We start from the raw sequence: 57,671 nt of genomic DNA, 5'->3' as shown, positions 1-57,671 counted from the left end.
TTCCTTTGGAAGACCGTTGGTGGCGTAGAAGTTCGTAGCACGACGGTTACCGATGGTAATTGTACCTGTTTTATCGAGTAAAAGCACATCTAAGTCACCCGCTGTTTCCACCGCTTTACCAGATTTAGTAATCACGTTCGCTCTTAATGCTCTATCCATACCGGCAATACCAATCGCAGATAATAAGCCACCGATAGTAGTGGGAATTAAGCATACGAATAACGAAATAAAGGCCGCTATAGTAATAGGTGTTTGTGCGTAATCGGCGAAAGGTTTTAAGGTTACACATACAATAATGAACACCAAGGTAAAGCTGGCGAGTAAGATGGTGAGGGCAATCTCGTTCGGTGTTTTCTGCCTAGAAGCACCTTCTACCAACGCGATCATTTTGTCTAAAAACGATTCGCCAGCTTCTGTTGTTACGCGTACCTTGATGCGATCGCTCAATACTTTTGTACCGCCTACTACGCTCGATTTATCGCCACCCGCTTCGCGGATCACTGGGGCCGATTCACCTGTAATAGCCGACTCGTCGATACTGGCTAAGCCTTCAATAATTTCGCCATCGGCAGGCAGTATATCACCCGCTTCGCAAACGAATACGTCGCCTTTGCGGAGTTGAGCGGAAGAGATAACGGTAATTTGTCCTTGCTCGTTGATCTTGCGTGCCGGGGTTTCTTCACGTGTTTTACGTAAGCTTTCGGCCTGTGCTTTACCACGTGCTTCAGCAATCGCTTCTGCGAAATTGGCAAACAACACCGTGAGGAATAATACAACGAACACAACAAGGTTATAAGCCATAGAACCTTGCGTAGTATCGCCAGAGAAAAAGGTGTATAATGTAACGATCAACATCACCAGTGTGCCTACTTCCACGCAGAACATCACGGGGTTTTTGATCATTAGTTTCGGATTCAATTTCACGAAAGACTGTACGAGAGATTCACGCATCAATTCTTTCGGGAATAATTTATTGTCGCTTGATTTCATGATTTGAAAGCGTTAGTACATTGAAAAATATTCTGCAATGGGGCCGAGGGCCAAGGATGGGAAGAAGGATAAGGCGGTAAGGATGGCAATCACAGCGAATGTCATTAAACCAAACGTAACCGTATCGGTGCGTAGCGTACCCGCAGACTCGGGGATATACTTCTTATTCGCTAATAATCCCGCGATGGCAACCGGTCCAATAATAGGCAAGAACCTACCGAGCAGCAACACAAAACCTGTAGATACATTCCAGAAAATATTGTTATCGCCTAAGCCTTCAAAACCACTACCATTGTTAGCCGCAGAAGAAGTGTATTCGTACAACATTTCCGAGAATCCGTGATACCCAGGATTGTTCAACCAGTTACCTGGTTTCACCGCCCAATCGGCACCCAAATTATGCGACAATACATAAGATGAAAGCGCTGTACCCACCAATATCAAGAAGGGATGTAGCAAGGCAATAATCGCCGCTATTTTTACCTCCCGGGCTTCTACCTTGTGCCCCATAAATTCCGGCGTTCTACCCACCATTAAGCCTGAAATAAATACCGCGATAATGATGAAGATGAAATAGTTGAGAATACCTACCCCACAACCACCGTAAAAACAGTTCACCATCATACCCAACAACATCATTAAGCCAGATTGCGGCATCGCACTGTCGTGCATACTGTTAATAGAACCTGTAGAGATAATTGTTGTAACGATATTCCAATACCCTGTAGCAGCAGGCCCGAAGCGAACTTCCTTGCCTTCCATAGCACCCGTTGGTTGTACAACACCCAGCTTCGCAATGGCCGGGCTACCTGCTATTTCGGCTTGCATGGTGGGGATAAGTAGAATTAGCATACCCACCGTCATAACCCCGAAAATGACGTAAGCAAAACGTTTCCTTTGGATAAAGAAACCGAGGGCAAAAATCATCGCGATAGGGATAATTACTTGCGCTACCATTTCTGTTATGTAGGTAACGTAGTTCGGGTTTTCGAGTGGATGGGCCGAGTTTACACCAAACCAACCGCCACCATTTGTACCAATATGTTTAATGGCAATCATACCGGCAGCAGGACCACGGGAAACGCCTACAGAGTCGCCTTGTAGGGTAACAATATTATCTTTAGCTGCATAGCTGGCCGGGGTACCGTTGAAGGCAAGAATGATAGCCATTACGATACACAGCGGCAAGAGTAAGCGCGTATTGGTTTTTGTGAAGATCACCCAGAAGTTACCGAGCTTTGTAGTGGTTTTATCTTTCAAAGCCTTGAACAATACAATCAATGCAGCAATACCCGTGGCAGCGCTAACGAATTGTAAGAAAGTAATAACGAATAACTGGGTGAAATAAGTAGCACCGGTTTCGCCGGAGTAGTGTTGTAAGTTACAGTTCACCAAAAAGCTGATGGCCGTATTGAAAGCTAAGTCGGGCGTTTGTGCAGCATTGCCATCAGGGTTGAGTGGTAACTTATCTTGGAAAAGCAACACGAAGAACGCGTATATTAACCACACAGCATTAATAGTCAATAACGCTTTTAAATGCTGTTTCCAGTTCATTTCTTCGTTCGGGTTGATGCCCGCGATTTTATAGAATAATCGCTCCATGGGCGACATGAAATCGCTCCATGTTTTTTCGCCTTTGAAAACTTTCGCAATGTATTTGCCTAAAGGTATAGCGAGCAAAAGTGTAAGGCCATAGGTGAATACGACACCTGTAATCTCGGTATTCATGCAGTTTTAAATAAATGTTTTTACTAAAATTTCTCCGGTTTCAAGAGTACATATACCATGTACAAAAAGACGAGTACGGAGAGGATAAATAAGAGCGTCATATTGTTTGCGATTTGTGGTTAGATTTTTTCGAAATAATCCACCGACTTAAAAAAGATGTAAAAGCAGGCAGCGAATGCCAGTAATAATAACCCGGTAAGCATAATCTTATAGTTTAGTTTATTGATTCCCATTAACGACAAACCGTGTACACACCGCTCTTAAACTAGCCGGCAGCATAGTATCCAATGGTTGGCCATTTACAGGCGTTAGCATCACCGGTGATAAACCGTATACATACACGCACTCCATTGTACGTTGCATTAAACGGCTGCCGTGTTCGTACAAGAAGTTGGCTACAGCTAAGCACTTAAGCACCTCTTGTATATGCCCTTGTAAAACTTCCTTTTGTGTGTAGCGTGCAAAATCGCGGATGGTTTTACCCAAAGCGCGTTCTTCACTTACTTCAAAACCTGGTAACTGAGTATGAAGCCAGGTGGCTACATTCGGAATTGGTAACATGATGAATGTGGTTTGTTTGGTCTTGTATAAGCGAGGGGAATGCCTAACAGCCAAATAGGAAACACAATTACGTGCAAACACTTACTGGAAGCGGGGAAACATTTTTTTGCCAAGTATTGGCACAGTTCTAAAAAAAGAAAAACCATGCAGAATCTGCATGGTTTCTTTCAAAAATGGTAGGGTAGTCCCCAATATTGTAATGGTATAATATTAAATTCTTCTTTTAACACCTCCCTCAACTCATCAACCGCACAAGATGCCAGCATGACACAAATTCATACCTCCAAAAAGTCATAAAAACCACCCATCAAATTCACATCAACACCCTGCCAATAAAAATCAATTTTAAGCCCATTTATAGCCCTAAATTTAACCACTAAAGCCATTTTGCGATAAGTTATTCCAAACGAAACAAAATCGCCTTAAAACAGCCCATTTCAACCCGTCGCTTCAAACCCTTGCCAGCATTGAAAAAAGTGCCAAAACATCGACGTTTTTGACCTAAAACCAATAGCACAAAGACTTACAGCGGAAAACATCGATAGGAGATCGGTATTTTACTTATTAAACCTCGATAAACACTGGGAAGTTATCGGTGAGGCATCGGTAGGGGATCGGTGAATCATCGGTAAAACCCTTACGCAGCATCGGTGTATGATCGATGGAACATCGGTACGAGAACGGTGGAAGATCGGTGCGAAAACGGCAATTTGTCAGGGTAAAATAATACCACTAAAGGTTGTATTCTTTTAGTTTATTGTAAAGGGTAGTAAGACCAATATCCATCAACTCGGCAGCTTTGGTTTTATTGCCTTTCGTGAAGTGTAATACGCGTACAATGTGTTGCTTTTCAACATCTGCTAGGCGTAAAGAATTTTGCTCGGCTGGTTGATTACTCCATTGAAATTCAATGGGCAACTCCGATATGTCGAGTACCGGGCCGGGGGCCAGTATAACAGCACGCTCAATCACATTCTTAAGTTCGCGGATATTGCCTTTCCAAGTATGTTCTTGCAATGCTTTTTCAAAAGCAGGCGTCATGCCCGTCATTTTCCGGTTCAATTTAGGCGATACTTGTTGTAGGAAGAAGTGAGCGAGCGGCACAATATCTTTTCTTCTTTGATTAAGCGATGGAAGGGGTACAAGGAATGCCGATAAGCGGTAATAAAGATCGGCCCGGAAGTGGCCTTGTTCTATTTCTTTTTCTAACTCGCGGTTGGTGGCCGCTACTACGCGGATGTTTACTTTCGTGGGTTTAGAATCACCTACTTTATAAAACTCCTGCGTTTCCAATACGCGCAACAACTTGGCTTGTAGTTCGATGGGCATTTCACCAATTTCATCGAGGAACAGCGTACCATTATGCGCTTCTTCCATTAAACCTTTCTTCTCCTTTAAAGCGCCTGTAAAAGCTCCTGCACGGTAACCAAAGAGTTCGCTTTCTAACAAATCTTTTCCAAAAGCGCTACAATTTAATGCCACGAAGGCATTATTCTTCCGTTGACTGGCTTGGTGGATCGATTGTGCAAACACTTCTTTCCCGGCACCTGTTTCACCAATTAATAAAACGGTTACATCGGTAGCAGCTACTTTCTCGGCTAAGCTAATTGCAGCTTTAATTTCGGGGGAAGTACCAATAATATTATTGAACCCGTATTTACCACCTATTTTTTGTTCCAAGGCTTTAACACGGTATTGAAGAAGCGATTTATCGAGGGCTTTACTAACGAGTGGAATGATTTTATTGTTATCGTCGCCTTTTGTGATGTAGTCGAATGCCCCGTTTTTCATGGCTTGTACACCATCGGCAATATTGCCATAGGCAGTTAATACTATGATTTCAGTGTCGGGGTATTTGGATTTGAATTCCAAAGAAAGCTCAACACCATTAGCATCCGGCAGTTTTACGTCGGACAGTATAACATGTATATCTTCTTTCTCTAACACCTTCCGCGCAGCGCGGGCATTAGCAGCTTCATGAATTGTATAACCTTCAAGGGAAAGTAGGCGACTTAATAATTTTCGTAATTGTTCTTCGTCGTCTATTATTAACAAATTACCGAGTGACATAAAACAAAGGTAAGCGAAGATTACATTCGCTTACCTTCCTTTACCTGTTTTCTGGTTTCTTTTAACAACTACTGCTGCCAATACGGATGCTAATAACCCCAGGAATATATTCGAGAATACTACATTGGCCCACATGAATATATCGCGGTTACGGGTTTGATCGGCCGTTTCAGGCATCGTATTCCCAATGGTTACGTTTAATATCAACGTAACAATGGCAATTAACACGGTGGATATAATTGCTGTAGCAATCCCAATCGTAAATAAATGCCCTAGTGATAAGCCGCCATATTCCTTCCGATGCACTAAAATAGAAAATAGCACACCCAGGAATACCACCAAGTTGCCTACATACCCGATCCACGGGTTGCCGTATTGGTTCAATAAAATGAATAGTAACATAAACAACAGTGATAAGCCTGTTATAAGTAAAGAGGCAACGATCACCTGTTTTCTGTATGTAGTAAGCACACTGTTTTCCATAACAAAAGATTGTAAGGGTTATAAAATGATAGCTGTTGTTTTGTTAGGAAGACTGTGTATGTATCTTTTACTACACAATCATTTTCTCTACAAAGCGGTTTGCCTTACAGCGCATTTTGCTTTGCAATGCTTTGCCTTTAGGAGAGGTAATAAAATAAGCGGCGGCAGCGCCAAATATAAAACCTTTTACAAATTGTCGTATTAGGTGATCGTCGTGATGCCCTGTGCAGCGGGCATTTCCTTGCAATACATGATTTGCCATAGCTTTAATATTTTTGGGTTAAAATAATTTTTCAAACGGGGGTGTATACATACATTACCAAACATTATTCCATTTGTTCGATACTTTTGATGACTTGTAGTAGGTTGTTCTTCACTTTTAACATTTCTTTCCAAGAATCGCCGCTTTTTGCTATTAATGCCGGCACGTTGTGGATATCATAATCCGTTATGCGCAACTTTTCATTTACATCTTTCCAATCCAATGGCATTGATACGGTAGCCCCGGGTTTGGGCCTTGCACTATAAATGGAGGCCACTGTTTGGCCACGGCTATTTTGTAAGAAATCGATGTATACTTTCTTTGTTCTAGTTGCCACAGACCGGGTAATGCTAGTAGTTTTGGGAAGTTGTTCATTGGCCATTTGTGCTACGTATTTCGCAAATAGGCGCGAGGTATCGTAACTATAAGTATTGCCAATAGGAATGAAAATATGCAATCCCGTGCTGCCGGATGTTTTTACGAAAGCTTTCACCTTTAAACCATCTAATATTTCTTTAATGGCCAAGGCTGTTTCCACCACGGCGGAGAAATTTATTTTACCGGGATCGAGGTCTAGTACACAAAAGTTCGGGTTATCGAGTTTGTTAGCGGAGCTTAACCAAGGGTTCATTTCAATACAACCCAAGTTCGCCATAAACACGAGGGTAGCGGCATTATCACATACGATATAGTCGATGTTCTTTTCGGTGGAAGAAGAATAAATTTCCACGGTTTTCACAAAACTGGGCATTTGTTCTACTTCAACATCTTTTTGGTAAAACCCCGGTTGTGCAATCCCGTTTGGGAATCGATGCAACGATAATGGGCGGCCTTTTAAATGAGGAACAATATAGTCGGCCATTTGGGTGTAATAATCGATTAGCTCACCTTTGGTGATCTTTTCTTTGGGCCAGTATATTTTATCGGTATTGGTAACGGGTACATTTTTGTTACCCACCTTAATAGCGTCTTTGTTTGCTTTTTTCATGTCGACGGTCTTGGGTTTTTCAAGTACAACTTCTTTGGCTTTTTTATCATGGCGCATACCTAGGAAAATGGGTTGCCGCAATATGCCCCCACTGGTTATCTCTGCGAACTTTACTTCGCAAACCAGTTTGGGATCTAACCAAACCGTGGGACCATTCATGGGCACCTTCTCCATAAAAGGTGAAGTATCGCGTTTATACGGCTGCATCAATGTAAACACTTCCTTCAACAGCGATTCATTAAAACCGCCACCGCAATGACCAATAAAGTGTAAATCCTTTCCTTTGAATGTACCCAACAACAATGCCCCGAACTTACTTCGCGAGCCACGTGGAGATGTATAGCCCCCGATGATAGCTTCTTGTTGGTTGTGATGCTTTATTTTCAACCATTGTTGGGAGCGAATGCCTTCGCTGTAATTGCTATCGCTTTTCTTAGCGATGATACCTTCCCATTGTTTACTCACGGCTTTTTTAAAGAGTGTATTACCTTTACCGACTACGTGTTCAGAAAATGTAATAACCGGGTCGTTCATTTTCTGCACTAGATCAAGTAATAACGCTTTCCGGTCGAGCAGGGGCATATGGGTTAACGCGTGGCCATCGAGGTACAATAAATCGAATACAACATATCTGATATTTCCTTTCTGCGTTTTCTTATATTGCTGCAGGGATTGAAAGTCTGTTTTACCATTCTTTCCCATTACCACGATCTCGCCATCCAGCACCACGTTATGCGGAATTTTCTCTACACTATCGGCCACCTTTTGAAAAGCCGGGATAAACGAGATATTATTCCGGGAATATAATTTCACTTTTCCATCCTCCAAGGAAGCAATAGCCCTGTATCCATCCCATTTGCGCTCGAAGATCCATTCGTTATCGTCGAATGCTTGTGCTACTAACGTAGTTAGCATGGGCTTATAATGGGCCTTCATTTTACTTTCTGGGCGCTTGGGGCTGGGCTTTTTTTTTACAGGTTCGGCGGTAGCTTTTGTTGCTGCAGCAGCTTTCTTTGCAGGCGTTTTGGAAGTAGCTGCCTTTTTGGGTGCAGCGGCTTTCTTCACAGCTGCTTTTTTAGGCTTTCGCGCAGAGGAGCCTCGTTCCTTGTCTTTTGCTAATACGGTTTTAGGGGTGAAATCGTCGATATGGTACTCCTTTTCTGTGGCGTACTTGTCTTTATGTTTAATGAGCAGCCAAGCGTTTTTCTCGCCAGTTTTTAAGCGTACAAGGGCAAATTCACCTTTCAGCTTTTTGCCGTGCATAACAATCTTAATAGAGCCGCTTTTCCATTCGTTAATGGGCTTATGGTCTTCGTCGAGCAGTTCATAGGTGCCTTTGTCCCAGAGGTACACGTAACCGGCGCCGTAATTGCCTTCAGGAATTTCCCCTTGGAAGTCTTTATAATCATACGGATGATCTTCTACCTCCATGGCTAGTCTTTTATCGGTTGGATTCAGGGAAGGTCCTTTGGGAACGGCCCAGCTTTTTAGTACCCCGTCCATTTCTAACCGGAAATCGAAGTGGAGATGAGAAGCATCGTGCCTTTGTACAACAAATGCCAGCTTACTATTCGACGATTTGCCGCCTTTGGGTTCGGCTGTAGATTTGAAATTTCGTTTATCGTGGTATTTCTTTAAACTCATGATGCACGTTTTTTACGAGGAGTAGTGGGTTTCTTACCATTACCACCGGCAATACTGGCTTTCAATTGTTCGAACAAGTCGGTACCGGCTGTATGTACCACCCGCATGGGTTTTACACTACGTTTTTTACCGGAGGCTTTTGCCTTAATGGTTTTCATTAGTTCTGCCGTGTATTCATCCTTGTATTTGCTGATGTCGAAGCCCGAGGTATATTGTTTCACCAGTTGTGCGGCCATATCTAGTTCTTGCTTGGTAATTCGCACGCCTGCGGGTACATCTATTTCGCTTGTATTGCGTATTTCTTGGGCAAAGCGCAAGCGTTGGAGTACGAGGTATTTATCGCGGGGCATAATAAGGGCCATGTGTTCCTTGGTTCGGAATACAAAGCGACCTAGCCCGGCCTTCGCTGTTTTTTCCAATGTTTTTTGTAGTAATACGTAAGCCTTATCACCGCCTTTGGCGGGGGCAAGATAGTAGGGCGACTCGAAGTAAATGGTGTCGATATCGGCTATTTCTACGAAATTCTCTATTTGTATAAGCTTGGTTTTTTCCGGGCTGGCAGCTTCGAAGTCTTCATCCTCTAGTACTACATACTCGCCGTTATAATCATAAGCCTTTACAATGTTTTCCCAGGCTACTTCTTTGCCTGTTTTTTCATTCACCCGTTTAAAGCGGATGTGCTCGTGATCTTTGGCGTCTAGCATATCTAGGTCCAGTGAGCTTTCTTCTATGGCACTGTATAATTTCACTGGAATGTTAATAAGGCCGAAGCCGATAGTGCCTGTCCATATAGTTCTCATATGGCAAGATTTTATTGATATAACAATGATAGTTGTAGTAGAGTTGAGAAAAAAATGCCGCCCTAAGACTAGAACGGCGTAGCATTTTCTATCTAATATGCGTAAGCGATTTGGGGAAAAAGAGAAACGGTTGTGTTAACCATGACTCACTCTTTTCCCTTTAATATCGTGAATATCGTGTTCTCTATGTTGAGTCCATCGTTCCACCATTTTAAGGGCGTGTTCGATGGCTTGTGGTTCATTGCCTTCACGTGCTAGGAATTGGTTTGCAATATCGATAGCTTTCTCACGTTGGTCGGGCGTCAAACCGTTCATTTCTTTGGGAAAATTTGTTGCCGTCCATGCCATAACAAATCAATTTTTTGAGGATGAATTATTTACAACACCTTTAACAAGTATCACATATTGTACCATACTTTTTTTGATGTGGGTGGCACGCGATTTGGATTACTTCCATTACATCAAAATTTCAACTGTATGGAAAAGCCTCTTAACCCAGAAAACAGCACACAAGCCATGAATACGTTGTCACAAATCTTAAATAAACTCAGAAGTAAAGGCTATGACAATGAGCTAAAATTTAGCGACCATGGCCGATTACAATCCAGTAATGATAATTCAATTTATGATCCTAGTGATCTAACTATTATTAAAACTTATCGCTTTGAAGGCGACTCTGATCCTTCTGATTCTTCTGTGCTTTACATTATGGAAGATAAAAAAGGGAACAAAGGATACGTTATTGATGCATATGGTGCTTATACATCGCACGATGAAACGGGCTTTGATGAATTCATTCAAAAGATCCCTGTGGAAGACCGCGAAGAGCAGTTTATATTCGGTGGATTGTAATCACCGTTTGCACATCCAATACGTATAAGTTTTATTGGTGAGAACCACTAAAACAGAAACGGCTTCTACTTGTAGAGGCCGTTTTTCATTACAATCGTTGGCACGGCTATTTTTAAGTATAGATCCTATTGTATTACTTTCTTTGCCTAGCCATTCACGATTTCGCCGCCATTTGGGTGGAGAATTTGGCCTGTGAAGTAGGTGGCGTCGTCGCTGGCTAGGAATACGTAGCTGGTGGCTACTTCTGCAGGCTGCCCGGCGCGTTTCAAGGGGACGTCGGAGCCGAAGGTTTCTACTTCTTTGGGGGTGAAGGTAGCGGGTATTAGTGGGGTCCAGATGGGGCCCGGAGCTACAGCGTTTACTCGGATACCTTTATCGGCTAGTGCAGATGATAGGCTTCTTGTGAAGGATACGATAGCGCCTTTGGTAGCGGAATAATCGATTAGATGGCCGCTGCCGCGGTAGGCGGTTACAGAGGTAGTATTAATGATGGAGGCGCCTTTTTTAAGGTGAGGAATAGCAGCTTTGCAGAGATAGAATTGGGCGAAGATATTGGTGGAGAAGGTTTTTATGAGTTGATCCGTACTGATATCTTCTAGGTTTTTTTGCGGGTATTGTACCGCTGCATTGTTTACCAGGATATCCAAGCGGCCGAATTGTTGAATAGTTTTGTCGATGATCTTTTTGCAATGGGTTTCTTTGGTAATATCTCCAGCTATTAGTAGGCAAGTACCACCCAAAGCTTCAATCAGCTCCTTCGTGTGCTCGGCGTCTTCTTTTTCATTGAGATATGCGATGGTTACTTTAGCACCTTCTGCTGTAAATGCTAAGGCCACCGCCTTACCAATTCCGCTATCACCGCCAGTGATAATAGCTACCCGATCTTGCAGTTTACCCGATCCGTTTGCAATGGGATCGGATAGGGGTTGTGGTTTCATCGGGGCTTCTAAACCAGGCTGTTGCAGTTGTTTTTGTTTGGGGCGAATGGCTTTCTTGGGTTGACTTTTTTGCATGGCAAAGAATTTTAATTGTTTGATATAACAATAAAGTCTTTCTAACGCATAGAAAGACTTTATTGCTTCATCACTCGATGTTAAATGGATATGTATGCTATTCGGATACGGCTTCTTCGTTGACAGTTGTTACTGCTAAATTAGTAAGTAAGCTATCAGTGTCTTTTTCTTCCTGTAACGTACTTTCTAATATATGCGCTATCTCGGAATGGCCCATAATATTGGCTAAGGTTCTTAAACTACCATAGGAAGCGATTTCGTAGTGTTCAACTTTTTGGCATGCTATAATTAAAGCACAGTCGCGCACCATAGAATCGGTTTCGGTATCTTCAATTACCTCGTTGCCTTCAGCAATCAATCCTTCCATTGCTTCACATTTTTTAGCAACGGCTTTTCTATCGAGCATTTGAAATATTTGTTCCAGCCGGTTTACGTGCTCTCTTGTTTGATCAAGGTGATCATTAATAGCAAATTTCAATTGATCCGACGTAGCGGCCTTCATAAGTTTTGGTAATGCTTTTGTTAAAGCTTTCTCTGCCCAATAAATATCTTTCAGTTCTTCCACGAACAACGCATGGAACTTAGAATTAGGCATGTCTTCTTTTGCTTTAGACGTTTTTGCTGTTCTAGCATTGCTTCTCGCGGTTGCTTTAGTTGCCATGATTGAAAATATTTTAATATTTTAATTGTTAATGTTGCTTATTGGGGAAAGGAAATCGATCGCGCTGATCTACTACACTAGGCTCATTATCATATAAAACCCGGTCGTCGGTCTGTTTAGGATCGAAAGCTTTTTCTTCCACATCGGTGTTTTCTTCGTTGTCGGCATCATTTTGGTGGCTCTGATTCGGCGACGAATTAGGTTCCGCTTGTGGACTAGCAGGTTCGCGAGGGGTTTCCCTTGTTGGAACCTCCTGTGGGTTTGGGTTTTGCGGGTTATTTGTACCCGGAGTTGTGCCTGGCGCTTGGTGTGGCGGCGGAGTTGGCTGTGTCGGCGGTGCCGTAGCCGGTTGTTCCTTTCCAGGTTGTTGCTGGTTTTGCTGGATATAGTGATTCATAATGATGAAGTTTTTTGCTTATTAGAAATTGTTCACTACAAAAGCGCCGGTAAGTTTGATAAAAAGTGAATAGTCCGTTCAGAAGATGAAAGAAAGTTACCGGCGCGGGTATTACTACCAATTTTTGCAAGTAATTATTTGAATTGTGTAAAACAAACGTTGTTCCAACCACGTGAAGCAACGTTACCCAAGTAGCCCAAAACCACGTACCATGCAACATTTCTATCATTCATGTATAAAATTTTAACCATGATCAGTAACCAAAAAAACTATGATTTTCTTGTAGCATTAAACAACCACTGTGTAGAATTAATTACCCGCCAATACTAACTATTTGTAGCATGCATATTTCAGTACATCGAAAAATACGTATCGGCTTTTTTGTTGCATTCACAATATTGGTTGCAGCTACGATTTGTTCTTATCTCATAGAGCAGAACCTCGTAGCCAATGCTTTGCATTTGAATCACACCATTCAAGTATCCCGCAAGCTAGAGGTTATTACCAAACAGTTAAAGGATGCAGAAGCTGCTATCCGGGGGTTCGATCTCACGAAAGACAGCACCTTCTTACAACCTTCGATGGACGAGCGTATCAAGAAAATCAATAACGAATACAAACAACTACGCACCATTACCCGCGATAACCCCTCGCAACAGAAAAACCTCGATACCCTTAAAGTATTACTCGATATTAAATACCGCCAATTCAAAGCCGATCATCTGAAAGCACCCGGACAAAGTGCGAAAATATCCGTGAACGCCGGGGAAACATACATGACGCTTATCGACCGCAAAGTGAATGACATGGTACATATCGAGGAAAAGATAACAGCTGAGAAATCGCGGCTTTTTCATTTTTTCAGTTCGCTGTGGGTACCGTTTATTTTTATTGTTTCCATTCTCGCCATCTTCATAGGCGTATACTCTTATATTGTACTCACCAAAGAGTTCCGACTGCAACTTTATATCGAAGCACGTATGCGGAATTACCAACGAGAGTTGCAAGAAAACATCAACCTGCTACATAAATACAACCAGGATTTAGAACAATTCGCCTACGTGGCATCACACGATTTGCAAGAACCTTTACGTAAAATCTCCACCTTCAGCGATCGATTAATCATGAAGTATGGCGATAACCTACCTGAGGATGCCCAGCAACTCGTTAACCGTATGGTAGCAGCCGTGGCCCGTATGCGCATTTTAATCCAGGATTTGCTCGTATTTTCCCGTTCTGGCCGTATGACGCCCGATAGCATGGAACAAGTCGATTTAGGGGCCTTATTACAAGAAGTATTGTCAGATTTTGAAGTATCGGTAGAAGAGAAGGGGATTGACATTACATACACCGAGATGCCCACAATCGAGGGGAGTAAATCGGCATTACAGCAGCTTTTCCAGAACTTGATATCGAATGCCATCAAATTTGCCGATCCCAATAGGCCCTTACAGGTAAGAATTTCGGCAGAAACACTAACGGGTCAGCAAACTGGGATTGTAAAAGAAGAATTGAAGGATGAACTGTTTTGCCGTATTACTGTAGAAGATAATGGCATTGGGTTCGAACAAGCATACGCTGAACGCATTTTCCTTATTTTCCAGCGCTTGCATGGCGTAAGCGAGTACCAAGGTACAGGCATTGGCCTCGCCATTTGTAAGAAAATTATATCCGCGCACCATGGCTATATTTCAGCATACGGTTACCAAGGCAAGGGAGCCGTTTTTGTGGTGATGTTACCGTTCAAACAAACAAAAGATGAATAAGCAACTAACAGACGAAAAGCGATATATTTTAGTAGCTGATGATGATGCAGATGACCGTGACATGCTACTAGCAGCCTTCACCGAAAGCAACCTTCCACAACAGCTAATATTCGTCGAAAACGGCGAAGAGCTAATGCTATACTTACGGCGAAAGGGGAAATACCGCGACGAAATAGCCTTTCCACACCCCAAGTTGATTCTATTGGATCTTAACATGCCAAAGAAAGATGGAAGAGAAGCGTTGGAAGAAATTAGGGCCGATAAGCACCTGAAAGGATTGCCGATTATTGTGGTTACCACATCAAAAGAAGAACGTGATGTAGAACGCTGCTATGAAATTGGCGCCAACAGTTTCATCATTAAACCCGTTACTTTTTCAGCTTTGCTCGAATTTTGTAGTATCATTTCCCAATATTGGTTTAACCTGGTAGAAATGCCGCCTTTAAATGACTAGCATGAAGAAACAAGTTAAGATCTTGATGATTGATGATGATGAGGATGATTATTTCTTAGTACAAACGCTGTTGCAAGATCTCCGCGGGCAAGAATACATAGTTGACTGGGCGCCCACGTATAACAAAGCCTTAGCAATTATTGCACAAAAAGAACATGAACTGTACCTCGTCGACTATCGACTAGGCGCACATACAGGTATAGATGTATTGGAATACTTCAAAAGCATTGATTACCGGGCACCGGTGATTATGCTAACCGGCAAAGGCGATTACCTTATCGACCAAGCCGCGGCCAGCGCAGGTGCAGCCGATTACTTGGTAAAGGGCGAATTTACTGGGCTTACGTTGGAACGTGCTATTCGCTATGCAATTAATGAGTGGCACCATTTGCAGAAGATCGAGGAAAGCCAAAGGAAGTATTTCGGCATATTTGAACGCTCGCACGATATTATCATATTAGCGGATTGTGATTATCGAATAATTGATGTGAACCCCAGTGCGCTGAAACGTTTACAATACACGAAAGAGGAATTACTCGAGATGGATTTACCCCAATTATTCTATTTACCTAATGAGGGGCAATTGTTCGTGGAACATATGTGCGAAGGAGATAACAACCTAAACCAAAAAGCGTACAGTTTCACCACTTCCCACCAGCAAAAACTAGATGTGTTATTGAATGCGTCGTTATTGGATGAAAAGAACCACGTGTATTTATTAGTAGCAGAAGATGTAACCGATAAAAACCGTAAAGACCAAGAACGTCGCCAGCAGGATAAGTTTGCTGTAACTGGGCGCATAGCCCGCATTATTGCTCACGAGGTGCGCAACCCGTTAACAAATATACTGTTAGCTGTGAGCCAATTCCGCCAAGATCCGCCACCTGATGAAGATGAAGCAGATGCATACCTAGGTATCGTGGAACGGAACTGTGAACGAATAAACCAATTGATAACCGAGTTATTGCAAACAACCCGTTTACCGGAGTTAGATATGCAGGCCCATCCGATCAATAACCTATTACAAAATGCACTTGAACAAGCTGCCGACCGTTTACAATTGGCCGGTATTAAAGTAGAAACAAGTTTTTTACCACATAACGCCGTTGTTGAAGCTGATAAAGACAAGATCTTAATTGCATTTCTTAATCTTATTATCAACGCTATTGAGGCAATGGAAGGGCAAAATGGCTTGCTACGTATAGAAATGGATGAAACGAGTAAATACATCAACATTCATATCATCGATAATGGCTGTGGCATATCCGAAGAAGGCCGGGCACGCCTATTTGACCCCTTCTTTACGTCGAAGAAAAAAGGAAATGGGCTTGGTTTAACCTCTACACAAACGATTATTTTAAGCCACAAGGGCAATATATTCGTGGAAAGCGAAGTTGGAACAGGTAGTACCTTCACCATCATTTTACCGAAGCTCTATTAGTCCCAGAATTCGTCGGGATCGATAGGATACATTCTTGGGGGCAGTTCTGCCCCTTTTTCGTCGTAGTACTTCATGACTTTACGTGCCCAATGGCCGTTTTCATCCCATCTTTCAAAAATAAAAGTGACTTGTCGTTCTTGCTCATCCAGCAGGAAACGTTGCCGGCTGGTAAGTTTCGTAGGGGTACCCGCAGGATTACAAAGCCAAGATTCCTCGTATACGAGGTTCCCTTTAAGGGTATAGTACTGGTCGCGTAACTGTAGTTTTTGCACATGTTTCTTGTCCATCTTGAATGTTTGCACGCGGATGGGCAGTAATTGTCGTGATAATGTTTTAACGACTAATTCGTGTGCTTCTGTATTAATAAGCGAGTCGATCCGGAAGGAGTGGAGTAGTTGGGACTGTTCCAACTGGCAATTAAAAGCCGCGGCTCGAATGAGGTATACTTTGTGTTTCAGCGAGCGGATATAGCTTTTTGACACCACGGTATCGCCTTCAAAACTGGTGGCGTATTGAGCTTGTGTTGACAAAGAACACAATATGATGAATAGAACGAATAGGGAGCGCATAGGATTAATTTGCATCTAGCTTACACATGCAATCATTTATAATATGAAGATAGTAAAAACTATTTGAAAATAGCAGCGATGAATGAATAGGGGGATTTGTTGGTGGAGAAGAAGGCTTTTTTGTAGTTGATCTTTAACTTATCGAGTACACGTAATTGATTGAATCCTGTAGCGTAGAAATATTTAGCGCTCCTTTGGGTTTTAAAAAGCCAAGGTTCTTTGTGGAAGTCGAAGTTTTTATAATCGTTGTAGTGATGGAAAAGTGTATCCACTTGTGCCAACTGATCGGCAGCGGGTTGCTGTGCATAGCTGTTTAATACAGCAAACTCCATATAGCGGGCACTTCCTTCTACCTTCTCGAAATAATCTTCATACATAGCAATATCGTATTCGTAGGTGCGTTGGAATTCCTCCCTTCGTTGTTCACGTGTAATCCTAAATGCCAGGAGGCATTTCTCTACCGAGTCGCGCGTGGAAACTTGTAAGGCTTTTAGTAGAAGTGCGTTTTCTTTATCAATGCTTTGTTTAAACCAATCTACATCTGTATAAAAGGCATGAATACTGTCGGCCGTCATAGTATTAGCCATCTCTTCTCGTACGAAATCGCGGATGTTTTTATGTTGGAATTGGAAGCCGTGGAAATATTCGTGGGCTACCATAGCGGCCCAGTCTTCGGTACTTTTAGTAGTGGGTATAAAATGTTGTGTAACTTCCACACTACTGCAATACATAACAGGCGTTAGGTAATTTAACGCGCAAGAATCGAGAAAATCTATCCCCATTTCCATGTGGAATTCGTGGGCGAAATGTGGAGCAGGGAAGGCATATAGTGATAGATGTTCACAAGCTACGCGTTTGGCATTTACTTTCTTCACGAGTGAATCGGGTGCGTACGCGAGATACGCGATGGAATCTTCTATGTAAACGAGCGGAACTTTAGGCGCTTGGGCGAGTTCTGGCCAATGCTGGGTGGCTACTTGTTGGTAAATGCTTTCAACAAGGTGGATGCGTTCGCACGGAAGGTGTTGCTGCGGTGGGGTTTTACACGCATACAGCATCATAATAAAACAAAGAAACGTCAACAACTTTTGCATCAGTGGAATAAATAGGGATTAAAGATAAACATCTTTTTCCACGAAATACTGTACACTTATCAAACAAAAACGCTTTTTACCTAGTGATTATGATGTTATTAGAACATCTTTAAACAACCTAGTAAAAAGCGTTATTATGATCGAAATGTATCGCGCTACACGGTTCTACCGCCACTACGAATTACATTTAATAAGATGGCTATTAGGGCAATTACTAACAATGCATGGATTAATGCACCTGCAGAATATACAAAAAACCCTAAGGCCCATCCAATAATCAAGATCACTGCTAGAATATAAAGTAAGCTACTCATAAAATATGGTTTTTGTTACAAATAGTAATGTCAATATCATGCCAATTTTTATTTGATATAACAATTATTACTGTAGAATTTTTGCTACTAAAAGCAACAGTTCATTCTCACCTCATTCATTTACAAATGCTTACCCATAGCAAGTTAGGCGTCAATGGCAAAGTTTTTGGCTAATAGTTTATATTCATTCATCAAAAAATAAAAACCATGGAAAATCATTCAAAAACCGTTTCAATTATTGAAGATTTAGTGAAGATTAATAATGATAGAATTGAAGGGTATAAAAAAGCAATGGCATTGAATAACGAAACCGATTTAGCGGCATTGTTTCAGCAATTGGTTGAAGAAAGCAAGATGTTTAATGTTGAGTTGAATAAAGAACTCCGCGAATTAGGAGAACCTAGAGAACGCGATACAACTTTCGCTGGAAAAATATACCGTACTTGGATGGATGTGAAAAATACCCTCTTCGCAAATGCAAGTCGCAAAAGTATTTTAAAAGATTGCGAATACGGTGAAGATGCTGCTAAGAAAGCATATATAAGCGCGCTAGAACATGCCGAAGAATTACCTGGCAATGTAGTGAATCTTATCACGCAACAACAGCAAAAACAATTAGCTTCTCATGATCAAGTTCGTCATCTACGTGATCTTGAAATTGTGAATAAATAATCATACTTGCTCTTTCTCTTATTAAAAAAGTCTCTACAATTATGTAGAGACTTTTTTAGTGATGGGGTATGTTCATGCAAAATAAGGGTGAGAAAAAAGCTGTCTCTACAATGTAGAGACAGCTCGCTCGGCAAGCATTTAGGTCTTATTTATGTTTTTCTATTTATGCTTATACTGATATTTTATTATCAACATAACACGCATTATACTCTGCACAAAAAAACCTAAACTTCGCCAATTAACTAAAACAACAGCTATGATAAAAAGTATATACTTAATTAATTAACCAAGGTCTTGAATGATTTTTTCTACCTCTTCTTTTGTTTTACCTAGTTTCTGTTGTAAACGACCATACAATTCATCCTCTTTGCCTTCTGCGTACAATAGATCGTTATCGGTTAGATCAGCATATTTCTGTTTCAACTTACCGCTGATTTCATTCCATTTGCCTTTTAAGAAATCTGTATTCATGATCTGTACTTTTTTGGTTCGAAAAAGGTAGTCCAATTACCGTACCACCGTGCCAAACTCCCTGTTTCTAGGCTTTTGCGCAGAATCATTGTGTAAGAATGTGTAAAAACGCTCCGCAGAATGTGTATGTTATTCCACAAAAAAGCCGTTTGAAATTGTGAAAAGCCCCTAAAATGAAATAGGCAAGTAAATTGATATATTTAGGATATACACATCCACCTATGTGAGAAGGAAATTAATTTAGAAAATGCCCTTAGGGTTATTACGCAATTAACCGACTGAGTGATGGGAACATTTATATTAATAATAGATGACGAACCGGATATTTGCAAACTATTACAGCTTAGTTTAGCAAAACAGGGATACCAAGTAAAGTATGTCCACGGTTTAAAAGAAGGCCTGAAATGCCTAGAAGCAAGGCCGCCGGATATTTTATTTTTGGATATTCATTTGCCCGATGGTTCGGGGCTAGAAGCGCTACCGCGAATACGCAAGCAACATGATTCGCTGGTAATTATTACGATCAGCGCCTATGATAGTGGACACGAAAAGCAAGAGGCATTAAGTAATGGCGCCAGCTATTTCTTGCCAAAGCCATTCAATGTGAATAAGTTACGCGATCTTTTACAGGGCTTGCACAGCTAAGCAGGAAATTTTTTGTAAATTGAGTAACCAGCGTAAACATATAACAGTGCGAGTAGTCCGCATTTACCCTAGCCTAGCAATGATATTCTAATTAAGAGAAAATTTGTTTTTTTTATATTGATGCGTTACCCACTAAACTAACACCATATTTATTTTATGAAAAGTATTTTGATCGTTGATGATGAGATTAATATTTGCACGCTACTCTCAAAATTTTTAACCAAAAATGGGTTTAAGGTTGACAGTACGATGCAAGGCAATACGGCGCTCAAGATGTTGGCTGAAAAGCATTACGATCTTGTAATCTGTGACTATCGATTAAAAGACACAGATGGTGCGCAATTATTAACGAGTATTAGGGAAATTCGACCGCAAACAGTGGTAATCATCATAACGGGGTATAGTGATGTTAGAACAGCCGTTGATATGGTGAAAAATGGCGCGTTCGATTATATTTCGAAACCTTTGTATCCCGATGAAATCCTAGCCCTCGTTAATAAAGCGCTTTCTTCGCCAACACCGGTTGTTATGGCAACACAGGAGGCCCATGCAGATACTACGCAAGAAACCCGCGCACATTCGCATAGCAACGAAGTGCATCAACAATACCAAGAAGAAAACGAACATTATGTATTCGGTGAAAGCGAGGCCGCAAAAGAACATTACCGCCAAATTACCCTTGTAGCACCCACGGATTATACCGTGGTAATTTACGGGGAAACAGGTACAGGTAAAGAGTCGGCCGCACATCTTATTCATGCCCATAGTAAACGTAAACATGAACCATTTATCGCGCTGGATTGTGGGTCTTTATCGAAAGAATTGGCAGCCAGCGAGTTGTTCGGGCACGAAAAAGGCGCCTTCACCGGTGCTATCGGTACGAAGATCGGTGCATTTGAACAGGCACATGGCGGCACATTGTTCTTAGATGAGATCGCGAATTTATCGTACGATATACAAGTGGCTTTGCTGCGGGTGATCCAGGAGAAACAAATTCGTCGTGTAGGTAGTATGAAGGAAATAGCTGTTGATGTACGCTTGATTGTGGCCTCGAATGAAAAGCTACAAGAATCTGTGCAGAAAGGGAAGTTTAGAGAAGACTTGTTCCACCGGTTCAACGAATTCACTATTTATATTCCGCCACTCCGCGAACGCACGGAAGATCTACCATTAATGGTAGCCAGCTTTCTCAAACAAACGGCAAAAGAACTCAATAAGCCCATTCCAAAGCTATCATCGCAAGTACTCGATTGTATTTTGCAATATGATTGGCCGGGGAATATCCGTGAATTGAAGAATGTAATTCGCCGGGCATGCTTATTAACGCCAGAAGGGCTTGAAATTGGCATGTCGGTATTACCATTAGAAATGAAAGAAACCCCGTTAGAGAGCTTTGCGGCGCCTAGCCAAACAGCTTTAATGGAAGAGGCTTTGGATATTGATATGCAGCCGAACGATTTAAAAGCGGTGGCATTGAAAGCAGAGTATGTGAAGATAATGAACGTATTGAAAGCGGTGAAGTACAATAAAACCAAAGCCGCACAAATGCTTAATATCGATCGAAAAACCCTCTATAATAAGTTACGTTTATTGAATATCAGTTATTAACTTTTTCGCCTAAAATTTCTTTTTTCCACCGGCCTTTTATTACGAAAGGCCGGGATTTTATTCAATTCATATTACCATGGCAAAAAAGAGAACCCGCTCCAAAACCCGCAAAGCACATTCCTCCTCCTTTTTCGAGCAATTTTCTAGTAAAGTCATTGCTGCTACAGGTAGTTCGTGGGCTTTTATGATTGCACTCGGACTAATTATTATTTGGGGAATATCAGGACCTATATTCGGTTACAGTGATACCTGGCAACTTGTAATTAATACAAGTACCACCATTATTACTTTCCTGATGGTGTTCCTTATTCAAAAAGCTCAGAATAAAGACTCCAAATCCATACAGCTAAAACTAAACGAATTAATCGCAGCTTCACTCGAAGCCAGCAACCGTTTAATCGATGTGGAAGACCTTACAGAAGAAGAACTTGATACTTTACACAAGTATTATAGCAAGTTGGCGGATGAAATCAAGAAAAAGATTGAGATAAAAGAATCCCATTCCATTGATGAAGCAATGGAAAGAGTGCGCAAAAAAATGGAACCTAAGTCTTAATCCAGTTCCGATAATAAGCTTGATAAATCCAAGCGGCGAGTATACATATTCAAACTTCCGTCTTCGTTATGGGGCCATTGCTCTTTCGGGCGATCCCAATACAATTCTACACCGTTTCCATCGGGGTCGTTTAAATACAATGCTTCTGATACACCATGATCGGCAAAGCCAGTGAAAGGATACTTGGCATCGTCTAAACGTTTGAAGATGGTGGCGAGGTCTTTTCGAGTGGGATATAAGATTGCAGTATGGTATAACCCTGGATAATTCTCCGGCGCAGGTGGCTGGCCTTTGCTATGCCAAGTATTTAACCCAATATGATGGTGGTATCCACCAGCAGAAATAAATGCAGCTTGATCACCATACATGGTGGTTACTTCAAATCCCAATAAGCCTACATAAAAGTCGAGCGATTTTTGCAGGTTCGAGACTTTCAAATGCACATGCCCGATGCGCGTTTGTGGAGGTAAGGTATATTCCATACTGCAATATAAAGGATAAATGTTATTTAGATGTTACAACACCAAAAGCGGGGATATGATACCTACCGAGATTCTAAAATCGTTGTGATCCGACTGTTGTAAGGTTGTTTTCGCATAATCGGAATATTTATATGACCTGCCAATGAAGTTGCCAAATACTTTGAGGTTATAGTTTTTGAAAGGGTATACTTCAATGCCTGGGATATAGCCCCATGCTGTACGTAATTTTTCTGGTGCTGTTGGATCCGGATTATCGCGCCAATAAGCATAGTCTACCATGCCAACGAAGAAGAGGTTTACTTTTTTAGTAATAGGCACATCTGCGCGTACCCAATGACTCATATACTTCGTTTTTTGGGCTGCTGCTATGCCTATTTGCTTTGTCCAATCGCTTACCAGCATTTTTCTATCCAATTGTTCCCAACTAAGCTTAAAATCATATTGCAAATTGAATTTCTTCAGACTTACCTGGTTACCGAGCGCTATGTAGTTCATGTATTCGCTATGCGCTTCTTTGAAGATACTGTAGCTCCAGATGGTGGTGATTTTACCATCTAAGAAATTACCTCTCCAGTTTGCTACAGCAGCATAGGGAAATTTCGCTTCGCGGATACCGGGTACAGCGGCGGAATCGTATAACTCGTTAAAAGTAGCCGTACGACTGTTCAGCAATTGAACTGTAAATTCTTGCTTGCTTTTCGTTACGTACCCTAATCCTACACCGGAAAGAAAGTTATCGGCATATTCAACGATATCCGAATACTCATATATTTCAATTGGGTTTGCATCAAACTCGAAACCGCCCCAATCTGCACACAACTTACCTGCATAGATTTTCCAATGTTCATTGGGGTCGAAGCGCACATAGGCTAAGTCGGTAGAGCGACTGATATTGTCTTGTGATTGCGTAGCTGGATCGCGTGTATAGCGATCGCGGAATCGGAAATAGAGTTTATCAAGAATCTTACCTCGAATTTCGAAACGGAATTGTTCCATTGCGAATCGTGAATGTTCATATTCGCCATCGGGAAATTCGTTTCTAAAGGCGAAACGCATATTCATAATAACGTCTACATTCGAGAGTAATTGTTGTTTTGTAATGGGGATGATGGGCGTTGTGTTTAACGTATCGATTTGACGTTGTGCATACACATTTGTTCCCAAGAACATCACGATAAAGGCGATGAGTAATCTTTTCATAAACAATCGAGGTTGTGGTTGATCTACAAGAAAATCCCGGCCAGCAAAAAGCCCGCTATAACCGACACTGTTACGGCCACTATACCGGGTATCATGAAACTATGATTAATCAAAAACTTACCGATATGCGTACTGCCTGTTCTGTCGAATTGAATAGCCGCTAATAAAGTAGGATAGCCCGGTAAGAAGAAGTCACCATTCACGGATGGGAACATCGCTACGAGGTGCCCAGGTGTAATGCCCAATGCCAAACCTAATGGCATTAAAGCTTTGGTTGTTGCCGCTTGGCTGAAAAGTAATATACTGAGTAAGAACAATGCAATAGCAAACGTCCACGGGGCCGCACTTACCATGTTACCTAAAGCGCCTTGAATGGTATTCAAATTCGCTTGCATAAACGTAGCACTCATCCATACCACACCGAAGATAGAAACGACAGCTTGTGCACCACTTACGAATAAGCTGGCTTTCGCCACGGCTGTAGTGGTAGTTTTACACAAGATGATGATCATCGCAGATGCTGCTAACATCACCAGTTCTATAACAGCCGACATTTTGATATTTCCTTTAGCATCTACCGCCATGTTTTCCATGCCGGTGCCGAAGGAGGGGAGCATATTGGGGAATGCGCCTACTAATACGATGAGCAATACTGCAATACCGAAAATGAGTACGGAGGTTTTTGCGCCTGGTAGCAAGGGTTCCGATTCGTGTTGCATACTTTCTTCGAGGTTGCGAGCAAACTCGGGGTCTTTCATGCGTTCAAGAAATTCGGGGTCTTTATCTAAATCTTTTCCTTTCTTCCAAACTGCCAATACACCAGCTAAAATCCCGATGATGGTGGCAGGTATACACACCATCATAATACCGATGAGTTCTACCTTACCCGATAAGATCGTGAGAATAGCCGCTGTAGCTGCGGAGATTGGACTTGCCGTGATTGCTAAATGGGAGGCTATCACCGATATACTTAATGCCCTTTCTGGGCGAATACGTTTCTTAGTAGACACTTCCGCGATAATGGGTAGTAATGAATACGTGATATGCGCTGTACCGGCAAACAAAGTGAACATGTAAGTAGTAAGTGGTCCTAACAACACAATCATCGAAGGTTTACTACGTAAAATCTTGCCTGCTAAACGTACCATGTATTCCATCCCTCCAGCAGCTTGCATCGTGGCGGCGGTGGTAACCACTGCCAAAATGATGAGCATTACATCAATCGGAGGATCTGCGGGACGTAATCGAAACAAAAATAAATACACGGCTAAACCTACCATGCCCATCACACCTAAACCGATCCCTTTCATTCGTGCACCTACTAAAATAGCAGCCAGTAATACGGCGAACTGAATCCAAATCATCATATAAGCGTGTTTAATAGCGGAAGAACATCTCTTGAATAGCTTGTTGGTTATTCGTTTTTAACAAGGCCAATTGTAAAAGTACCCGTGCTTTTTGCGGGTTAAATTCGTCGGATGCAACAGTACCTAGTCCTTTATCGTCGGTTTCTGCATCGAGTGTTACACGTCCGCTACCCACCCTGGAAGAACGTACAACGGCAATACCTTTTGCAGTAGCAGCCTTAATCGGCGCTTCTAATGCAGGATATAGATTACCATTCCCTACGCCGGCAATTACAATACCTTTGCTACCACTATTAACGAATGCATTGAAGGCTGCAGGATCGAGATTAGAATAACCATACACGATATCTACTTTCGGCAATTCCGTTACATTCGTGATGTCGAATTCCGCATCTAGTGTATGCTTGCGTAAAGGCATGTTATACCAAGCTACCTTTCCATCCAATACAAATCCCACCGGGCCGGCATTCGGCGCTTTAAAGGCATCTACATTGGTTGTATTCATCTTCTCTACATCACGAGCAGAGTACAAGTTATCGTTCATACAAACCACTACACCTTTACCTTTAGAAGTATTGGAAGCAGCTGTTACAATGGCGTCGTATAAATTCTTTGGACCGTCGGCGGAAATAGCGGTAGCAGAACGCATAGCGCCTACTAGTACAACCGGTTTATCGGTTTTTACAGTGAGTTGTAAGAACAAAGCAGTTTCCTCTTGTGTATCGGTACCATGGGTAATAACAAACCCATGCACGTCGGATCTTTTCGCCAATTCATTGATCCGCTTAGCGAGTTTCAACCAAACTGTATCGTTCATCGCCTGGCTACCTACTTGCGCCACTTGTTCACCCGTAATATTGGCTACTTTACTAGCTTCGGGAACGGCCGCTAAAAGGGATTCAATCGGTAATTGTCCAGCTGTATAAGCTGTACCTACAGCCGATTCCCCGGCACCTGCAATGGTACCACCCGTAGCTAAAATAATAACGTTGGGGAGATTGGGGTTGTGTTGACGTTTCACCGTTTGCGGCGTTGGAACATCCTCCACTTTGGTTTTCTTTCTTTTCTGAGCATGTGCAGTATTAGGAGCAAACTGCGATAAGATGGCCACGCTGAATAACACAGGCAGCGCCCATCGAAATAGGAGTGTACGCTTCATAGCAAACAAATTAAAATGACTCTCGAATTGATGGTAATCTCGAACTATTGGTTGTATTAATCTTCTACATCTTATATGGTAGAATAATGGTGAGCTTGCCACTCACCATTATTAGAATACGCTATGGTTACTGAATGAAAGTAGGATGGATCATGTTCTTAAAGGTGAAGATCTCGTCCCATTTCTCTTGTGTAATTAATTTCTTTTCTTTCACTGCTAAGTCATGCACCGACTTGCCGGACTCCAATGCTTCACGGGCAATGGCGGCAGATTGTTCGTAACCGATGATTGGGTTCAATTGTGTTACGATACCAATACTTTGCATCACCATTTGTTTCGTATGTTCTGGATTCGCTGTAATGCCTTCTACGCACTTCGTACGCAACGTATCGCACGCATGTTGGAGGTAAGTAATGGAAGTAAAGATCGCGAAGGAAATTACCGGCTCCATTACGTTTAATTGCAATTGACCAGCTTCTGCAGCCATGGTAACTGTTAAATCAGCTCCAATAACATAGTACGCCGTTTGGTTTACCACTTCCGGGATAACAGGGTTTACTTTGCCCGGCATAATGGAAGATCCCGGCTGCATGGGTGGTAAATTAATTTCGTTCAACCCACAACGTGGACCAGATGATAACAAACGTAAATCGTTACAGATTTTAGAAATCTTCACGGCTGTACGCTTTAATACACCTGATAACTGCACGTATGCACCTGTATCGTAAGTAGCTTCAATTAGGTCACCTGCTAGGCTTAATGGTAAACCGGTTACATCGCAAAGATGTTTGGTTACCAATTCAGCATAACCCTTTGGTGCATTTACACCTGTACCAATAGCAGTAGCACCCATATTGATTTCAGAGATCAATTGCTTACTATCGGCAACACGTGCTAGTTCTTCGCGGATGTTCGTGGCGAATGCTTTGAACTCGTCGCCTAAGCTCATAGGCACAGCGTCTTGTAATTGGGTACGACCCATTTTTAGTACTTCTTTGAACTCGTTTCCTTTCTTTTCGAAAGATTCTGCGAGGTCGCCCAGTACTTTGCTATATTCAATCAGTTTGTTGTAAATGGCTATACGGAATGCCGTAGGGTAGGCATCGTTGGTAGATTGCGAGCAGTTTACGTGGTTATTGGGGTGGCAAAATTGGTAATCACCTTTTGCTTTACCCATCATTTCCAACGCTACGTTTGCAATTACTTCGTTTGCGTTCATGTTCACAGAAGTACCAGCACCACCTTGGATAAGGTCGCTCAAGAATTGGTCATCAAACTCGCCGGCAATTACCCGGTCGGCCGCTTTCACAATATGATCGGCAATGTTCTTATCGAGTACCCCTAACTCGCTATTCGCAATAGCGGCCGCCTTCTTCACGTAGCCCAAAGCTTGCACGAACTTAGGTTCTGTTTTAATGGGGATACCTGTAATGTGAAAGTTTTCTAAGGCGCGTAATGTTTGAATACCGTAGTAAACATCTTGCGGAATCTCGCGTTCCCCAAGGAAATCATGTTCAATTCTCTTAGACATATCGTTTAGTTAATTTTGATTAGAGGCTACTAGTATACGCTATAATTCTTAAACGGACGCTTACTGCATACTTCCAAACACAACAGCCATTTACCGAAAATTGTTCAACGCACACTTTTTAAACGGGAGGTAGGGGCATGAAAAAAGGTTACCACGGGAGGCAACCTGCTTGTAATAATTAAATATTATGGAGATTAGTTTTTACCCATTATAACGCTTACATCAATTATTGACACTACAATTATTCACACCTGTACATTACAGTTCCTCACTCTGGTACTTCGGGTAATCGAAGAACAAAAACTTCTTCTTCGCGAGGTCAAAGTCTTTCCAATGGTCCGTTTCAGCACTTATCGCAAATATCCCCGATGTGGGTACATTATCAATCCTAATCTCTTCTGTTAAGTAATTGGCAAAGTCGGTAATCCCAGGGTTATGCGCAATAATGGCTACGCGTTCAAAATCATCATCAATCTTCGTGATTACTTTTAAAAATGTTGAGGCATAACATAAATACAATTCATCCTCGAGCAAAATAGCTTGGCTCGGGTAGTCCCATTCCTTGGCCATCATTTTAGCCGTACTACGGGCGCGTTTTGCTGGGCTCGAAATAATTAATTCAGGCAATGCTCCCCGCGAGCTTAACCGGGATGCCATGTCCGGAGCATTCATTTTTCCCCGTTTATTTAACGGGCGATCAAAGTCATCCGTCCCAGGGTCGCTCCAACTAGATTTTGCATGCCTTACGAGGTACAATGTTTTCATAAATCAACTGTGGAAAAACAACGGTTCTACTAAAATACGATATATAAACGAAGAACCGCGTTTGCCAAATGCCAGCAAACGCGGTTCTAATATGATTTAAAAATTATTTAACGTTGTATTGATCGGTTAGTAACCTCTCTCGTTTTTGCCTTCCATGAAGTTCATGAATGCTTTATTTACAACGCGGTTACCGCCCGGGGTAGGGTAGTTGCCGGTGAAGTACCAGTCGCCCAAGTTATTCGGACAAGCTTCGTGCAAGCTTTCGATGCTTTGGTAGATGACGTCTACTTTAGCATTGATGCCAGCCGGGGTTATGATTTGCGCAATCTTCGCTGAAATCTCTTCTGTTGTAAATGGTTTATAGATGTTACGCACTACGTTCTGTGCATCCAAAGTATTCGTTCTTTCCAATTCTTTACACAAACCATATGCTTCTTGCAATAAATACTCTTTACCCTGCTCTTTCAACAATGCAATAGCTGCTTGGAAGGCTACGAAATCGCCCATTTTACTCATGTCAATACCATAACAATCCGGGTAACGGATTTGGGGGGCAGAAGACACGACAATGATGCGTTTAGGTCCTAAACGGTCTAACATCTTTATGATGCTTTCCTTCAAGGTTGTGCCACGAACGATCGAGTCATCAATCACCACCAATGTATCTACACCAGGACGAACAGTTCCGTAGGTGATATCGTACACGTGTTGTACCATTTCATTACGGCTTGAATCTTCGGTGATGAACGTACGCATTTTCACGTCTTTAATCGCGATTTTGTGCATACGTACACGGCGGTTGATCATTTCTGATAACTTCTCTTCATCGAAATCCTTACCCCATGCCATGATTCTTTCAATCTTAATGCGGTTTAAGTAGGTTTCTAAACCTTTTAATAAGCCGTAGAAGGCAACTTCCGCAGTATTAGGTATGAAGGAGAAGATGGTGTTACGAAGATCGTTATCGATGGCTTTCAACACGGTTTCAGATAATTGGTTACCGAGTTGTAATCTCTCTTTATAGATTTTTTGATCGTTACCACGGGAGAAGTAGATTCTTTCGAAGCTACAAGCACGGCGTTCTTTCGGCGCCAATATTTGTTCGATAGTGTATTCGCCGTTTTCTTTTACGATTAAAGCGTTACCTGGCATCAATTCTAATACCTCGTTTTCGCCAACGTTGAAAGAAGTACGGATCGCCGCTCTTTCTGAAGCGGCTACAATTACTTCATCGTTAATATAATAATATGAAGGACGGATACCATTCGGATCACGCATCACGAATGAATCGCCGGTACCTAGTAAACCGCCTACGTGGTAACCACCATCGAATTTAGAGAAGGCTTGTTGCAAGATGTTTTTCACATCGAGGCCGCTTTCACGGGTTTCATCTTCCTTCATCATAAAGTGGTGAATCACTTCGAGCATTGCCGCCAAATCGCTGTTTTTATGTGCACCATCGGGGTGAACATCCGCGAAATCAAACAATTCATCCGCATTAACAAGGTTGAAGTTACCTGCTAAAGCTAAGTTGCGAGCTGGAACTGTGTTGTAGCGTACGAAAGGGTGGCAAAGTTCTACGTTGGATTTACCTTGAGTGGCGTAACGTAGGTGACCAAGTAATAATTCGCCTAGGAAGCGAACGTGGCCTTTCATAAGACCTGGGTACTTGGTAATTTCGGGTTGGTACTTTTCTATTTCAGCAATTTCTTCACGAATCTGTCCGAAAACATCACCGATTGCTTGTGGTTTGGCACTCCTAATTCTGTGCATAAAAGGCACGCCTGGCTCGGTGTGCAATTTTACAGTGGCAACGCCCGCACCATCTTGACCGCGGTTGTGTTGCTTTTCCATTAGGAGGTACAATTTGTTCAGGCCGTAGAAAACAGTCCCGTATTTCTGTTGATAATAAGAGAATGGTTTTCTTAACCTTATGAATGCTAAACCGCATTCATGTTTGATCGCGTCACTCATGCCGTAAAATTGAAGATGCAAAGTTACGGCACTTTTTATTCATAAACTAATGCGGCATGCCCGGTGGTGTAGTTTTAACACTTCGGTGAGAAAGGGGCGATTGCGACAAATAAAAAAACGGCCCAGCTTTGTGAGCCGGGCCGTTATATATAAAGAAGGTCTTTATTATTGTTTTGCTGTAGCCGCCATCCAAGCGCTGATTTTACCACAGTTTTTATATTCATCTTCTACGTGAATATAGAAAGTTGGGATTTTGGTCACCAACCATTTCTGCAAGGCATCGTATTGTTTATCCACCAAAGTACGTTGTTGGATACGTGCATAGTCGTCTTGCATGTTTTCGCGGTGCGGTTCCGTTCTTGTTTTTAGGTACACGATACGTAAGCCTTTTCTACCTTGTTCGTCTTCAAAAAGGGAAGGTTTAGAGATGTCGCCCACTTTCATGGTATCGATCATCAATACGATTTCTTTTTCAGAAGGTTGGTCAAGTTGATCGATGGTGATGAGGCTGCTACCGTTCATCGGGTTTTGCAACATACCGCCATCGAATTTCGCCATTTGGGCATCGCTATACTTAGCTACGGCTTCTGCGAAGTTGATTTTTTTATCGATGATGAGCGTTCGAATGGAATCCAATTTCGAGGTGATGCTCGTCATATCGTTTTTAGTAATGTTCGCTTTGAGGAGAATATGTTGTACAACAACGTTATCACCTTGGCGGCGAAGCATTTTGATGAGGTGATAGCCGAATTGGGATTTCACCGGGGAAGAGATTTCACCTTCTTTCAAACGGAACGCGCCGGCAACGAAATCTGGATCGAAGTTAGCTTTCTCGTTACGGTTGATGGTATAGATACCACCATTCTCTTTTACACCTGGATCTTCCGAGTATAAGTTAGCGAGGGTGGTGAAGTCTTTTTCTTTGTTTTCTACGCTCTTTTTAAACTCCGTTAAGCGTTCGATAGCGTAGTTCTCCATTTCTTTACTGGCTTTCGGGAAGATCACAATCTGCCCAATTTCCAATTCAGATTCGTAGAACGGTAAGCTATCTTTAGGAATTGCGTCGTGGTTAGCTCTTACTTCCGTAGGCGTTACCTTAACGGTACCGAAAACTTTATCGCGCATAGATTTCGCCAAGATGGCTTCGCGGATAGGTTCACGGAAACGTTCGCGCATTTGGTAGATAGTATAGCCGGTGATTTCTTCCATTTTCTGGCGATCACCACCATATAAACCCAAAATGTGGCGTACCCTGTTTTCGATCTGGCCATCAACATCGGCCTCACTTACAGGTAAACTATCCCGTTCAGCTTGCAACACCAACACTTTCTGTGCAATCATTTGTTCAATAGATTGACAAAATGCGTCGTGCGGCATTTTACCGTCGGGCATATTACGTTGTAATTCAACCGCTTGTGACTCTACATCTGAGCGGAGAATGATTTTATCGTTTACTTTAGCTACAATTTTATCTGCTACGATGGGATATTGCTGTGCAAATACATTTGTACAAAACAGCCATGCAGCCGCAGATAACATCAAAACTTTCTTCATATTGTTACTGTAAGATTCCAAAATAACCAAGAAAAAACAAGCTACGCAAAGGTTTTGCCTCTTTTAACAAAAGTTTATTTGTAAAAAAGCCGCCTCTACAATGTGGAGGCGGCTTAAACTGAATAATGTTCGTATTAGAGGGTACGTTTTACTTCTACTTCTTCGAAACCTTCGATAATATCGCCTACTAACAAGTTGCTGTAGTTCCTGATACTCAAACCACATTCCATGTTAGAAACCACCTCTTTCACGTCATCTTTATAACGTTTCAATGAGCCGAGTTCTGCGTTTGCGTATACTACGATACCATCTCTTACTACGTTCACGCGTGTATTACGTGTTAACTTACCATCGAGTACGAAGCAACCTGCAACGGTAACTTTATCGAATTTGTAAGTTTCCCGTACTTGTACGTTACATACCACTTTCTTCTCGATCTTAGGCTCAAGCATACCTTCCATGGCGCTCTTAAGCTCGTCGATCGCATCGTAAATGATAGAGTAGGTGCGGATTTCGATATTTTCTTTCTCTGCAATTTTTGATGCTTGCATAGAAGGACGCACTTGGAAACCGATAATCAACGCATCTGAGGCTGTTGCCAACAATACGTCTGATTCGGTAATTTGACCAACTGCTTTGTGTACCACCGATACCACGATTTCTTCTGTAGAAAGTTTTTGCAATGAATCGCTCAATGCTTCTACAGAACCGTCCACGTCACCTTTAATGATCAAGTTCAATTGCTTGAAGTTGCCCAATGCTAAGCGGCGGCCGATTTCGTCGAGGGTAATGTGTTTCTTCGTACGGATACCTTGTTCGCGGATGATTTGCGCTCTTCTGTTCGCAACTTCTTTCGCTTCAGATTCGTCGATGAATACTTTTACTTTCTCACCCGCTTGTGGAGCACCATTCAAACCGAGGATTTGCACCGGCATTGATGGTCCTACTTCATCCAAACGAGTACCACGTTCGTTAAACATAGCTCTTACTTTACCGAAGTGTGCACCGGAAACGATGGCATCACCTTGGCGGAGTGTACCGTTTTGAACGAGGAGAGTTGTAACATAACCACGACCTTTATCGAGGGTTGCCTCGATGATGGTACCGCTAGCTTCGCGGTCTGGGTTTGCTTTCAACTCTAAGATTTCTGCTTCGAGCAAGATTTTTTCGAGCAAGAGGTCGATATTCATACCGCTCTTTGCAGATATTTCTTGGCTTTGGTATTTACCGCCCCAGTCTTCAACTAAGAGGTTCATACCGGCCAATTGTTCTTTAATTTTTTCTGGGTTAGCGCCAGGTTTATCCACCTTGTTGATTGCGAATACCATTGGCAAGCCTGCAGCTTGTGAGTGGGAGATCGCTTCTCTTGTTTGTGGCATGATGGCATCATCCGCAGCGATTACGATAATAGCGATATCTGCTACTTTCGCACCACGGGCACGCATCGCGGTGAACGCTTCGTGACCAGGTGTATCGAGGAAGGTGATTTTCTTACCGCTTTCCGTTGTTACTTGGTAAGCACCGATGTGTTGAGTGATACCACCTGCTTCACCGGCAACTACGTTTGCGTTACGGATATAATCGAGCAATGAAGTTTTACCGTGATCTACGTGACCCATGATTGTAACGATAGGCGCACGTGGTGATAAATCTTCTGGATTATCTACTACTTCTTCTTCATCCATTTCATCGACGTCATCTACACCGATAAATTCAACTTCGTAACCAAACTCTCCGGCAACTAGTTCGATAACTTCCGCATCTAAGCGTTGGTTGATCGACACCATGATACCGAGACCCATACATTTAGAGATTACTTCTGCAAAGCTTACATCCATCAAGGTAGCTAACTCGCTAACAGATACGAACTCGGTAACTTGTAATTTGTTACCGTCTGCACCTTGGTTAGCCAATTTGTCTTCCATTTCTTGGCGTTTTTCTCTACGGTGTTTAGCCTTGGTATTTTTTCTACCGCTATTACCACCGAGTTTCGCCATGGTTTCCTTGATCTTATTTTGGATCTCGTTTTTGTCGATCTCTCTATCTTCAGGGCGTTTGTTATCGTTGTTGTTATTACCGAAACGATTGCCGCCTTGACCTGGACGGTTGTTATTAAAGCGTCCGCCGCCTTGGCCTTGACCGCCACGGTTTTGGTATCCGCCTTGTCCGCCTGGGCCACGGTTTGGACCGCCAGGGCCGCGTTGTCCACCACCTTGACCGCCACCATGTGGACGGTTTTGGCCGTGTTGACCACCTTGACCTTGTTGACCGCCACCTTGGTGACGATTCTGTCCGTATCCGCCGCCTTGACCTTGTTGTCCTTGGTGTTGACCACCTTGACCTTGATGTCCGCGGTTATTTTGATTTTGACGATCGTTCGAAAACTCTTTTGGTTTAATTGGTTCTTGCTTCTTTTCAACCACGATGCGTTTGCGTTTACGCTTTTCATCGTTTTGGTTGTTTTTATTGAAAGAAGGTTTATTGTCTCTGCGTTCGTTATGAACGGGGAGTTCAATTTTACCAATTACTTTCGGGCCGGTTAATTTTGCGGCTTGAATGTTTTCGATTACGGCTGCTCCACTGGCATCTTCATCTTTGGAAGCTGCGGGAGCGATTGCTGGCTCTTCTACCACTTTTGATTCAACAGGTTTTGTACTTTCCTTAGCCGGTGCTTTTGTACCGGGTTCTTCTTTCAACTCTTTTTGTTCTGCTTTAGGTGCAGATGCTTGTTCAGCTGGCTTATTTTGAACAGGAGCAACGGATGTTTCAGCTGGTTTTTTAGGTTCAGCTGGAGGCGTTGCTTTTTGTTCAGGTTGTTCTGCTTTCGCAACGGGCTGCTGTTGAGCGGGTTGAGTAGGAGCAGAAGACTCGGCTGCTTTCGGCGTTTGTGCTGTTGCGATCACTGGCGCTGGTGCTTTTTCAGCAGGAGCGGGAGTAGAAGGCGTTTCAGCTTTCTTTTCGACAGGTTTTTCTTCTGCTTTAGGAGCAGGAGCTTGTTGTTCTGCCGGTTTTTTATTGCGATTAGCGGGGCTAAGCGCATCGAGGTCGATTGTTGCAATAACTTTCGGACCGGTGATTTTAGGTGCGTCTTGTTTTGCTGTTTCGGCAGCCGGTGTTTCTGGAGCTTTAGGAGCTTTTGGCTCTTCTTGCTTAGGCGTTTCGGCTACTGGAGTAGCAACAACAGGTGCTGTTTTTTCAACAGCAGGCTGTGGAGTAGGAGGCGCTTTTTCTTCCTGTTTAGCGGTTGGAACGGGGGCCGGTTCTACTTTTTGTTTAGGCGTTTCAACAGCCGGAGTTGGTGCTACCGGTGTTTCTTTTGCTTCCACAACTGGCGTTGGAGCGGGTTGTGGTTTAGCTGGTTCAGCAATTACTGCTGGCTGTTCGTCTTTAGCGGCCTCTTTCTTTTTCGCTACTTGTTCTGCTTCCTCTTTCTCTTTCTTCTTAGTTGCATCTACGGCAGCCCCTTTCGGAAGGGCGATTTGGTCGCTCTTCTTCTTATTTACTTTATCTTGTTGGAACTCCGTCTGCAATGCACCATACATCTCTGCTGTGAGTCGGGCACTGGGAGACCCGAATCCGCGCGTATCAAAGCCCTTATTGGTAAGGAACTCTGTAAGAGTATCTTTACCAACATTAAATTCTTTGGCAGCAGCCAGCAATCGTGGTGTGTTGTTTGTAGTTTCAGGCATATCGTTACTCGGCCTCCCCCTTCCTCGCCACAGGCGAAGATTTTTTACTTTTAAAAATAGCGCTAAAAATTTCTCTCCACTGCTAATGAAGCCCTCCCCTTGGGAAGGATCGGGACGGACTTTATTCTTTGTCAAACTCTTCCTGTAATATTCTTCTTACTTCGTGAACGGTTTCTTCTTCTAAATCTGAACGGCGAACTAACTCTTCCGGTGTTAAGTCTAACACGCTGCGCGCTGTATCACAACCAATGCGTTTTAATTCGTCTAAGATCCATTCTTCAATCTCGTCTGAGAATTCTACTAAGTCGATATCAAATTCTGTTTGTTCTTGCGGTTCATCGCGGAACACATCAATTTCATAACCCGTTAATTCACAAGCAAGCTTGATATTTACCCCTTTCTTACCAATAGCCAAAGATACTTGATCTGGGTTAAGGTAAACAGAGGCATATTTATTCTCACTATCAATATCCATACGGCTAATACGTGCCGGAGTTAAGGCGCGTTGGATTAACAACTGGATATTTGATGTAAAGTTAATAATATCAATGTTTTCATTTCTTAATTCGCGAACGATACCATGGATACGGCTACCTTTCATACCCACACAAGCGCCTACTGGATCGATACGATCGTCGTAAGATTCAACGGCCACTTTCGCTCTTTCACCTGGTTCACGCACGATTTTTTTGATAACGATTAAGCCATCAGCAATTTCGGGTACTTCGATTTCTAACAATTTATCGAGGAATGAAGGGCTTGTTCTTGATAAGATAATTAGTGGTGAGTTGTTTTTCATTTCCACTTTCCTAACAACCGCTCTCACGTTTTCACCTTTCTTGAAGTAATCTGTCGGGATTTGTTCTTGCTTAGGCAATATTAACTCATTCCCTTCATCATCCAATAACAAAACCTCTTTTTTCCATACTTGGTAAACCTCCCCGGTCACAATTTCGCCAATTTTATCGTCGTATTTCTTCACCAAGATATTTTTCTTTAAATCGCCGATACGAGCAGCTAATGTTTGTTTAGCAGCTAAAATGGCACGGCGACCGAAATCTTGGATCTCTACTTCTTCATATAATTCTTCCCCAACTTGGTAATCGGGTGCAACCTTAATGGCTTCAGTATAAGCAACTTGAGCATTTTCGTCTTCAACTTCTTCATCCTCAACAATCATCCGGCGACGGATAATCTCAAGGTCACCTTTATCTGTATTTACAATCACGTCGAAGTTCTCGTCCGATCCGTATTTCTTACGAAGAAGGGTTTTGAATACATCTTCCAACACCTTCATCAACGTAGGGCGGTCAATATTCTCCGCTTCTTTAAACTCCGTGAATGACTCAATCAGGTTAATGCTAGCCATGTTCTGATATTATATTTTAGAATACGATGCACACTTTCGTATGCTTAATTTCAGTATTGTTAATTTCAATTTGTACTTTCTCTTTTTTCTTACCGATCGTTTGTTCGAGGGTAAGCTTACTGTCATCAACAGCCAAAAGCACGCCTTCTTTTTGCGTGCCATCTAACAAGGTAACTTCTACCTTGCGACCGATATTCTTGACATATTGACGTTGATTCTTCAGGGGCTCATCCAGGCCTGGCGATGAAACTTCGAGCGAGAAATCGTCGGCAGGTACGATGCCTGAGGCTTCAATTAAAGGGTAAAGTGCCCTATTGAAAGCGATCAGTTTGTCGATAGAGGCGCCTTGATCGGCATCTATGAAAACCTTAATGTTATTCGTGGGTTTAATTTTCACCTCCACCAGGAAGTAACCAGGTTCATTGGCCAGCAAGGGTTCTACCAGTTGCGCGATGGCCGTAATCACAGTTTCGTTTGTCATACAAAAAACGCGAAGGGGACAAAATCTCGTCCCCTTCGTTTGAATCTTTTTACCATTGCAAAATTAATCTTTTATTTCAATCCAAAAACAATTTCTTTTCATTTTTGATATTAAATCTCAATTTTTTACGCAGCTACCCAAGGTCTTCGGCGTATTCCGACTGCATTACAAGTTCTTACCTTGCGACAAATATTTTTAATTCTCATTTATTATAGAAATGCAGTAATTTGTTATTCATTATGGCATTCGTTTGGTATATTATCATTGGCGCACTAGCGGGCTACTTAGCCAGTTTATTGGTAAAGGGGGAAGGCTTGGGTTGTTTAGGTAATATTTTGCTAGGTGTTATTGGAGGGGTGATAGGCGGGTGGCTTTTAAGGGAAATGAATTGGGGGCCATGGGGCCACTTTGGTACATCTTTCCTAGGAGCTTGCTTATTATTGCTGGTAGTCAACTTGCTTAACCGCCGTTAAATTCTCATGTATAAGATTATATCACGTATCCAGCCGGAGCTCTGCCTCTGGGTATTTGGCATAGCGGCTTTGGCCATCACCGACCCTTATACTGAGGGTATGAGTTTATGTTTGGCGAAGTTCATAGGTTTGCCTTGGTGCCCAGGATGTGGATTCGGGCACGCGATAGGATTTATTTTCCGGGGCGAAATTGCCTTGTCGATACAAGCGCACCCGCTTGGAATACCATTATTAGCCATCCTTTTATATCGTATCTTTCAATTATCCAACATTCAAATTCAACAATTTTCCGCACCCAAACCTCGAAGACAATGAGAGACAATTATTTTTATATGCTCCCGCACATCGATCACGAAGAGATGATGTGGCTGAATGAGCTAACCAAGAATTTCGACGATGAGAAGCTACGTCGTTTTATGATGCTTTACCAAAATAGCCGGAAAGATCCACAAATGATATTGATCTGTACGCTCATTGGGTTTGTGGCTGTGGCTGGGATCCAACGCTTTGTATTGAACCAAATACTCATGGGATTCTTGTATTTAATTACTGGTGGATTGTGCTTAATTGGCACGATTTACGACATCATTAATTACAAGAAATTAGCGTGGGAATACAATAAAACAGCCGCTATGGAAGCTGCTGCGATGGTAGGTTACAAGTATTAGAACGCATACTGGTGGCTTCTTTAGCTGTTAAAGAAACCTTAAAACCATTGGAAATAAATAAGAAGGTAGCGGAATAACCGCTACCTTTGTTTATTATGTTAAAAACACTTTTTTTAATATTTATTGCCTACTTGTTGTACAAATTCATTTTTGGGTTTGTTATTCCAGTATACAATGGAACGAAGCAAGTGCGTAAGCAAATGAATAATGTACAGGAGCAAATGCGCCGTGCATACCAAGAACAACAACAAGCCGCTCAACAGCAACAACAATATCAAGAACGCCAACAACAATCACATGTGCAAAATCGCCCATCAGAAAAGGGTGATTATATTGATTTTGAGGAGGTTAAATAGATTCCTGTTGTAAAGAAGGGGAGAGAATGTGCGATTTTGTATGTAAAGAATGGCATGGGTTTGCTGTGCCTACACGCGATTAGATCCTTCCTATTTAATTATTTTTCAGACTGTTACCCTTTTACATCCTTGGGACTATATCCTTACTCTACGTATTCCCATATTCAAACTTATCATACTCGGATAACATCTTTGGTTCAAATATCCTCAATGCTAAAAAATGTATGGTAGATATATGGGGAATATTGGGATAACATTGGGATAACATTGAAAGAACATTGGGAGATATTATAAAATATGCTGCGAAAAGGAGCAGAAAACTTCCTTTTAGTCTTTTTCAATACAAATAACACCCGCCAAGGTCTATTTACGACTAATTTTAAGCAATAAAATAAAGGCAAGTTAAAGTCTTTCAAAGGGAAGTCAAAGGGTCGTTGACTACTTTCAAAGGGTGGTCAAAGGCTTTTCAAAGGCTCGTCAAAGGGAAGTTAAAGGGAAGTCAAAGGCTCGTCAAAGGCTCGCTAACTTAAACCACTAGGAACCAAACATTTAAGAAAAACGAGCCTGTTTTACACACCTAATTCATAGTTAGCCAATACATTTTATCCTTTGGGCTTAAAAATATCTACGATCGTGCGTGGTGCTTGCAGGTGAATGGTTTGAATACCTAACTCATTCGCGGTTGCAATATTCGGTAAAGTATCGTCGATGAATAAAGTTTCGGCTGGATTTAGGCCATTTTCTTGCAATACAAACTCATAAATGTCCTTATTCGGCTTCCGCATACCTACTAGGTGGGAATAGTAAGATTTATCGAAAAATACGCCCAAAGAAGGCAAACTACGATCTCTTTCCAGGATTTTATTGAAGGCCGCTAAGTGAATGGCGTTCGTATTACTGAGCAAGAACAAGCGGTAATGATTGCGTAATTGTTGGAGAATTTGCAGGCGTTGCAATGGAAAATCGAGCAGCATGGCGTTCCAAGCTTCCTTCAATTGGCTTTCGGTAATGTTGATAGGCACATATTGTTTTAGTTCCTTGATAAAATCGTCTTCGCCGATTTTACCGGTTTCCAGGTTGTTGAAGAGGTCGTTTGCGTGGAACTGGGAATATAACTCGTTAAAATTGGTGATACCGAGTGATTGGAATGCCTTCTCAGTTAAAGTATAATCGATATTTAGGATCACCCCGCCTAGGTCGAAGATGATATTTTGAATGTTCTGCATAGACAACAAAAATAAAACAGGAGGCGTTTCAATAAAAATTAATTGAAATAAGTTGGTTAGAATAAAAAAAAAATTAATTTTGCCGTCCCTTTAATTAGGGAATTGTCCGAATGGACGAGGTCCTATAGCTCAGTTGGTTAGAGCACCTGACTCATAATCAGGGGGTCCCAGGATCATGCCCTGGTGGGACCACGAAAGAAAAAGCCTTCAGCGTTGCTGAAGGCTTTTTTGGTTATACTAAGATGTATTGGCTATTGTTGAGTATACCTTTGGACTTCATGGATTAACTCATATTTAATCAATTCCCAATGCTTTCCTTTTAAACAGATAGGATCGAAATCCATATCAGCAGATGAGAATTCTATTAAATTCTTTAAAATCAGGCCTTCATCATGATTAAATTCATATCGTAACTTATGAAATGCTATTAGCTGATTTAAAGAATACTTTTCAAGTATTTCATGAATATCCCAGAAATCTTTCTTTCTGCCACCACGCTGTACTACGTCTAGTTTCATGGCAGCTATTTCTTCAATTGTTGCTAACCTAATACCTTCCGTTTCAAAAGCTGGCTGAATATATTTATCGGTATAGTATATATCCAGCTTAACACTATCATTTTCGTTTTTACCGATAATATAGGATTTACCAAAGGCAATTACATCGATATTGGTTGTATAAACATAATCAAACTTATCTTTCAGTATATCTTCGATTTTACTGAAGTCGAGGGAACCATATTCAACATCCGTAAATAAATCAATATCTATTGACATTCTATGTCCTAAATGCAAGCTCAATGCCGTACCGCCAACTAACCGGAACATACCTAGTTCCTTAGTAGACATCAATTCGATCAAGGAGGATTTTAAGAGGGGGGAAACTGTATTCCAGTATAACATGTTTGGATTACTTTAATAGCACCTGGTTTATTATATCCATTCCATAAAATCTTGCAACTTCATTCTTTTCTTCTTCGTTACCACGTTCAAAAACTCTCCTAATGATAGCTGCCTTTTGAGTTTGCCAATTAATACTTTCAAATTTAGTATCCCAGAAAAGAATTTTTCTGAATTTACTTATATCAGGCTTGCTATCTATTTGTTGTGCCTGTTTTATCTGTTTAATTTCATAAAAAAGCTGAAGGCTGCCTAATATACCTTCTTCTAGCTGTAAAGCGTCTTCAATTTTCAATGCTACAGCTAGACTTATATTGGAATTTCCTTTTAATATATCTTGTAAAGATTTAGGGTCTTCATGAATTGAATAAGCAAGAGAATTCTTATCAACCTGCCTTCTTTCTAGTATATTTTCTAAAAAAAAGCCAGGGTGTAATCCTTTTAACGCATCAAACTCAAGTTGTGTCATACTATAAATTTACAGAATTCCAAGATAATAAACTATCTATAAGTACAGCGCAAGAAGATATATTGAATTCTAAGTATACAATAAATTACGGCTTATGAGCCAAATACCTTCTTGAAAAAATCTTACGATCGAATTGCAATCTATAGCAGTCGCTTCTTTGATTTAACATTAGTCTTACTTTTCCTGGTTGATTCCTTAATTTTTTCAGTTCTTTATCATATTATAATTGTGTTTGTTTCCCACACCCTTTTCCTTCACAACGGGCTATTACTTCTTAACATAATTTCCCTACTTCCCCAATTCTTCCTACATTCAAATTCTATTCAGAATTACCATCTATCATTGCAGCACGATGAAAATTCTAATCATAGAAGACGAACCGGATCTCGCGCAAAGTATTGCGGCTTATTTGGCCGACGAGAACTATCATTGCGAGTTGGCAGGCACTTTTAACGAGGCGTTGGAGAAGATCGATCTCTATCACTACGATTGCGTGCTGTTAGATATCTCGTTGCCGGGTGGTAACGGGTTGAAATTATTGGAGGAACTACGAGCCGAAAATAAACAGGAGGGAGTGATTATTATTTCTGCGAAGAATGCGATTGATGATAAGATTAAAGGGCTGCAAATAGGGGCCGATGACTATATGGCCAAGCCATTTCATTTGTCGGAGTTGGCAGCGCGCATTTATTCTGTGATCCGGCGGAAGCAATTTGGTACGACTAATATTATTGAGCAAAATGAATTACGGATTGATTTACTCGCTAAAACAGTATCCATTGAGGGAAAGGAAATTCCGTTAACGAAAAAAGAATTCAGCTTATTGTTATACTTTGTTAGCAATAAGAATAAAGTAATTTCCAAAAGTGCTTTAGCAGAACAACTATCAGGTGATATTGCAGATATGTTCGACAACTACGATTTCATTTATGCACATATCAAAAATTTGAAGAAGAAACTACAAGAAGCCGGGTATGGCAATTATTTGAAAACACTCTACGGCACAGGATATAAATGGGTCATATGAAAAACCTGCTCAATCTTACACTCAGAAGATCTATCATTTATGCTAGTATTGTATTGGCTGGCAGTATACCCGTTTATTATTTCATCCTCAATAAGCTTTGGCTCTATGAAATGGATGAACACAATATTATCCTCACAGAAGAAGCCGGCAAAGAAGACAGTTTTCTAATTATTAGTGCTGTTACTATTCTTACCGTAATTTTCTTCGGGTTACTTATCGGTGGCTTAGTATTGATGAACAGGAGAATTTCGAAGCGATTATGGACGCCCTTTTATGATAGTTTAGCGAAGATCAAAGGTTTTGATTTAAACAAGCAAACACCTATCCAGTTTGAAGAAACAGGCATTACGGAATTTGCCGAGCTGAATAAAAATTTGCAAAAATTATTAACTAGTTCTATTTCTGCTTATAATCAACAAAAGGAATTCGTTGACAACGCATCCCACGAATTACAAACACCATTAGCCATTGTACAATCCAAGTTAGACTTACTTCTACAAAGCCAGTCGCTTACAGCAGATCAATACGACATAATTGAAGATGCACACAAAGCATTAACACGTGTATCAAGGATCAATAAGAATTTGTTGTTACTCGCTAGGATAGATAATAGCCAGTATAATGATAACGAGACCTTTGATCTATCAAATGCAATAGAAAAATCCATCGATCTATCTACCCAATTTGCAGATGTAAAACAGTTACACATCGAAAGTGATATCCAACCATCTCAAATTGTTACCGGTAATAAAGCGTTGATAGAAATTCTTATCAACAATCTACTCAACAATGCTATAAGACATAGTACACCCAACGGAACTATTCACATTTCCTTAAAGAATAATGAAATCCGTTTTGCGAATAACGGTAGCGATGCATTACAATCCGACCAACTATTCAAACGCTTTGGTACAGCGAATTCACAAACCCCGGGAACCGGCTTAGGGCTTGCATTGGTAAAGCAAATAGCAGAACGTCACCAATGGAAAGTGGGGTATCAATTCTTCCAACAACAACATATTTTTACTGTCGCGATTTAATTCAAATTTTCTTCTAAATCAGCTTCTAGTTTAGTGGCATAATTCAACCCAAGATGAAGTATGCCCTTTCTACTTTAACATGCATTGTATGCTTATGTCAATTTGCTTTTGCGCAAAGGCCTGATAGTATTGTTGTTCCGAAGTTTCATCATGTATTAGATGCAGATGTATACATTCCTGTTTCTTTAATTCTTGCTGGCTCCATCGCGAATGGAAATGGTCAAGAATCGTTGAAGAAAGAACTAGCAGAAGAACGTTCGGAACATATGCCGCATTTTCATACGAAAATCGACAACTACCTACAATACGCGCCCATTGCTATTGCATATGGCTTAGATGCTGCCGGTATTCCTTCTAAAACTGATATAGCCAACAGAACAGCCATTCTTTTTAAAGGAGAATTGTTAATGTCGAGCAGCGTGTTTTTATTGAAGAATACCACGCATCAACTTCGGCCTGATGGCACTACCTACAATTCTTTTCCATCGGGCCATACTGCACAGGCCTTCGCAGCGGCTACATTTCTCAGCGAGGAGTATAAGGATCGTTTTCATTGGATGCCATATGCCGCGTATGGCATAGCAGCTAGCGTAGGCGCTTTACGCATAGCAAATAACAGGCATTACATCAGCGATGTTTTAGTAGGCGCAGGATTGGGCATATTATCGATGAAGGTGGCGTATTGGACTCACCATTATAAATGGGGAAAGAAAAAAAGTATGTATCATGAAGAAACTAGCAATTAGCGCATTTTTACTACTACTGGTAAGTATTGCACAATCCCTGCAGGCACAGGTAACCATTTCCGGTATTATTCGCGATGGCGCAACTAAGAAGGTATTGCCATTTGTGAATACCGGGTTAAGAAAATCGAATGACAGCGTTTTATTAAATGGAACGATTTCGGGGGAAGATGGTCGTTTTACTATTAGCCAAGTCAAGCGTGGTAATTATGTTTTGGTGGTGAGTTATTTGGGGTATACAAGCATCTCTAAACCAATCGTTGCCGGCACGCTCAATCAATTTCTCGATGTAGGGAATATCGATCTTCAACCAAACGAACAACAATTAAAAGAAATTACCATTGCAGGCAAGCAGGCTAGCATTGCCAGTACAATGGATAAAAAAACCTTTTCCATTGCCGATAACGTAACCCAAGCGGGCGGTTCTGTACTGGATGCAATGAAAAACTTACCTGGCATCACTACCGACAATGGAAAATTGCTACTTCGTGGTAGCGACAAAGTAATGGTACTGATCGATGGTAAACAAACAGCCCTCACCGGCTTTGGTGGACAAAGCAGCCTAGAAAATATTGCCGCATCATCCATCGAGAAAATTGAAATCATTAACAATCCATCTGCGAAGTATGATGCAAATGGTCATGCAGGTATCATCAACATCATCTTCAAAAAAGAGAAAAAGGACGGATTTAACGGCAAAATTGGTATTGCTGGAGGTTTAGGCGCCATTGGCATTAAACAAGAGAATTTACCCGGCATTAGGCCACAATACCAAGCAACGCCAAAGGTGAACCCATCACTTTCGTTGAATTACCGGAAAAATAAGCTGAATTGGTTCTTTCAAGGAGACGATTTGTATACGAAAACACTCAATAAAAATGAGTTTGTAGATCGGTATTATGATGATGGAACAATAGTAAAGCAACAAACAAAACGTAACCGTAGCACCAATATTGCGACTGTAAAAACAGGTGTAGATTATTATTTGAATCATCAAAATACATTTACAGTATCAGGTTTATTCAGTAGCGAGAAGATTTTAGATAATGGGGACGAACCTTTTTATAATGCCGATTTATCTAAACGCAATCGCTTATGGCAGTTCTTAGAAGATGAATTAAAAACAACAGCTACCGCTTCGGCTAGTTGGCAACATACCTTCCAACAACCGGGTCGCGTACTGAACACTAGCTTCAACTATACCTTTCACCGCGAGGATGAGAAATATTACTTTACGAACATCTTGCCTTCATATACGAGCTTAGATTCTTTCAAACTTTTATCGGATGAACATGTGGCAGATTTGAATGTAGATTATGTACAACCGTTGCGTTATGGGCGTTTTGAAACAGGGTTAAAATTCCGTCGCCGGTACATTCCCGTCAATATGCAATTCAAACCAGGTGAGCATACAGCCCTAGATGTACATGCGGGAGGAGAAGCGAATTATGGAGAAACTATTACAGCAGCATATGGTAATTATATATTTGAGAACAGCAAATTGGAAGTAGAAGCGGGTTTACGTGTAGAATTGGTGAATTTGGATTATTATGTCAACCCTAATCATCCCACCTACAAAAGCGATGGTTATAGTTATGTACAACCATTTCCCAATGTACGTTTAGCTTATAAAATCAATGATGCGCAAAAGCTGTCATTCTTTTACAATCGCCGTGTAGATCGCCCGAACGAAGTGGACATCCGCATTTTCCCAAAGTATGATGATGCAGAAATTATTAAAGTTGGTAACCCGGCATTACGACCACAATTCACGAACACTTTTGAAATGGGGTATAAAGTAAACTGGCAAGAGAATTTTTTATTTGTTTCTTTATATTACAAAAACATGCAGGCTACCATAACACGTATTAGCAGCACGGTGCCGGGTAGCGATCTTATTTATAACATTTTCCAAAACGTGGGGAAAAGCTACAATAGCGGGGTAGAGGTGATGTTATCGAAGAAAATGAATCGTTGGTTCTCTTTCAACCTTAACTTAAACGGCTATCAAAACATCATTGATTCGTTTTCAGTCGAAAATCTTTATCCCACACCACACACATTTTCAGCTGCACGCGAGCAAATCTTTTCAGGTAATGCAAAGCTGAATTTACTATTCAAACTACCGAAACAATTCGAAGCACAATTAAGCACCATTTACCAAGCACCTGACCTTATTCCACAAGGGAAAATTTACGCACGATTTTCGGTGGATGGGGGTATTAAAAAAACCATTCAAAGTGGCAAGGGAGAGCTATTCGCCAATGCTACAGATATTTTCAACACCTTACGTACCAAGCGAACAATTAACGGCAACGGCTTTCATTATACCAGTACGGATTATTATGAAACACAAGTTTTCCGGGTTGGGTATAGCTATAAATTCTAGCAAAAAGGACACAAAATTTTGTGTCCTTTTTTGTTTTGTAAACAATCGTTTGTATAAATATGATGCATTGTTGCGTCGCATTTCGTTCATCGTTTGTACTATTTTTTAGCGTTGTATAAATTCATGCCGGTTGCGCTAAAATTTCTTCACATTTATCAATAAATCGCATCGACAAATCATCGCGGGAAAAGAAGGCATGATAGATCGTATCGTTATATGTAGTACCTGGACCAAACTTTTGATGTTCTGGGTGGTGCAAATACCATTGTTCTTCTTCAATATGTGTAGGAAACCAATACTTCACACTACCACCGTCTTTTTCCACCACTTCGGTTAGGTTTTGCCCAGCATCCATGTCGTGCGTCATTTCCATATTGGGGTAGTTCAAATCCTTCAAGTATTGCGTAGATATGGCGAAGAAAAAGGGAGAAACGTATAAGTTCTTCGCATCGCGTAAATGGTTCGCTGTTTGTGCAGCACCTACGAGTGTACGAGGATGATCTAAATCGGCCAATAAACGGTGCAACCAACGACTATTCGTAGGCACACAATCGATATCAAAAAACACAAGGTAGTCGGTGTCTTTTACCGTGGAACATACGTGGTTAAGGAAGTCGCCATGACTAAATTTCTTGTGATACATTTGGTTAACACTGTATCCAAACTTTTTAAACACCCTTGCTTGGTATTTAGGCACATCGGGATGTACTAAATCGTTATAAAAGCTAAATATTTTGAACACGGCATGTTGTGGATTTTCTTCCCTGGGCAAAGGATTTTCGGCCTCAAATTGCTGTTTGCGGGCTTCTCCTTCGCGGATTAATTGTTTAAATACACGCAAATGTGTATCCGGCGGTTCAAAAGGAGATACGAAGGCTTGGGTCATTTGTTCTTCTTTGGTTTTGCGATCGCCGATTCCCAGCTTTGTTGCCAATATTCTGAATGGGGCCAAGAGCCATAGCCTTGTTGGGTTCTTGTGTTTAATCCTGTTATGTACAATCCAGGCTAGGTCGTATTCACCGAGCACTTTCGTAGCTTCTTTAATACCAGCCATAAGCCTGTCGCGGTATTTTACAGTAAGGCGCTCTTCCGGTATAAAGTGCATTAGCACCATACTTTCTTCATAGTACAATTTATAGCCCCACAGAAGGAGTCGTTTACAATATTCGAAATCGTCTCCTGTGCTCAGTTCTTCCCCATTTCTACCGGGGAGTAAAGTGGGATATTTTTCGCTGGTGAGTTGCGTGAATAGAGATTTCCGGGTAACCATACCGGCACCTAGAACGAAACCGCGTTCGTAGGTTACTTCACCTGATTGTGCTGCGGGAATACCGGTAGCATAGTAGTTTTTATATTCTTCGAACCAGCTAGGGTAATTTGCTGCATTTGTAGTAGGCAGATTTTGGCCGCCACCAGCGCCGAATTGTGGGCTACGACGCATAAGTCGCCATGCATCGTGTACATAGTTTTCGCTCAGCCAATTATCATCATCACAGAAAACAATACATTCGTAATTCGCTTTTTGTACACCAAGTTTCCGGGCGTACATCTGCCCTGGTTTGGGTTCTTCTACTATTCTAAAATGTACATTTTTAGTATCGTACAAGTTCCAAAGCCCGGTGGCTACTTCTACAGTATCGTCATTAGAGGCATTGTCAACGAGAATAATTTCCCAGGTAAAGTTGTCCGGCACTTGTTGTAAGGCAAGGTGTTGTAGGGTTCCGGGTAATCGTAGTGCACTGTTGTAGCAACATATTACTACGCTTACACCCTTATTGGGATGGATATTAGGTTTATTCGGCGTTGACATGTTCTTGGGTTTTATGATTTTTATAGCAAATCACCTTTTGATCTGTGCTGTATAGTGGTACTTCAAACGTTGGCCGATGAAGTGTTTATAAAACAATTTTATCTTGAAAAAGTTGAAAAAAGTGGGGTAAAGCGTTATCTTTTGAGACTAAAAGGTTATTGATTATGAAAAAACTATGCCTCGTACTTTTTGTTTGTTTGGGAATTACCCTACAATCTCAAGCACAAATGGGTGGTTGGAAGTCTGCAAAAGGCGATACCACTAGCTTATTATTCGTTACTCCAACGCACTTTAGCTTCGCGTTCTTTACAAAATCCACATTCATTGGCACTTTTGGCGGCACTTGGTCTGCAGGTGGTGGAGGAGTTGATCTTCAAATTGAATTTAATTCTATCGATAAATCCCAAGTAGGTAAAAGCATCAGTCCTGATGTTGAGTTCCAAGGCAATACGATTTACGTAAACGACGCTTTCGGCAGCCGTTCTTACGAGCAATTGGATGGTGGTGATAGTCAACTTTCTGGAGTTTGGCAAATTTCAAGCCGTGAGCAAAATGGCACCATGAACACTATTACCCCAGGCGCCCGTAAAACGATCAAAATCTTCACAGGTTCTTTATTCCAATGGGTAGCCATGAATACTGAAACAGGCGAGTTCTTCGGTTCCGGAGGAGGAACATATACCTTAAAAGATGGTAAATACACAGAGAATATCCAGTTCTTCAGTCGCGATAATAGCCGTGTAGGTGCTTCATTATCCTTCAATGCGAAAGTGGAAGGTAATAACTGGGATCATAGCGGTTTGAGTTCACAAGGAGAACCGATCCACGAAGTTTGGACAAGAAAATAGTTGTAAACTTTGATTGATAGTAAAAGTGTAAGCTTTTTTGGCTTGCACTTTTTTTATTCTTGGGGCTCCAAACATCCACGTAAACAGTATTCCATATTCACAAATTGTCCATCCTTTTTCGCGGGTGTCCATAAAGGCATCTTCTTCACTAGATCAATCATAAAAGGTTGCTTATTTTTTGTACCGATAGGGTAGGGACTTGCTTTCCCACTCCGGTCAACCAAAAAGTATACTAAGAAAGTACCTTTAAAATTACCTGCAACGCTATCATTTACCGGCCAATGCAAATGTTTCCATAAAAATTTATTGAGTTCAACTTCGCCTCCAGGAAAAATGGGAGGAGTATCAACAAAGCAATCACTATAAACAACCGTTGTATCTATAATAGGTTTGGCAAGCTTTCTCTGTGCAAGGCAAGGTAATTGTAGTAAAATAACTAAGCTAATTATGGTCAAAATTGCTTTCATCTAAAGCAATATAATAAATTCGTGTACCATGCATACCATCCCAACAGGCAAAATCTCCGATTTTCAAACGAAGTTGCTCACTTGGTTTTATTTGCATGGCCGCCAGTTCCCATGGCGAGAAACACAACTTAATCCCTATCAAGCTATAATTGCAGAAGTTCTGTTGCAAAGAACCAAAGCCGAAACAGTGGCAAAAATGTATTTGGATTTTCTTTATCAATATCCCGATTGGCAAAGCATTCTCTCTACACCTATCGAGCAATTAGAAGAATCGTTCAAGCCTATTGGGTTATATCGCCAGCGGGCTAGCGGGTTAAAGCGATTAGCAGCAGCAATGGCGAGTCACCAATTCGAGCTACCTAGCGAACAGGCAGCATTAGCCGCATTACCGCTTTTCGGGCAGTATATACTGAATGCGATTACCTTGGTGGTTTTGCAAAAACCGGCACCATTGCTAGATGTAAATATGGCTCGATTGCTAGAACGATATTTTGGCGAACGCAAACTCGCCGATATTAGGTATGATCCTTATCTACAGGAGTTAGCACATATCGTGGTAGCATCTCCCAATAGTTTAGAACTGAATTGGGCTATGCTTGACTTTGCAGCGTTGATTTGTAAAGCAGGCAAACCTCGTTGCGAGTTGTGTATGTTACAGGCAGATTGTGTGTTCTTTCAGAAAATTTATTGAATATGTTTTAATATCTCCAACGCAACAGCATGCGCCATTAATGGCGGCACAGCATTACCTACAAGCGTGAATTGCGGTACCTCGAGTTTACGCATATCACCACCGGTAGAGCGTTTCCCTTGGAATACGAAAGAATCATCGAAGGATTGTAAACGCGCCATTTCACGTACTGTGAGTGCTCTAGGACTGGCAAAGTGAATATAATCGTCGGGAATGGTTACCACGGTAGGACTTTGTTCATGTGGTTTTAGCACATTGTAGTTCCTTTTATCGGATGCTAAGCCTTGTTGTTCTAGCTTTTCACGGGATTTAGCGTAATTCCCAGTTTGTAGAATAACTTCTAAGCGCTTTAATACCTCTTCTTTCTGTTTACTCGTTTTGTGGTTGAGTAGAGGCGCCACTACTTGGGCTCTTTTATCTTGCAATTCTTCAAAACTGCGTACATAAAAAGGGGGCTTGGCATTTTCGAAACGTCCATTTAGCCTTCCTTTACGGCTCCATTCTGCATACGACAAACCATTATCATGTAAACTACCGTCTACCGCACGTTTTTTCAGGTGCGCTTGCCATTTCTTAAGGCCGTATTTCTTTTTAATGCTAGCGGATTCGTAGTCGAACTTCTCTTCGTCATTTCCTAAGAAATCTAAATCGTAGAGTGCTTCAAATACCGTTACCTTTTCCTTTGCGCTTACTGTGGGTGGTACTTTGGTAATTAGCGCTTGGTCTTTTCTACAACCGATAAATAACACCCGTTCGCGGTTTTGCGGTACACCATAATCGGACGCTAGTGCCACAAAGGGTGCATCTATATTGTATAAACGGGCTTTTGAAAGGAGGCTATCAAAATCCTTTTGTTGCTTTGCTTTTTTCATGAAAGTTTGCAGGCCTTGGATGCATTCGTCGAACGAATACGTGTAGATTTCCAATGCTTGCACAATTTCCTTGGCAGCTGTGCTGTAAGCACGACCGGGTTTCAATGTTTTCAGCGCATCGTGGATTTTCTGCACAATGGCACCGGGACTAATAGAAGCCAAGAACTGGTCGAAATCTTCCGCGAAGAAATCGTTATCCACATTACTCATCGATTTCTCGTGAATGATATGTTTACGAATAGCAGCTAGTTCCTTGTTTCTTCTTAACAAAGAAAAGCCATGCCTGATTGTATTGATACTTTCGTCGGTTTTGCTTGTTTTATAGCTTACAATCTTCGGTAGCAAGGCTTTAAAACGAGCTTCTACAGTTTGTATATATTTCGCCTTCAAATCATCCAATACACTATCAGCATGCATTTCGAATTGCATACGCTGTAAGTAACTATCGAATACAAAGGCAGAAGTAGTAATTTCTTTTCTAATCTTTTGCAGGAACAGGAATAGGGGAGATAACTCCTGGGTATCTACAATAGAACGGATATCCCGTAAGATCCTTTCCGCGATCTTTCCCCCGTCTTTCGTAAGAATACCTTTTACGTTCTCCATAACGAAATACTTAGGCCGGAGTTGCTTGATGACTTCCAGGTAATGGGCAAACAAGTCATCCTTTTTATCAAACTTACGGCGCTTTCCAGCCAAGCTAAAACTTTGACAAGGCGGGCCACCGCAAACTACATCTACAGTTTGGCCATGGAGCTTAGAACGTAAGTTTTCGAGGAAACCTGGTTCAGTAATGTCCTGTTTTAGGAACGACATATTCAGTCCCAATTGGTAGTTATACCTTGCCAGGTGCGTTAATTCACAGTTCTCGTTTATATCGCTGGCTAGCAGGAAATTGAACAGCTTTTTATTGGCTTCTGCTTGTAAGAACCCTTCACTAAACCCGCCGGCACCGGCGAATAAGTCAATAAAAGTGAACACTTTCTTTCCTTTGGAATAATTGGGAACATTTTGAGTAGTGAGCTTTACTTGGGTATTTTCTTTCCGACTTTTCACCAACGACAAGATCTTTTCTTTCAGTTTCTTGGCCGTATGCTGCGTATGCGGTGTGGCGGCGATATACTGTTCGATGTTTTGTTTAAGGAAGAATAAAAATTGGTTCAGGTAAGCGCTACCTTCTGCTTTATCTACCAGCTGCTGGGATTTCCGGTCCCAATCACTAAAACGAATCTTCTCTCCAATCGACACCTTCACCTGCACATCTTTTTGCCGGATGCACAAGTGAATAGGGTACAAGCCATGCTTATCCGCCTTATCCAAGTAAAACTTTGTATTCACCATTTACGGACAAACTTACGGACAATTCTAATACCATGGAAATTTTCCTCGTAGGCATAAAAAAAGAGCGCCTTGGTAAGTAGGCACTCTCCTTATAAAAAACTCAAATATTGCAAGCCTGTCATTACAGCGCTTAAACTCTCAAAAGCTTAGGCCGGCGCACACGACCTTCGTATTAATTTTGCGCTTTTTCAATGCGCAAAAATCGAGCAGAAAAATTAAAGAATCAATACTTACAAATGGGTATTCATGAAAAGATAGAAGGGGAACGCTCCACACTGCGTTCCCGCTTCCTTTTTCAACTAGAGGAACTTGCTAAGTTGGCTGAGTATCAAAGTTTCTGTTGGCTTACGACAATTCGTTTCGTCAACGGCAATTGCAAATTGCGCATATCGTTTAGTACCAATTGAGCAATCATCCTAGCACCCAGTTCATTGAAATGGGTATTGTCGTTTTTACCGAGGGGATAGTTGGGATGCTCGTTTGGTGCGAGTTGTAAGAATAGTAGTTTCGAATAAACCGGGCCGAATGACTGGTACAAGGCTTTACTTGATTCATTCAAGTCGATCAAGGGCACTTGCAACTTGGCGGCTACAGCCTTTACTAATGCGGCGTAGGCAGCGTGGGTTTCTTTAACCTTTCCAGCACTATCGAAGCTACGGCGGCTAACCGGTGTTAATAACACTGGGTAAGCCTGTTTAGTACGAGCTTCATTGACGAATTTCTCCAAGTTAGCCGTATACTGTTCTGGAGTAGTATAACGATCTGTTTTCTCCTTAGATTCATCATTATGACCAAATTGAATAAATACATAATCGCCTGGTTGAAGCGTTTCAAGAATTGGTCGCCAGCGATCTTCAGCAATAAAAGTTCTTGTACTTCGTCCATTTTTAGCACGGTTATCCACAGTAACAGTTGAATCAAAAAAATAGGCGAATGGCATTCCCCAACCGGTTTCTGGATAAGCTTTCACTTCCTTGATCGACATAGTTGAGTCGCCTATTAGGTATACAGTAACGTGTTGCAGATCTTCTTTAAGAGGACTGCAAATGCCCGCTAGCAGCATAACGTGGAAGATAAAATGCTTGATCATTGGGTGAAAATTATGATACAATGCTATTGTATTTTGGAGAGAAAATGGAAAAAAGTTGCGCAAACGTTGCCGGCAACGATTCCATATAAAAACGAAACAGGCAACCCATCTAAGTGATTAGTTACCTGTTTCGTATTCACTAGCGGCAATTGTAAAATTCCACAAAACAACTGCCAGGGTTACAGGAGTATAACCCTACTTCTACGCTATCTGTGTTTCTGATTGAACACGTGCTTCACTGCACAAAGTTGCCATCACCATATAATTGGAATGGGCGATAGTTGTGGTGTAAAAGTTTACAATCTATACGCTACCGATTTTAGTATTAACAAACATTACAATCTGCTACCAATGCAGCCTTTTATGAAAGAATTTGAAAAGGTCATTCCGAAAAATGACCTTTTCTTTTGATCGAACCTATTGATACGTTGATCAATAACCATCGTTCTGTTTGAGATTTGGGTTTACGGCAAGATCGTTATTAGGAATAGGGAATAAGATATATTTAGGATCATCTGTGGGCTTCAAATCCCAGATTGCAGTAAACTTACCAAAACGGATCAAATCCTGCCTACGCCAGCCTTCCCAATAGAATTCACGGCCGCGCTCTTTCAAGATATCATCTAAAGTAACAGCACCAAGAGCCGTAGCTTTACGTTTTGTACGTAAGTCATTTACAATCGTTAGGGCACCTGTTGCACCGCTTCTTAATTGGGCTTCCGCCTTCATTAATAACACATCTGCGTAGCGGAAGAACACGTAATCATTTTCTGCGCTGTTACTATTTTTACCATTGGCCGTTAACATATCTGGTGGATATTTCACCACGCGAATGCCTTTTACTTCAAGATCGTTACCAGATTCTTTCAAGGCTAGTTGACGGGTAAATATGAGCAAATTGCCTTTACGATCTACTAGCTTAACGCTGTCTTTATTGATCTGTTGACCAATTAAGAAACCCACTTTGGTACCTGTTAATTCAGTTACGTTCTTATATGCTCCACCACGTCGAACATCTGTTGCTTCAAATAAATCATAGAACTCCCCGGTGGTAGCAAACCCATTCCAGCCGCTAGGATCTTGATTATAGTGAAGCGTAGGTGCCCAATGGCAGAAAACGGCATTACCGGCGCGAGATGTGCTTAAGCCGGGTCCATTTTCTTGGGTGAAGATATTTTCTGTAGAGATTTGATTATTGTCGCGGGCGAAATTATCGAAGTACTTATCTGTAATAGAATATTTAGCTGTAGCAATAATTTCATCCGCTAGCGCGATTACCTTTTGCATATCGGCTGCTTGGAACGAAGGTTGGCGAGGGTTCGCAAATACCCCTTTATTCAAATATAACTTCATCAACAATACTTTACCCGCATTCTGGCTAGCTGTGAAGGCAGGCACATCAGTAGGTAGATCTTTGATAACTGCTTCTAAATCTTTAATGATGAAATCTGCCGCTTCTGTGCCTTTTAATACCTTCGGTGGTAATAAAAGGTTTTCATTCGGTTCGCGGTATGGCACTTGTCCCCAACCATCTAATGTAGAGAACATGGAGAAAGCACGTAAGAATTTAGCTTCGGCTGCTTGTCGTGGCGATGGTTTGAATTCTAGTACGTTCGTAGCAAAGAACTGTAGCTGTAAAATGTTCCTGAATGCAGCACCAACGGTGGAATGATCGGCATCCCAGGTGTGCAATTTTAACGAGCGCCATGCACCGTTATCATCCCAGTCGCCACCACGTGTAGGCGCCACAGCCTCATCGGATGTCATTTCTTGCAAAGCCCAAAAATTACTTTGGTCTTGGTAAGGTAGCTGCAACCCATTATAGGCACGTAGTAACAGTGATGGTACTGTAATTACGGAATCTGCTTGTTCGCGTGTAATTGTAGAACGCAGTTCTTCATCTAGTTTCGTGCACGACGGCGCGATGATAGCAAACGCCGCAGCTGCGAATAAAAATTTATATAAACGCATGTTGGAATCTGTTTAATGATGGATGAATTATAACCTGAAGTTTACGCCCAATTGTACTGTTCTAGCAGTTGGATATGGACCGTACTCAATACCTAGCGAAGTAACACCGTTCATGTTTTTGTCAGTATTTACCTCTGGATCGAAACCACTATACTTCGTAATAATGAAGAGGTTTTGACCCGTAACAAATACATTCACGTTGTTCAAATACTTGCCCAATTTGCCAATAGTGTATGTCAAGGTAACGTTATCCATTTTTAAGAAATTACCGCTTTCCAGGTAGCGCGACGACGTAGTAATGGCATTACTAGGATTTTCACCGTTGCCAATTAGCTTTTTATCGACATTCATATTGCCAAGGTTATTGATAGGTAACACAGCATTAGCGGTATTATTATAAATTTCGTAACCAAATGCACCGTGAGCGCTCATAATAAGTGAAAACTTATCGTACGTTAATTCCGTATTGATACCTATCAGCGTTTTAGGATTCGGATTTGACTTCATGAAGAACTTACCATCATCTGTAAAAATGGAAAGGCCATCTTTATCTAAACCTTCAAAATTCCTAACATAGAACGTGTTCAAAGGATAACCATTTGCAATACGTTGTGCTGAAGCACCAGTTAAACCTTGCCCGTTGATAGCACCTGTTAACAAAGGAGCACCGTCATAATTGGTGAATTCGTTACGCAAGAAAGTAGCATTTACGCCCAAGTTCCATGTGAACTTATTGTGTTTAACAATATCACTTCGAAGAGATATTTCCACCCCTTTGTTGATAATATTTGCCGGGATATTGATCCAATAAGTACTGGAAGGTGCCGGTAAAATTGTAGGGAGGTTGAAAAGAATATTAGTGGTATTTCTATGGAAGTAATCGATATTACCCGTTACGCGGTTACCCACAAAGTTGAAGTCCATACCAACGTTCAATTGTTTCGTTTCTTCCCATTTCAACTTCGTATTGGCTACGTTTTGTAAACCGGCAGAACCTGCATTCGTAGTACCATATTGCTCTTGAGATGCTCCTGGAGGAAACTCTTGGTTACCCGTAATGCCCCAACCGGCACGGAAAGCCAAATAATCGAGCACGCCATTTCCTTTCAAGAAATCTTCTCCTGAAGCAACCCATTTCGCAGAGAAACTTGGGAAATAACCATAACGGTTCTCCTTTCCGAACTTACTAGAACCATCGGCACGCACTGTTGTGGTTACAAAGTACTTATCACGGTAGTTCAAGTTAACACGACCAAACACTGATTGCAACTCGCTAGTAGGGTTACGGAACGAGCTGATATTTGTATTTACTTGCGGTGCATCTTGGAAAGCATCTACATAAGAAATCGCATTCGTAGTGAACGTATTGGCACCCATTGTACGACCTTTATAATCGAACTTTTGGTATTCGTAACCAATAACGGCACCTAAATTCCAACTGTTGTTAAGCTTCTTATTGTAGCTAAGGGTATGCGTGAATAATTGGGAATTGAGTACCGCAGTACCATAGAAAGCTGCACCTTTACCTTCTACACCTGGTAGGTTGATAATAGAAGAAATTTGAGATTCACGTTCTCCCATAAAATGGTTGATGCTGAATGCGAAACGGTATTCCAAATCCTTCGTGATTTTGAAATATGGGGCAATAGAAGCGAGGATACCGCTAATATTCACTTTATCG

The 57,671-nt window shown here is 41.6% G+C and carries 55 protein-coding genes and 1 tRNA gene (2 of these 56 running past the window's edge); 19 read left to right on the top strand and 37 right to left on the bottom strand.

What is annotated here, in order from left to right; all coding sequences use genetic code 11:
* The 10 genes from kdpB to LX64_RS18930 all read right to left on the bottom strand — a co-directional run.
* Positions 1-990, bottom strand: the beginning of a protein-coding gene (kdpB, locus tag LX64_RS18975; RefSeq protein WP_111599275.1) for a potassium-transporting ATPase subunit KdpB. The gene continues 1,044 nt to the left of window position 1, outside the view; only the first 990 of its 2,034 coding nucleotides appear in the window; the start codon lies at positions 988-990; its stop codon lies off the left edge, out of view.
* Between the two features lie 12 nt (positions 991-1,002).
* Positions 1,003-2,718 (bottom strand): potassium-transporting ATPase subunit KdpA, encoded by a 1,716-nt coding sequence (kdpA, locus tag LX64_RS18970; protein ID WP_111599274.1) that lies wholly within the window; start codon positions 2,716-2,718, stop codon positions 1,003-1,005.
* A 23-nt stretch (positions 2,719-2,741) separates the two neighbouring features.
* Positions 2,742-2,819: a potassium-transporting ATPase subunit F gene (locus LX64_RS26510; RefSeq protein ID WP_111599363.1), complete on the bottom strand. Its 78-nt coding sequence runs from the start codon at positions 2,817-2,819 to the stop codon at positions 2,742-2,744.
* A gap of 118 nt (positions 2,820-2,937) precedes the next feature.
* A complete protein-coding gene (locus LX64_RS18960) occupies positions 2,938-3,279 on the bottom strand; it encodes a DUF7674 family protein (protein ID WP_148707386.1) in 342 nt (113 codons plus the stop codon).
* A 732-nt stretch (positions 3,280-4,011) separates the two neighbouring features.
* Positions 4,012-5,349, bottom strand: coding sequence for a sigma-54-dependent transcriptional regulator (locus LX64_RS18955; RefSeq protein WP_111599272.1), 1,338 nt, complete (start codon positions 5,347-5,349; stop codon positions 4,012-4,014).
* A gap of 30 nt (positions 5,350-5,379) precedes the next feature.
* The gene (locus tag LX64_RS18950; RefSeq protein ID WP_111599271.1) at positions 5,380-5,832 is read right to left on the bottom strand and encodes a hypothetical protein; all 453 of its coding nucleotides are present in this window, start codon (positions 5,830-5,832) and stop codon (positions 5,380-5,382) included.
* Positions 5,833-5,902: 70 nt separating this feature from the next.
* Positions 5,903-6,094: a hypothetical protein gene (locus LX64_RS18945; RefSeq protein ID WP_111599270.1), complete on the bottom strand. Its 192-nt coding sequence runs from the start codon at positions 6,092-6,094 to the stop codon at positions 5,903-5,905.
* 64 nt (positions 6,095-6,158) lie between these two features.
* Positions 6,159-8,726 carry a DNA ligase D gene (ligD, locus tag LX64_RS18940; RefSeq protein WP_111599269.1) on the bottom strand — a complete coding sequence of 856 codons (2,568 nt, stop codon included), beginning with the start codon at positions 8,724-8,726 and terminating at the stop codon, positions 6,159-6,161.
* Positions 8,723-9,526 (bottom strand): non-homologous end joining protein Ku, encoded by an 804-nt coding sequence (ku, locus tag LX64_RS18935; RefSeq protein ID WP_111599268.1) that lies wholly within the window; start codon positions 9,524-9,526, stop codon positions 8,723-8,725. The genes ligD and ku overlap by 4 nt, the downstream gene beginning before the upstream one ends.
* 135 nt (positions 9,527-9,661) lie before the next feature.
* Positions 9,662-9,874, bottom strand: coding sequence for a DUF2188 domain-containing protein (locus LX64_RS18930; RefSeq protein ID WP_111599267.1), 213 nt, complete (start codon positions 9,872-9,874; stop codon positions 9,662-9,664).
* 129 nt (positions 9,875-10,003) lie between these two features.
* Between LX64_RS18930 and LX64_RS18925 the strand changes: the two genes are divergently transcribed.
* On the top strand, positions 10,004-10,378 hold the full coding sequence (locus tag LX64_RS18925; protein ID WP_111599266.1) for a hypothetical protein: 375 nt from the start codon (positions 10,004-10,006) through the stop codon (positions 10,376-10,378).
* Positions 10,379-10,524: 146 nt separating this feature from the next.
* Here the strand turns inward: LX64_RS18925 and LX64_RS18920 are convergent, their stop codons facing one another.
* The 3 genes from LX64_RS18920 to LX64_RS18910 form a co-directional block, all read right to left on the bottom strand.
* The gene (locus tag LX64_RS18920; protein ID WP_111599265.1) at positions 10,525-11,391 is read right to left on the bottom strand and encodes an SDR family oxidoreductase; all 867 of its coding nucleotides are present in this window, start codon (positions 11,389-11,391) and stop codon (positions 10,525-10,527) included.
* A gap of 97 nt (positions 11,392-11,488) precedes the next feature.
* The gene (locus LX64_RS18915; RefSeq protein WP_111599264.1) at positions 11,489-12,052 is read right to left on the bottom strand and encodes a YciE/YciF ferroxidase family protein; all 564 of its coding nucleotides are present in this window, start codon (positions 12,050-12,052) and stop codon (positions 11,489-11,491) included.
* Between the two features lie 28 nt (positions 12,053-12,080).
* Positions 12,081-12,449: a superantigen-like protein SSL4 gene (locus LX64_RS18910; RefSeq protein WP_111599263.1), complete on the bottom strand. Its 369-nt coding sequence runs from the start codon at positions 12,447-12,449 to the stop codon at positions 12,081-12,083.
* A gap of 341 nt (positions 12,450-12,790) precedes the next feature.
* Between LX64_RS18910 and LX64_RS18905 the strand changes: the two genes are divergently transcribed.
* Genes LX64_RS18905 through LX64_RS18895 form a run of 3 tightly spaced genes read left to right on the top strand, consistent with a single transcriptional unit; the run spans position 12,791 to position 16,110 of the window.
* The gene (locus LX64_RS18905; RefSeq protein ID WP_111599262.1) at positions 12,791-14,215 is read left to right on the top strand and encodes a sensor histidine kinase; all 1,425 of its coding nucleotides are present in this window, start codon (positions 12,791-12,793) and stop codon (positions 14,213-14,215) included.
* Positions 14,208-14,669, top strand: a complete 462-nt coding sequence (locus tag LX64_RS18900; protein WP_111599261.1) for a response regulator — start codon at positions 14,208-14,210, stop codon at positions 14,667-14,669. The genes LX64_RS18905 and LX64_RS18900 overlap by 8 nt, the downstream gene beginning before the upstream one ends.
* A 1-nt stretch (position 14,670) precedes the next feature.
* Positions 14,671-16,110 (top strand): ATP-binding response regulator, encoded by a 1,440-nt coding sequence (locus LX64_RS18895; RefSeq protein ID WP_158538678.1) that lies wholly within the window; start codon positions 14,671-14,673, stop codon positions 16,108-16,110.
* Here LX64_RS18895 and LX64_RS18890 read toward each other — a convergent pair.
* From LX64_RS18890 to LX64_RS18880, 3 genes are all read right to left on the bottom strand, one after another.
* Positions 16,107-16,640, bottom strand: a complete 534-nt coding sequence (locus tag LX64_RS18890; protein ID WP_148707385.1) for a hypothetical protein — start codon at positions 16,638-16,640, stop codon at positions 16,107-16,109. The two genes, LX64_RS18895 and LX64_RS18890, sit on opposite strands and share 4 nt — an antisense overlap.
* A gap of 98 nt (positions 16,641-16,738) precedes the next feature.
* Positions 16,739-17,740, bottom strand: a complete 1,002-nt coding sequence (locus LX64_RS18885; RefSeq protein WP_111599258.1) for a hypothetical protein — start codon at positions 17,738-17,740, stop codon at positions 16,739-16,741.
* A 188-nt stretch (positions 17,741-17,928) separates the two neighbouring features.
* Complete coding sequence (locus tag LX64_RS18880) at positions 17,929-18,087, bottom strand: lmo0937 family membrane protein (RefSeq protein ID WP_111599257.1); 159 nt, start codon at positions 18,085-18,087, stop codon at positions 17,929-17,931.
* A 207-nt stretch (positions 18,088-18,294) separates the two neighbouring features.
* On the opposite strand from LX64_RS18880, the gene LX64_RS18875 reads away from it, so the two are divergent.
* Complete coding sequence (locus LX64_RS18875; protein WP_111599256.1) at positions 18,295-18,759, top strand: PA2169 family four-helix-bundle protein; 465 nt, start codon at positions 18,295-18,297, stop codon at positions 18,757-18,759.
* A gap of 282 nt (positions 18,760-19,041) precedes the next feature.
* Here LX64_RS18875 and LX64_RS18870 read toward each other — a convergent pair whose 3' ends face one another.
* Positions 19,042-19,230, bottom strand: a complete 189-nt coding sequence (locus LX64_RS18870) for a CsbD family protein (protein ID WP_111599255.1) — start codon at positions 19,228-19,230, stop codon at positions 19,042-19,044.
* A gap of 285 nt (positions 19,231-19,515) precedes the next feature.
* Here LX64_RS18870 and LX64_RS18865 point away from each other — a divergent pair, with 285 nt between their 5' ends.
* The 3 genes from LX64_RS18865 (at position 19,516) to LX64_RS18855 (ending at position 22,039) form a co-directional block, all read left to right on the top strand.
* Positions 19,516-19,875, top strand: coding sequence for a response regulator (locus LX64_RS18865; protein ID WP_111599254.1), 360 nt, complete (start codon positions 19,516-19,518; stop codon positions 19,873-19,875).
* A gap of 156 nt (positions 19,876-20,031) precedes the next feature.
* Positions 20,032-21,483 (top strand): sigma-54-dependent transcriptional regulator, encoded by a 1,452-nt coding sequence (locus LX64_RS18860; protein ID WP_111599253.1) that lies wholly within the window; start codon positions 20,032-20,034, stop codon positions 21,481-21,483.
* Between the two features lie 76 nt (positions 21,484-21,559).
* A complete protein-coding gene (locus tag LX64_RS18855) occupies positions 21,560-22,039 on the top strand; it encodes a low affinity iron permease family protein (protein WP_111599252.1) in 480 nt (159 codons plus the stop codon).
* Here LX64_RS18855 and LX64_RS18850 read toward each other — a convergent pair.
* The 11 genes from LX64_RS18850 to LX64_RS18800 form a co-directional block, all read right to left on the bottom strand.
* Positions 22,036-22,521 carry a VOC family protein gene (locus tag LX64_RS18850; RefSeq protein ID WP_111599251.1) on the bottom strand — a complete coding sequence of 162 codons (486 nt, stop codon included), beginning with the start codon at positions 22,519-22,521 and terminating at the stop codon, positions 22,036-22,038. The two genes, LX64_RS18855 and LX64_RS18850, sit on opposite strands and share 4 nt — an antisense overlap.
* 33 nt (positions 22,522-22,554) lie before the next feature.
* Positions 22,555-23,721: a porin gene (locus LX64_RS18845; protein WP_111599250.1), complete on the bottom strand. Its 1,167-nt coding sequence runs from the start codon at positions 23,719-23,721 to the stop codon at positions 22,555-22,557.
* 23 nt (positions 23,722-23,744) lie between these two features.
* Positions 23,745-25,088 (bottom strand): anaerobic C4-dicarboxylate transporter family protein, encoded by a 1,344-nt coding sequence (locus tag LX64_RS18840; protein WP_211324849.1) that lies wholly within the window; start codon positions 25,086-25,088, stop codon positions 23,745-23,747.
* Between the two features lie 10 nt (positions 25,089-25,098).
* On the bottom strand, positions 25,099-26,247 hold the full coding sequence (locus tag LX64_RS18835) for a type II asparaginase (RefSeq protein WP_111599248.1): 1,149 nt from the start codon (positions 26,245-26,247) through the stop codon (positions 25,099-25,101).
* Between the two features lie 127 nt (positions 26,248-26,374).
* Positions 26,375-27,778 (bottom strand): aspartate ammonia-lyase, encoded by a 1,404-nt coding sequence (aspA, locus tag LX64_RS18830; protein ID WP_111599247.1) that lies wholly within the window; start codon positions 27,776-27,778, stop codon positions 26,375-26,377.
* Between the two features lie 258 nt (positions 27,779-28,036).
* Complete coding sequence (locus LX64_RS18825; RefSeq protein ID WP_111599246.1) at positions 28,037-28,543, bottom strand: SixA phosphatase family protein; 507 nt, start codon at positions 28,541-28,543, stop codon at positions 28,037-28,039.
* 126 nt (positions 28,544-28,669) lie between these two features.
* Entirely contained in the window at positions 28,670-30,397 is a 1,728-nt protein-coding gene (locus LX64_RS18820; protein WP_245952735.1) for an amidophosphoribosyltransferase, read from the bottom strand.
* A 285-nt stretch (positions 30,398-30,682) separates the two neighbouring features.
* Entirely contained in the window at positions 30,683-32,071 is a 1,389-nt protein-coding gene (locus tag LX64_RS18815) for a peptidylprolyl isomerase (RefSeq protein WP_111599244.1), read from the bottom strand.
* A 134-nt stretch (positions 32,072-32,205) separates the two neighbouring features.
* On the bottom strand, positions 32,206-35,760 hold the full coding sequence (gene infB, locus LX64_RS18810; RefSeq protein ID WP_111599243.1) for a translation initiation factor IF-2: 3,555 nt from the start codon (positions 35,758-35,760) through the stop codon (positions 32,206-32,208).
* Positions 35,761-35,881: 121 nt separating this feature from the next.
* Positions 35,882-37,129: a transcription termination factor NusA gene (nusA, locus tag LX64_RS18805; protein ID WP_111599242.1), complete on the bottom strand. Its 1,248-nt coding sequence runs from the start codon at positions 37,127-37,129 to the stop codon at positions 35,882-35,884.
* 16 nt (positions 37,130-37,145) lie between these two features.
* Entirely contained in the window at positions 37,146-37,610 is a 465-nt protein-coding gene (locus LX64_RS18800; protein WP_111599241.1) for a ribosome maturation factor RimP, read from the bottom strand.
* Between the two features lie 239 nt (positions 37,611-37,849).
* On the opposite strand from LX64_RS18800, the gene LX64_RS18795 reads away from it, so the two are divergent.
* The 4 genes from LX64_RS18795 to LX64_RS18780 all read left to right on the top strand — a co-directional run bounded on the left by LX64_RS18795 (position 37,850) and on the right by LX64_RS18780 (position 39,107).
* Positions 37,850-38,083 (top strand): GlsB/YeaQ/YmgE family stress response membrane protein, encoded by a 234-nt coding sequence (locus LX64_RS18795; RefSeq protein WP_111599240.1) that lies wholly within the window; start codon positions 37,850-37,852, stop codon positions 38,081-38,083.
* A 6-nt stretch (positions 38,084-38,089) separates the two neighbouring features.
* Entirely contained in the window at positions 38,090-38,398 is a 309-nt protein-coding gene (locus tag LX64_RS26505; RefSeq protein ID WP_111599239.1) for a DUF2752 domain-containing protein, read from the top strand.
* Positions 38,395-38,751, top strand: coding sequence for an NINE protein (locus LX64_RS18785; RefSeq protein WP_111599238.1), 357 nt, complete (start codon positions 38,395-38,397; stop codon positions 38,749-38,751). The genes LX64_RS26505 and LX64_RS18785 overlap by 4 nt, the downstream gene beginning before the upstream one ends.
* A 95-nt stretch (positions 38,752-38,846) precedes the next feature.
* A complete protein-coding gene (locus LX64_RS18780) occupies positions 38,847-39,107 on the top strand; it encodes a DUF4834 family protein (RefSeq protein ID WP_111599237.1) in 261 nt (86 codons plus the stop codon).
* A gap of 602 nt (positions 39,108-39,709) precedes the next feature.
* Here the strand turns inward: LX64_RS18780 and LX64_RS18775 are convergent.
* The gene (locus LX64_RS18775) at positions 39,710-40,333 is read right to left on the bottom strand and encodes an HAD family hydrolase (protein WP_111599236.1); all 624 of its coding nucleotides are present in this window, start codon (positions 40,331-40,333) and stop codon (positions 39,710-39,712) included.
* Between the two features lie 118 nt (positions 40,334-40,451).
* Here LX64_RS18775 and LX64_RS18770 point away from each other — a divergent pair.
* Positions 40,452-40,525 (top strand) — tRNA-Ile (locus tag LX64_RS18770).
* A 59-nt stretch (positions 40,526-40,584) separates the two neighbouring features.
* On the opposite strand, the gene LX64_RS18765 is transcribed toward LX64_RS18770, so the two are convergent.
* Positions 40,585-41,235, bottom strand: coding sequence for a nucleotidyl transferase AbiEii/AbiGii toxin family protein (locus LX64_RS18765; RefSeq protein ID WP_111599235.1), 651 nt, complete (start codon positions 41,233-41,235; stop codon positions 40,585-40,587).
* A 7-nt stretch (positions 41,236-41,242) separates the two neighbouring features.
* Positions 41,243-41,701 carry a helix-turn-helix transcriptional regulator gene (locus tag LX64_RS18760; protein WP_111599234.1) on the bottom strand — a complete coding sequence of 153 codons (459 nt, stop codon included), beginning with the start codon at positions 41,699-41,701 and terminating at the stop codon, positions 41,243-41,245.
* Positions 41,702-42,053: 352 nt separating this feature from the next.
* Between LX64_RS18760 and LX64_RS18755 the strand changes: the two genes are divergently transcribed.
* From LX64_RS18755 to LX64_RS18740, 4 genes are read left to right on the top strand one after another with little or no spacing between them, the layout of a single operon-like run.
* Positions 42,054-42,728, top strand: a complete 675-nt coding sequence (locus LX64_RS18755; protein WP_111599233.1) for a response regulator transcription factor — start codon at positions 42,054-42,056, stop codon at positions 42,726-42,728.
* Positions 42,725-43,768 carry a sensor histidine kinase gene (locus tag LX64_RS18750; protein ID WP_111599232.1) on the top strand — a complete coding sequence of 348 codons (1,044 nt, stop codon included), beginning with the start codon at positions 42,725-42,727 and terminating at the stop codon, positions 43,766-43,768. The genes LX64_RS18755 and LX64_RS18750 overlap by 4 nt, the downstream gene beginning before the upstream one ends.
* A 53-nt stretch (positions 43,769-43,821) precedes the next feature.
* Positions 43,822-44,514 (top strand): phosphatase PAP2 family protein, encoded by a 693-nt coding sequence (locus tag LX64_RS18745; protein ID WP_111599231.1) that lies wholly within the window; start codon positions 43,822-43,824, stop codon positions 44,512-44,514.
* A complete protein-coding gene (locus LX64_RS18740) occupies positions 44,495-46,900 on the top strand; it encodes a TonB-dependent receptor domain-containing protein (RefSeq protein ID WP_111599230.1) in 2,406 nt (801 codons plus the stop codon). The genes LX64_RS18745 and LX64_RS18740 overlap by 20 nt, the downstream gene beginning before the upstream one ends.
* Positions 46,901-47,021: 121 nt before the next feature.
* Here LX64_RS18740 and LX64_RS18735 read toward each other — a convergent pair whose 3' ends face one another.
* Positions 47,022-48,710 (bottom strand): glycosyltransferase, encoded by a 1,689-nt coding sequence (locus tag LX64_RS18735; protein WP_111599229.1) that lies wholly within the window; start codon positions 48,708-48,710, stop codon positions 47,022-47,024.
* Between the two features lie 164 nt (positions 48,711-48,874).
* Between LX64_RS18735 and LX64_RS18730 the strand changes: the two genes are divergently transcribed.
* Positions 48,875-49,558 (top strand): membrane or secreted protein, encoded by a 684-nt coding sequence (locus tag LX64_RS18730; protein WP_148707384.1) that lies wholly within the window; start codon positions 48,875-48,877, stop codon positions 49,556-49,558.
* Positions 49,559-49,611: 53 nt separating this feature from the next.
* Here the strand turns inward: LX64_RS18730 and LX64_RS18725 are convergent, their stop codons facing one another.
* The gene (locus LX64_RS18725; protein ID WP_111599227.1) at positions 49,612-50,025 is read right to left on the bottom strand and encodes a hypothetical protein; all 414 of its coding nucleotides are present in this window, start codon (positions 50,023-50,025) and stop codon (positions 49,612-49,614) included.
* A 28-nt stretch (positions 50,026-50,053) separates the two neighbouring features.
* Between LX64_RS18725 and LX64_RS18720 the strand changes: the two genes are divergently transcribed.
* A complete protein-coding gene (locus tag LX64_RS18720; RefSeq protein ID WP_111599226.1) occupies positions 50,054-50,716 on the top strand; it encodes an HhH-GPD family protein in 663 nt (220 codons plus the stop codon).
* Here LX64_RS18720 and LX64_RS18715 read toward each other — a convergent pair.
* The 4 genes from LX64_RS18715 to LX64_RS18700 form a co-directional block, all read right to left on the bottom strand.
* Positions 50,710-52,929: a DNA cytosine methyltransferase gene (locus tag LX64_RS18715; RefSeq protein ID WP_111599225.1), complete on the bottom strand. Its 2,220-nt coding sequence runs from the start codon at positions 52,927-52,929 to the stop codon at positions 50,710-50,712. The genes LX64_RS18720 and LX64_RS18715 overlap by 7 nt on opposite strands.
* A gap of 328 nt (positions 52,930-53,257) precedes the next feature.
* A complete protein-coding gene (locus LX64_RS18710; protein WP_111599224.1) occupies positions 53,258-54,019 on the bottom strand; it encodes a rhamnogalacturonan acetylesterase in 762 nt (253 codons plus the stop codon).
* Between the two features lie 432 nt (positions 54,020-54,451).
* A complete protein-coding gene (locus LX64_RS18705; RefSeq protein ID WP_111599223.1) occupies positions 54,452-55,990 on the bottom strand; it encodes a RagB/SusD family nutrient uptake outer membrane protein in 1,539 nt (512 codons plus the stop codon).
* Positions 55,991-56,017: 27 nt separating this feature from the next.
* On the bottom strand, positions 56,018-57,671 hold the 3' portion of the coding sequence (locus LX64_RS18700) for a SusC/RagA family TonB-linked outer membrane protein (RefSeq protein WP_111599362.1). Its footprint extends 1,295 nt past the window's final position; the window shows 1,654 of its 2,949 coding nt (coding positions 1,296-2,949); the start codon falls outside the window, past its right edge; the stop codon is at positions 56,018-56,020.

Source organism: Chitinophaga skermanii (genome assembly GCF_003259335.1).
Classification (GTDB): domain Bacteria; phylum Bacteroidota; class Bacteroidia; order Chitinophagales; family Chitinophagaceae; genus Chitinophaga; species Chitinophaga skermanii.
The sequence above is the reverse complement of the archived record's forward strand: the minus strand, read 5'-3'. Positions and strand labels throughout refer to the sequence as shown.

Coding starts and splice junctions, on each gene's coding strand:
- LX64_RS18820 (WP_245952735.1), bottom strand. CDS start 30,397: ATGGAAAAGCAACACAACCGCGGTCAAGATGGTGCGGGCGTTGCCACT.
- LX64_RS18910 (WP_111599263.1), bottom strand. CDS start 12,449: ATGAATCACTATATCCAGCAAAACCAGCAACAACCTGGAAAGGAACAA.
- LX64_RS18900 (WP_111599261.1), top strand. CDS start 14,208: ATGAATAAGCAACTAACAGACGAAAAGCGATATATTTTAGTAGCTGAT.
- LX64_RS18750 (WP_111599232.1), top strand. CDS start 42,725: ATGAAAAACCTGCTCAATCTTACACTCAGAAGATCTATCATTTATGCT.
- LX64_RS18800 (WP_111599241.1), bottom strand. CDS start 37,610: ATGACAAACGAAACTGTGATTACGGCCATCGCGCAACTGGTAGAACCC.
- LX64_RS18860 (WP_111599253.1), top strand. CDS start 20,032: ATGAAAAGTATTTTGATCGTTGATGATGAGATTAATATTTGCACGCTA.
- LX64_RS18895 (WP_158538678.1), top strand. CDS start 14,671: ATGAAGAAACAAGTTAAGATCTTGATGATTGATGATGATGAGGATGAT.
- LX64_RS18795 (WP_111599240.1), top strand. CDS start 37,850: ATGGCATTCGTTTGGTATATTATCATTGGCGCACTAGCGGGCTACTTA.
- LX64_RS18840 (WP_211324849.1), bottom strand. CDS start 25,088: ATGATGATTTGGATTCAGTTCGCCGTATTACTGGCTGCTATTTTAGTA.
- LX64_RS18725 (WP_111599227.1), bottom strand. CDS start 50,025: ATGAAAGCAATTTTGACCATAATTAGCTTAGTTATTTTACTACAATTA.
- LX64_RS18775 (WP_111599236.1), bottom strand. CDS start 40,333: ATGCAGAACATTCAAAATATCATCTTCGACCTAGGCGGGGTGATCCTA.
- LX64_RS18865 (WP_111599254.1), top strand. CDS start 19,516: ATGGGAACATTTATATTAATAATAGATGACGAACCGGATATTTGCAAA.
- LX64_RS18720 (WP_111599226.1), top strand. CDS start 50,054: ATGCATACCATCCCAACAGGCAAAATCTCCGATTTTCAAACGAAGTTG.
- aspA (WP_111599247.1), bottom strand. CDS start 27,778: ATGTCTAAGAGAATTGAACATGATTTCCTTGGGGAACGCGAGATTCCG.
- kdpA (WP_111599274.1), bottom strand. CDS start 2,718: ATGAATACCGAGATTACAGGTGTCGTATTCACCTATGGCCTTACACTT.
- LX64_RS18815 (WP_111599244.1), bottom strand. CDS start 32,071: ATGAAGAAAGTTTTGATGTTATCTGCGGCTGCATGGCTGTTTTGTACA.
- LX64_RS18885 (WP_111599258.1), bottom strand. CDS start 17,740: ATGATGCTGTATGCGTGTAAAACCCCACCGCAGCAACACCTTCCGTGC.
- LX64_RS18920 (WP_111599265.1), bottom strand. CDS start 11,391: ATGCAAAAAAGTCAACCCAAGAAAGCCATTCGCCCCAAACAAAAACAA.
- infB (WP_111599243.1), bottom strand. CDS start 35,760: ATGCCTGAAACTACAAACAACACACCACGATTGCTGGCTGCTGCCAAA.
- LX64_RS18850 (WP_111599251.1), bottom strand. CDS start 22,521: ATGGAATATACCTTACCTCCACAAACGCGCATCGGGCATGTGCATTTG.
- LX64_RS18785 (WP_111599238.1), top strand. CDS start 38,395: ATGAGAGACAATTATTTTTATATGCTCCCGCACATCGATCACGAAGAG.
- LX64_RS18915 (WP_111599264.1), bottom strand. CDS start 12,052: ATGGCAACTAAAGCAACCGCGAGAAGCAATGCTAGAACAGCAAAAACG.
- LX64_RS18730 (WP_148707384.1), top strand. CDS start 48,875: ATGAAAAAACTATGCCTCGTACTTTTTGTTTGTTTGGGAATTACCCTA.
- LX64_RS18870 (WP_111599255.1), bottom strand. CDS start 19,230: ATGAATACAGATTTCTTAAAAGGCAAATGGAATGAAATCAGCGGTAAG.
- LX64_RS26510 (WP_111599363.1), bottom strand. CDS start 2,819: ATGACGCTCTTATTTATCCTCTCCGTACTCGTCTTTTTGTACATGGTA.
- LX64_RS18755 (WP_111599233.1), top strand. CDS start 42,054: ATGAAAATTCTAATCATAGAAGACGAACCGGATCTCGCGCAAAGTATT.
- LX64_RS18745 (WP_111599231.1), top strand. CDS start 43,822: ATGAAGTATGCCCTTTCTACTTTAACATGCATTGTATGCTTATGTCAA.
- LX64_RS18950 (WP_111599271.1), bottom strand. CDS start 5,832: ATGGAAAACAGTGTGCTTACTACATACAGAAAACAGGTGATCGTTGCC.
- LX64_RS18710 (WP_111599224.1), bottom strand. CDS start 54,019: ATGATCAAGCATTTTATCTTCCACGTTATGCTGCTAGCGGGCATTTGC.
- LX64_RS26505 (WP_111599239.1), top strand. CDS start 38,090: ATGTATAAGATTATATCACGTATCCAGCCGGAGCTCTGCCTCTGGGTA.
- LX64_RS18880 (WP_111599257.1), bottom strand. CDS start 18,087: ATGAGTAGCTTACTTTATATTCTAGCAGTGATCTTGATTATTGGATGG.
- LX64_RS18945 (WP_111599270.1), bottom strand. CDS start 6,094: ATGGCAAATCATGTATTGCAAGGAAATGCCCGCTGCACAGGGCATCAC.
- LX64_RS18845 (WP_111599250.1), bottom strand. CDS start 23,721: ATGAAAAGATTACTCATCGCCTTTATCGTGATGTTCTTGGGAACAAAT.
- LX64_RS18765 (WP_111599235.1), bottom strand. CDS start 41,235: ATGTTATACTGGAATACAGTTTCCCCCCTCTTAAAATCCTCCTTGATC.
- LX64_RS18855 (WP_111599252.1), top strand. CDS start 21,560: ATGGCAAAAAAGAGAACCCGCTCCAAAACCCGCAAAGCACATTCCTCC.
- LX64_RS18780 (WP_111599237.1), top strand. CDS start 38,847: ATGTTAAAAACACTTTTTTTAATATTTATTGCCTACTTGTTGTACAAA.
- LX64_RS18825 (WP_111599246.1), bottom strand. CDS start 28,543: ATGAAAACATTGTACCTCGTAAGGCATGCAAAATCTAGTTGGAGCGAC.
- LX64_RS18960 (WP_148707386.1), bottom strand. CDS start 3,279: ATGTTACCAATTCCGAATGTAGCCACCTGGCTTCATACTCAGTTACCA.
- LX64_RS18740 (WP_111599230.1), top strand. CDS start 44,495: ATGAAGAAACTAGCAATTAGCGCATTTTTACTACTACTGGTAAGTATT.
- LX64_RS18875 (WP_111599256.1), top strand. CDS start 18,295: ATGGAAAATCATTCAAAAACCGTTTCAATTATTGAAGATTTAGTGAAG.
- LX64_RS18835 (WP_111599248.1), bottom strand. CDS start 26,247: ATGAAGCGTACACTCCTATTTCGATGGGCGCTGCCTGTGTTATTCAGC.
- LX64_RS18955 (WP_111599272.1), bottom strand. CDS start 5,349: ATGTCACTCGGTAATTTGTTAATAATAGACGACGAAGAACAATTACGA.
- LX64_RS18735 (WP_111599229.1), bottom strand. CDS start 48,710: ATGTCAACGCCGAATAAACCTAATATCCATCCCAATAAGGGTGTAAGC.
- LX64_RS18715 (WP_111599225.1), bottom strand. CDS start 52,929: ATGGTGAATACAAAGTTTTACTTGGATAAGGCGGATAAGCATGGCTTG.
- LX64_RS18905 (WP_111599262.1), top strand. CDS start 12,791: ATGCATATTTCAGTACATCGAAAAATACGTATCGGCTTTTTTGTTGCA.
- LX64_RS18705 (WP_111599223.1), bottom strand. CDS start 55,990: ATGCGTTTATATAAATTTTTATTCGCAGCTGCGGCGTTTGCTATCATC.
- ligD (WP_111599269.1), bottom strand. CDS start 8,726: ATGAGTTTAAAGAAATACCACGATAAACGAAATTTCAAATCTACAGCC.
- LX64_RS18925 (WP_111599266.1), top strand. CDS start 10,004: ATGGAAAAGCCTCTTAACCCAGAAAACAGCACACAAGCCATGAATACG.
- LX64_RS18930 (WP_111599267.1), bottom strand. CDS start 9,874: ATGGCATGGACGGCAACAAATTTTCCCAAAGAAATGAACGGTTTGACG.
- LX64_RS18760 (WP_111599234.1), bottom strand. CDS start 41,701: ATGACACAACTTGAGTTTGATGCGTTAAAAGGATTACACCCTGGCTTT.
- nusA (WP_111599242.1), bottom strand. CDS start 37,129: ATGGCTAGCATTAACCTGATTGAGTCATTCACGGAGTTTAAAGAAGCG.
- ku (WP_111599268.1), bottom strand. CDS start 9,526: ATGAGAACTATATGGACAGGCACTATCGGCTTCGGCCTTATTAACATT.